Below are 56,274 nucleotides of genomic sequence, written 5' to 3'. Positions count from 1 at the left end.
GCGCCTCTCACTTGAGTGACTATCGATGACGGATTTGGCCGGGTCTATACCCCACAGGGGCCTCTAAAACAAGTCATTGCCGGACCAGCAGAACGGGCTCTCACCTAAGGGACATCCCGGATTTGCCACTCCTCCTGCACCGGCCTATGTGGAGAGTTGTCTATTGGGTCGGGATGTCATGAGCGCTGTGGAACGGCTTGACGATCGGTACCGTGATGAGGGCAAAGCCGTGGCTGCCGAGACCCCGTCGATCGAGGCCGAGCTGATCGAGCAACCGGCGAAGGGCCGTGCCCGGCTGCGCCCATTGCTCGCGCTCGCACCCTATGTTGCCCGCTATCGCGGGCGGGCGGCGCTCGCCTTCGTCGCGCTGACGGTTGCGGCGCTGACCACGCTGCTGGTGCCGGTCGCGGTGCGGCGGATGATCGATTTCGGCCTCACGCCGGAAGGCATCGCGCTGATCAACAACTACTTTGCGGTGATGATCGCGGTCGTCGCCGTGCTCGCGCTCGCCAGCGCCTCGCGCTACTACCTCGTCATGACGATTGGCGAGCGCATCGTCGCCGATCTCCGGCGCGACGTCTTTGCCCATCTGCTCTCGCTCTCGCCCGCCTTCTTCGACTCCGCGCGCAGCGGCGAGCTGGTGTCGCGGCTCACGGCCGACACCACCCAGATCAAATCCGCGGTCGGCGCGTCCGTCTCGATCGCGCTGCGCAATCTGATGATGTTCCTCGGCGCCGCGGCGATGATGGTGATCACCAGTCCACGCCTGTCCGGCTTCGTGCTGCTCGCCATTCCCCTGATCGTGCTGCCGCTGGTCGCCTTCGGCCGCTGGGTGCGAAGGCTGTCGCGCAACGCGCAGGATACGCTCGCCGACGCCTCGGCCTATGCCGGCGAACTGGTCGGCGCCATCCGCACCGTGCAGGCCTATACCAGCGAGGGGCTCGCCGAGAAGCGGTTCGGCGGCGAGGTCGAGCAGGCCTACGAGGCAGCGCGTACCTCGACCCAGGCGCGCGCGGTGCTCACCGCCATCATCATCTTCATCGTGTTCGCCAGCGTGGTCGCGATCCTCTGGATCGGCTCGCATGACGTGCTGACCGGCGCCATCTCGCCGGGCCGGCTCGGCCAGTTCGTGCTCTATGCCGCGTTCGCGGCCGCCGGCCTCGGCCAGCTCAGCGAGGTCTGGGGCGAGGTCTCGGCCGCCTCGGGCGCCGCCGAGCGCCTGTTCGAGATCCTGCATGTGCAGCCGGAGATCACCGCGCCCGCCTCGCCGCGCGCGCTGCCGACGCCGGCACGCGGCGAGGTCGGCTTCGATCAGGTCAGCTTTGCTTATCCGGTGCGGCCCGACGTCAACGTCCTCGACGCCGTGTCCTTCGCGGTCCGCCCCGGCGAGAAGGTCGCTATCGTCGGCCCGTCCGGCGCCGGCAAGAGCACGATCTTTCATCTCTTGCTGCGCTTCTACGATCCGCGCAGCGGCGCGATCTCGCTCGATGGCGTGCCGGTCAAGACGGCCGATCCGCGCGACTTCCGCGCCCACATCGCGCTGGTGCCGCAGGAGTCCAATGTGTTCGCCGCCAGCGCGCGCGAGAACATCCGCTTCGGCCGGCCGGATGCGACCGATGCCGAGGTTGAGCGCGCAGCCGAGCTCGCGCACGCGGCCGAATTCATCCGCCGCCTGCCCGAAGGCTTCGAGACTTCGCTCGGCGAACGCGGCGTGACTCTGTCCGGCGGCCAGCGCCAGCGCATCGCGATCGCGCGCGCGATCCTGCGCGATGCACCACTCTTGCTGCTCGATGAGGCGACCTCCGCGCTCGATGCCGAAAGCGAGACGCTGGTGCAGACTGCGCTCGAGGAGCTGATGAGCCACCGCACCACGCTGGTGATCGCGCATCGCCTCGCGACCGTCTTGTCCTGCGACCGCATCCTGGTCATGGACCAGGGCAGGATCGTCGAGCAGGGCACGCATGCGGAGCTGGTCGCGGCGAACGGGCTCTATGCGCGGCTGGCGAGGTTGCAGTTCGAAGGGGCGTGAGGCGTTCCGGCCGCAGCCCAACTCAAATCGCGAAAACAACCCCATGCAAAGTAGCCCGGCGGCCACCGGCCGTGGGGCGTAAGTGCTTCAAACTCCGGTCATTGCGAGCGCAGCCAAGCAATCCAGACTGTCTCCGCGGCGGAATTCTGGATTGCTTCGCTGCGCTCGCAATGACGGCTGAGTGGGAGGCCGGCGTTCGCGCCTACGGCTTCCATTCCATCTTCAACACCGGCCGTCCCGAGGTCGGGTTCACGCCGTCGCCCGCATGCGCAAAGCCGTTGCGCTCGTAGAAGCGGATGGCGCGGGCGTTGTCCTTGTTGACCAGCAGCGTGACGCCTGCCGGCGACAGGCGCTTGGCCTCGTCAACCAGCAGCCGCGCCGCATCCGAGCCCCAGTGCTGGGGATCGACCACGAGCTGGTCGAGATAGCCTTCGCCGTCGATCGTGACGAAGCCGATCAGCGCGTTGTCCTGCTCGGCGACGACGATCGAGGCCTTCGGCACCAGATCCTTGCGCCAGCGTTCGCGCCACCATGCAAGTCGCGCCGCGAAGTCGATCTGCGGATAGGCCTGCTGCCAGGTGCGATGCCAGAGATCGATCGCGGCCGCCTCGTCCTCGGGGCGATAGGGGCGGAGGTGGAGGGCGCTCACTACCGCTCCGTCAGCTTCAGCTCGATGCGGCGGTTGCGCTTGAAGGCGTCTTCGGTGTTGCCGGGGTCGAGCGGCTGGAATTCACCGAAGCCGGCGGCGACCAGGCGCTGGGCCGGCACGCCGAGCGAGATCAGATATTGCACCACCGAGATCGCGCGGGCCGCGGACAGGTCCCAGTTCGACTTGAAGTTCGGGCCGCTGACCGGCCGCACGTCGGTGTGGCCGTCGACGCGCAGCACCCAGGCGATCTCGCTCGGGATCTTCTTGTCGAGCTCGATCAGCGCGTTCGCCACCGTGTCGAGCTCGGCGCGGCCCTCGGGCAGCAGGGTCGCCTGTCCGGTGTCGAAGAACACTTCCGACTGGAACACGAAGCGGTCGCCGACGACGCGGATGTCGGGGCGGTTGCCGAGAATGGTGCGCAGGCGGCCGAAGAATTCGGAGCGGTAGCGCGACAATTCCTGCACGCGCTGCGCCAATGCCACGTTCAGGCGCGCGCCGAGATCGGCGATCCGGTTCTGCGATTCCTTGTCGCGCTTCTCCGAGGCGTCGAGCGCCTCTTCCAGCGCCGCCAGTTGCCGCCGCAGCGCGCTGATCTGCTGGTTCAGCACCTCGATCTGAGCGAGCGCCCGCGCCGAGACCGCCTTCTCCGAGTCCAGCGCCTTGTTGAGCTCGGTGGTCTTGCCTTGCGCGTCGTTGCCGGCATTGGTGAGCCCTTCATAGAGGCCCTTCATCCGGTCACGCTCGGTCTCGGCCGAGGCGAGGCCCGCCTTCAGTTGCGAGACCTGATCGTCGAGGCTGAGCTTGCCGAGCTTTTCCAGCGACAGCAGCTCGTTGAGCTGCGCGATCTTGGCGTTGAGCTGCTCCAGCGCCTTGTCCTTGCCGGTGACCTCCTGCGACAGGAAGAATTGCACGACCAGGAACACCGACAGCAGGAATACGATCGACAGCACCAGCGTCGACAGCGCGTCGACGAATCCAGGCCAGTAGTTGAAGGGGCCGTCGCTGCGGCGGGCGCGGGCTAGAGCCATTGAATTCTCCGCTTCTCTCGTGTCCCGGACGCGGTGCACCGCGCAACGCTGCTCCGCAGAGCCGGGACCCATGTTTCAAGTACGCTGGGCCCCGGCTCTGCGACGCGCCGCTTCGCGCTGCGTCGCGTCCGGGGCACGATCGTGTTGCTAACTCTTCTCCGGCTGGCGGGCGATGCGCTCCAAAAGGCGCCGGATCTCGCGGTTCTGCTCGCCCTGGCCGTCGGCCCATTCGCGGATCATCTGCTGTTCGGTGCGCATGTGCGAGACCAGCGCCTGGATGGCTTCGGCAAGGCTTGCCATCGCGGCCGTGGTGCCGCGGCTGGCGCTGCCTTCCTCGAGCACCGAGCGTAGCCGCTCGACCGCGGCCTGAAGCTCTCCGCTGGCGACGCCGCCGCCGGCGGCGACCGCAACCTCGCCGCGACCGTATTCGCGCACCGTGGTGGCGAGCCAGTCTTCGAGGTCGGTGTAGAACCGGTTCTGGGCCTGGCTCGATTGCAGGTCGAGAAAGCCGAGGATCAGCGAGCCCGCAAGGCCGAACAGCGAGCTCGAGAACGAGATGCCCATGCCGCCGAGCGGGGCGGCGAGGCCCTCCTTCAGCGTGTCGAACAGCGCGCCGGCATCGCCTCCGACCTTGAGCCCGTCGATCACCTTGCCGACCGAGCCGACCGTCTCGATCAGGCCCCAGAAGGTGCCGAGCAGGCCGAGGAAGACGAGCAGGCCGGTCATGTAGCGGGAGATGTCGCGGGCTTCATCCAGGCGGGTCGCGATCGAATCGAGCAGGTGCCGCATGGTCGTCTGGCTGATGCTCATCCGCCCGGAGCGCTCGCCGCCGAGGATCGCCGCCATCGGCGCCAGCAGTCTCGGGTGCCGGGACGGCGCCAGGCCGGGATCGGCGATGCGGAAATTGTTGACCCAGGAGACCTCGGGATAGAGCCGGATCACCTGACGGAAGGCCAGCACGATGCCGATGAACAGCACCGCCCCGATCAGGGCGTTGAGGCCGGGATTGGCGAAGAAGGCCAGGATGATTTGCTTGTAGAGCACCACGCCGACCAGTGTGCAGAGCACAAGGAAGACCAGCATCCGCACCAGGAAGACGCTGGGCGAGGACAGTTTTGTGTATTCGATGTCCATGGAGGAGCGAGGCGAAGTGCCTGACGGCATGTCCGGTATCATCCGTTACGTAAGCTTGCGTGCATCCGCACTATGGCACACCGCAGGCCCAAAAAAAGCGCCCGATGCGCCGAATTCCCGACGGAGCCGCGGAACCCAAAGCTGAAATCGCGCTTTGATAGCGGCGTATTCTGCAAAACTTCGGCATTCCATAGGCTTGGGTCGGATTTTTTTGCATGGCGACGTGTCCTGGGGGATTGGCCGTCATCGCGCTCTCGCTCGCGGTCCTGATGGCATTTGCCTCGGCTTTGCAGCAGTGCACCGGCAATTTCGGCTGGGTCGACACCATCTGGACCCTGGCCGTCGGCCTGATCGGCGCGGGCAGCGCCGAACCCCGCCATGCCGCCCTTGCCCCGGAATGGGTCCGCAACGCCCGAACCAGCATGTTCTTTCCCCTACGCCCCGGAGAGGGACCGGCCGCATGAGCGTCGCCTCCACGATCATCGGGACTGCCGAACGCGTGCCCTTGCCGGACCTCGTGATCCGCGCCGCGATCCAGCGCCTGTGCTCGCGCACGGCCACCCGCCTCGCCTGGCACGACGCGGCCGACGATGCCGCCTTCGCAGGGCGGATGATGCTGCGGCCGATCGCCGAGCATGCCGACGTCGAGCACTATCAGACGCCTTCGGCGTTCTTCGCAGAGGTGCTCGGCCCCAACCGCAAATATTCCTCCTGCTTCTACAAGACCGACGCGACCACCTTACAGGAGGCGGAGGAGGAGGCACTGCGCCAGACCGTCGAGCATGCCGGTCTTGCCGACGGGCAGGCGATCCTCGAACTCGGCTGCGGCTGGGGCTCGCTGTCACTCTGGATGGCGCGGCAGTTCCCGCATGCCAGGGTCACGGCGGTGTCGAACTCGCTGTCGCAGCGCGCCTATGTCGAGGAGGAGGCACGGCTGCGCGGCTTGCCCAACCTGCGCGTCGTCACCGCCGACATGAACGTGTTCGCGCCCGAAGGCCAGTTCGACCGCATCGTTTCGGTCGAGATGTTCGAGCACATGATGAACTGGCGCAAGCTGATGACGCGCCTGCGTTCGTGGCTGACGCCCGAGGGGCGCTTCTTCATGCACATCGTCACCCATCGCTCCGGCTCCCATCTGCTCGATCGGACCAATCGCGAGGACTGGATCGCGCAGCTCTTCACTGACGGGATCATGCCGAGCCATCATCTGATCCGGCAGTACGACGATATCTTCGCGATCGAGAAGGAGTGGTGCTGGAGCGGAACGCATTATCAGCGCACCGCCAATGACTGGCTCGCCAATTTCGATGCGCGTCGTGAGGCCGTCGAGGTGACCTTGCGCAAAGTCTATGGCGACGAGACTTACTTGTGGATGCGGCGCTGGCGCTGGTTCCTCCTCGCGATTGCAGGACTGTTCGGTTATGCCGACGGAACCGAATGGGGCGTCAGCCGCTATCGGATGAAGGGCGCCGAATGATTGCGATGTTCTGTCGCAGCACGCGGTGATGGAACCTGACTCACAATCCGGTGAATCCAGAAAAGCGGCCTGAACTCAGCACGATAAGGTCGTGTGACATTGAGCCGCCCGCGCAATGCGTTGCGTCGCAGCAGGTCCGTTCTATCTTGACGGCATCAACTGCACGGAGTTGCCCAGAACAGGCTCGTGCGGAGCGTGATTTTGGTTTCAACAATCGGGGCACTTCTCTCCATGTCAGGACTTCGAGCGCGATCGGCATGCGTTGCAATGATGCTCGCGGCCTTTGCGCCGCTGCTTGCGGGCTGCGATCAATCCAGTTCGGCCGTCTCCGCCGCCCCACCCGTCGATCCTGATGTGAGCATCGTCGTCGTCAAGCCGCAGCCGCGTGCCGTGGTGCGCGAACTCCCCGGCCGTATCGCGCCGACACGCGTCGCCGAGGTGCGTCCCCGGGTCTCCGGCATCGTGGTCGACCGCCTGTTCCGCCAGGGCAGCGAGGTGAAGGCGGGTGATCCGCTCTACCGTATCGATCCGCGCCCCTTCGAGGTCGAGGTGATGGCCAACGAGGCGGCGCTCGCCAAGGCCGAGGCCGCGCTGATGCAGGCGCAGCAGCAGGCGCGCCGCATCGCCACGCTCACCAGCCAGCGCGCGGCGCCCGAAGCCGAGAACGAGAAGTCGATCGCAGCCGAACGTCAGGCCCACGCCGAGGTCGAGGGACGCAAGGCCGAGCTCGCGCGCGCAAAGCTCAATCTCGACTACGCCACCGTGCGCGCGCCGATCGACGGCGTGGTCGGCGCGGCACTGGTCAGCGAGGGCGCGCTCGCGGTCCAGAACGAGACCAATCTCGCGACCATCCAGCAGCTGGATCCGATCTATGCCGACTTCACCCAGTCGGTGACCGAGCTCAGCCAGCTCCGCCGCGCCTTCGAGAGCGGCGACCTCGAACGCATCGCCGCCGATGCCGCCAAGGTGCGCCTCGTGCTCGACGACAACACCATCTATTCGCTCGACGGCAAGCTCTTGTTCTCCGACGCCAAGGTCGACGCCCATACCGGCCAGGTGACCTTGCGCGGCGAGTTCCACAATCCAAAGCACGAGCTGCTGCCGGGCATGTATGTCCGCGTGCGCATCGACCAGGGTCTCGATTCCGATGCGATCGCGGTGCCGCAGCAGGCGATCCAGCGCAATGGCGGCGGCGGCAGCGAGGTGTTCGTCGTCAGGGATGACAACCGCATCGCGGTGCAGCCGGTGCGCACCGGCTCGGTTCAGGACGGCGTCTGGTTCGTCACCGATGGCCTGAAGGCCGGCGACAGGGTCGTGGTCGAAGGCTTCCAGAAGTTCGCGGCCGGCGACAAGGTCAAGCCGCAATCCTGGTCCGAAGCGGATGCGACCGCGGACAACCGGCATGCTCAGCAGGTCACGCGATAACGCGAAAGCGTCGCCAGGGTCTTTGGTCCTCATCCCGAGGAGCCCGCTGGAAGCGGGCGTCTCGAGGGATGGCCCCCGGGAGAGAGCCGGGCCTTCATGGTTCGAGACGCGCGTTCCGCGCTTCTAACCATGAGGGACTAATGAAACAACGAGGGTAAAGCGGCAAATGCCGAGCTTCTTCATCGACCGGCCGATCTTCGCCTGGGTCGTCGCGCTTTTCATCTGCTTGATCGGGGCGATCGCGATCCCGCTATTGCCGATCGCGCAATATCCGATCATCGCGCCGCCCTCGATCTCGATCTCGACCAGCTATCCCGGCGCCTCGCCGGAAAACCTCTACAACAGCGTGACGCGGCTGATCGAGGAGGAGCTCAACGGCGCCTCCGGCATCCTCAATTTCGAATCGACCAGCGACTCGCTCGGCCAGGTCGAGATCATCGCCAATTTCGTGCCGGGGACCGATACGAGCGCGGCCTCGGTCGAGGTGCAGAACCGCATCAAGCGCGTCGAGGCGCGCCTGCCGCGCGCGGTGATCCAGCAGGGCATTCTGATCGAGGAAGCATCGAGCGCGGTGCTGCAGATCATCACGCTGAACTCGACCGACGGCAGCCTGGATGAGGTCGGCCTCGGCGACTTCATGATCCGCAACGTGCTCGGCGAGATCCGCCGCATCCCCGGCGTCGGCCGCGCCACGCTCTATTCGACCGAGCGCTCGCTTCGCGTCTGGGTCGATCCGGCCAAGCTCGTCGGCTATGGACTGACCGCCGACGACGTCAACAAGGCGATCGCGGCGCAGAATGCGCAGGTCGCCTCGGGCAGCATCGGCGCCGAGCCTTCGACCGCGAACCAGCGCACCTCCTCGCTGGTGCTGGTCAAGGGCCAGCTGTCCTCGCCGGACGAATTCGGATCCATCATCCTGCGCGCCAACCCTGATGGTTCGACCGTGCGGCTGCGCGATGTCGCACGCATCGAGGTCGGCGGCCTCAGCTATCAGTTCAACACGCGGCTCAACGGCAAGCCGACCGCGGGCCTTTCGGTGCTGTTGTCGCCGACCGGCAACGCGCTCGCGACCGCGAGCGCGGTCGAAGAGAAGATGAAGGAGCTGTCGCGCTTCTTCCCGGCCAACATCTCCTACGAGATCCCCTACAACATCACTCCTGTGGTCGAGGCTTCGATCAAGAAAGTGCTGTCGACGCTGGTCGAAGCGGTGGTGCTGGTGTTCGTGGTGATGTTCCTGTTTTTGCAGAACATCCGCTACACCATCATTCCGACCATCGTGGTGCCGGTGGCGCTCCTGGGCGCCTGTACCACGCTGCTGCTCGCCGGCTACTCCATCAACATGCTCTCGATGTTCGGCATGGTGCTCGCGGTCGGCATCCTCGTCGACGACGCCATCGTCGTGGTCGAGAACGTCGAGCGCATCATGGCCGAGGAAGGCCTGCCGCCGAAGGAGGCGACACGCAAGGCGATGTCGCAGATCACCGGCGCCATCATCGGCATCACGCTGGTGCTGATGGCGGTGTTCGTGCCGATGGCGTTCTTCCCCGGCTCGGTCGGCATCATCTACCGCCAGTTCTCCGTCACCATGGTCGCCGCGATCGGCTTCTCGGCCTTCCTGGCGCTGTCGCTGACCCCGGCGCTGTGCGCGACGTTGCTCAAGCCCGTCGCGGCCGGCCACGGCCACGCCAGGAGGGGCGTGTTCGGCTGGTTCAACCGCATGCTCGAAGGCGGCAAGGAGGGCTATTCCCGCACCGTCGCCTTCTCGCTCAAGCGCACTGGCCGCCTGATGCTGGTCTATGCGGCGCTCCTGGTTGGCCTGTCCTGGGCCTTCATCAACCTGCCCGGTGGCTTCCTGCCGGTCGACGACCAGGGCTTCGTCACCACAGACGTGCAGACGCCGTCGGATTCGTCCTATCCCCGCACCGAGGCCGTGATCGAGAAGGTCGAGAAATATCTCGCCGAACGACCGGGCGTGAAGGATGTCACCTTCCTCACCGGCTTCAGCTTCTCCGGCCAGGGCATGAACACCGCGCAGGCCTTCATTACGCTGAAAGACTGGTCGGAGCGCGGGCCGAAGGATTCCGCCGCGGCGATCGTCGCCGACATCAACCGCGACCTGTCCTCGATCCGCGATGCAAAAATCTCGGCGCTGCAGCCGCCGCCGATCGACAATCTCGGCAACTCCTCGGGCTTCTCGTTCCGCCTGCAGGACCGCGGCCAGAAAGGTTATACGGCCCTGATGCGCGCCGCGGACCAGCTGATCACGGAGGCCAATGCCAGCCCCGTGCTGCAGAAGGTCTATATCGAGGGCCTGCCCGAAGCGGGCGTGGTCAATCTCGTGATCGACCGCGAGAAGGCCGGCGCCTTCGGCGTCACGTTCGAGGACATCAACAACACGATCTCGACCAATCTCGGCTCGAACTACATCAACGACTTCCCGAACCGCGGCCGCATGCAGCGCGTCGTGGTGCAGGCGGATAGCCGCGATCGCATGAAGACCGAGGACATCCTCAACTACAACGTCAAGAACAGCCGCGGCCAGCTCGTGCCATTCTCGTCCTTCGCGACGATCGAATGGGCGCGCGGACCGACGCAGATCGCCGGCTTCAATTACTATCCGGCGGTGCGCATCTCGGGCGAAGCCAAGCCCGGCTTCACCTCGGGCGATGCGATCGCCGAGATGGAGAAGCTTGCGGGCCGGTTGCCGCGCGGCTTCGGCTATGAATGGACCGGACAGTCACTGCAGGAAAAGCTGTCGGGTTCGCAGGCGCCGTTCCTGCTCGGGCTGTCGGTGTTCGTGGTGTTCCTGTGTCTCGCCGCGCTCTACGAGAGCTGGACCATTCCGCTCGCGGTGCTGCTCACCGTGCCGCTCGGCGTCACCGGCGCGGTGATCGCGGCGATGCTGCGCGGCCTGCCCAACGACGTCTATTTCACGGTCGGCCTCATCACCATCATCGGTCTTGCCGCCAAGGACGCGATCCTGATCATCGAGTTCGCCAAGGACCTGCGGAAAGAGGGCAAGCCGCTGCTGGACGCCACCATCGAGGCCTGTCGCCTGCGCTTCCGCCCGATCCTGATGACGGGCCTTGCCTTCATCTGCGGCGTGCTGCCGATGGCGATCGCGCACGGCGCCGGCGGCGCCAGCCAGCAATCGCTCGGCACCGTGGTGATGGGCGGCATGATCGCGGTCGTCATCCTCGCGCTTCTGATGGTGCCGGTGTTCTTCGTCTCCGTGCAGCGCGTGCTGGCGGGGGATCGGGAGAAGGTGGCGAAGGCGGAAGCCGAGGCGTACGGGCCGCCGGCGCCGGTGAGGTTGACGTAACTCACTCCGTCATTCCGGGGCGCGCGAAGCGCGAACCCGGAATCCATGGTGCCACCGTCGATGCGGAAGAATGGATTCCGGGCCCGCGCCAAAGAGGCGCATCCCGGAATGACGATGCGGCGGGAGGCGTCGCCATCACTCGGCACATGTTTGCTGCGGCAAGGCCTCTACCGGCAGGCTCCGCGCCTCCTGGTCCGCTCCGATATAGAGCGGCAGGCCCTGGCCGCAGCTGCCGCCGGTCCTCAAGCGCTCGCCGGCCTCGAATCGCGCCGACAGCCCGTCTCGTCCGATCTTGCGCCAGAGGGTGATGGTGCCGCCGTCGCAGTCGAGGTCGCAGAACAGCGCCGGCATGATGCGGTCGCCGAAAGTGTCGTTCCGATTGCAGATTGCTTTGCTGGTCAGCAGCTCACCGTTGGCGAGCCTGGTCTCGAGCCTCAGCACATAGCGCCAATCGTAGTCGAGGCCCGGAGAGCCGCTGCGGAAGGGATGTTCGTCGGGCGGGAAATGAATCTGCAGCCGCGCCGCGCTCACCTCGCCGGTGCTGCGCTGGTCGCCGCGGGGCGAGGACAGATCGATGGGACGGGCAGGGCTGTAGTTCGCGGCAAAGCAGGAGGTTCCGCCGCGCGCGGGCAGCAGGGGTTCTATGCGCCAGAGGAAAAGCGCAAGCCCCATCGTGGACCAAACTGCTGCGGCGACAACAGCGGCCGTGCGTATCATTCGCTGCTATCTCGGCTTCAAGATCGTCAAAAGATCTACGTGCACGAATTCATTGCCGCGCGCGACGCTGTCCGTCAACGGAGGATCGACTGGCCTGTGACGACGTTGAAACGTGCCGCGCCCGTCATCTGAGCGCAGTCAGCACATCGTCTTTGCAGCGCGCCGTCTACTTCCGCAGGATCTTCACCAGCTCGCCGTGCACGAACTCGTTGCCGCAGACGACGTCGCCCGTGACCAGCGCATCGCCTGGCGTATCGATGTCGCTGACGGTGCCGCCTGCTTCCCTCACCATGATCTGGCCGGCGGCGATGTCCCAGGGTTGCAGGTTGCGCTCCCAGTAGCCGTCGAGGCGGCCGGCGGCGACGAAAGCGAGGTCGAGCGAGGCGGCGCCGAAACGACGGAGCCCTGCAACACGGTCCTGGATCGCGGTCATCTCGCGGCGGAATTCCTCATGATCGCCGCGGCCGATATGGGGCAGGCCGCAGGCCACCACGCATTCGTTGAGCTGGCGGCGGCCGGCCACCCGCAGGCGCTGGTCGTTGAGGAAGGCGCCCTTGCCGCGCTCGGCGATATAGAGCTCGTCGTTGGCGGGATTGTAGATCACGCCCGCGATCACCGTGCCCTCGCGCGCGAGCCCGATCGAGATCGCGAATTGCGGGATGCCGTGCAGGAAGTTGGTGGTGCCGTCCAGGGGATCGACGATCCAGGTGTGGCTCTTGTCGGTGCCCTCGCGCTGTCCGCCTTCCTCGCCGATGAAGCCATAGCCGGGCCGCGCCTTGGCGAGGTCCTGGTAGAGGATTTCTTCGGCGCGCTTGTCGGCGAGCGAGACGAAATTCGCCGGCCCCTTCAGCGAGACCTGGAGATGCTCGATCTCGCCGAGATCGCGCTTGAGGCTGCGGCCGGCGCGGCGCGCCGCCTTGACCATGACATTGATAGTGGCGGAATACAGCATGAGCTCTGGTCTTGATCGGGGGAGAGGTAGCGCGGAACCGCGCTCATTTGAGGGGATTGGGTGCCCTGCGAGGGGCTTTGCGTCAAGTCATTTGGTCCCCAGCCACTTCTTGGCGGCGGCCTCCGCCTTGGCCCGGTCGTCGGCGGGCAGGTCGGCGAGCTGCTTGTCGAGCTCCGGATCGCCCTTGCCGGCGGTCTTGGCGACGATGTGCCATTTGAATCCCTCGACCTTGTCCACGGCCACGCCCATGCCGTTGATCAGCACCCAGGCCAGCCGGTTCTGCGCGATGGCGCTGTTTTGGCGCGCCGCCTTGCGGAGCAACGCGACAGCGGCCGGCTGGTTCTTCGGCGTGCCGGTGCCGTTGAACATGGCGATGGCGTATTCGACCTCGGCATCGACATTGTCGGCGAGCGAGGCGGCCTGCAAGAGCCGCACCGCCTTGTCGGGATCCTTGGGCACGCCGGTGCCTTCCTTGTAGAAGGTCGCGAGCGCGTATTGCGCCTCGGGCAGGCCGGCGTCGGCCGCCTGGCGGAGCAACTCGGCGGAGCGCCTGACGTCCTGCGGCAGGGTCTGCCCGTCCAGATAGAGCAGGGCGAGATTATAGGCGGCCTTCGGCTCGCCGAGCTTGGCGGAGGACGCCATCAGCTTGACCGCCTCGCCCTTGTCGACGGGGCCGCCGCGGCCGGCGATGCGCAGCATCGCCAGCGCGAACATCGCCTCGCGGTCGCCGGCATCCGAAGCGCGCTTATACCAATCCGCGGCCTTGGCGTAGTCGCGCTTGATGCCCATCGCGTTGGAATAGAGCTCGCCCAGCATGGTCATCGCCTTGGGATCGCCGGCCTGTGCACGTGCGGTGGCGAGGTCGAAGGCAGTTTTGTACTGGCCGCGCTGATAGGCGCCGAACACCAGGTCGACATTGGGATTGTCGGCCGGCGGCGCGGGGATCACCGTGGCGGCGGGCGCCGGGCTCGGCGAGGCGGAAGGTCTCGGCGCCGGCGCAGGGTCCTTCTTCTTGGTGATCGTGTGCGGCTTCGTCTTTGGCGCTTCTTTGGGTTTTTCGCTTGATTTTGCGGACGGCGGACTCGGCGTCGCCGCCGGCGGGGTGATCTGGAGCTGCGCGGCCGCAGGCGCGGTCAGCACCAGCGTGACCAGGAAGGTGATGCGAGAGAGCTTCATGGTTTGCCGCTAGCCGTGCCCCTGGCGTACAGGGTACGCCGCATGAGCCTTCTTGATCGCAGCGTCGGCGTCGGCCAGCGCGGCTTTGGGCCCGCGCGGGTCGGCCCAGATGAGGTCGCCGACCAGCACGAAATCGGCGCCGCTGGCGGCAAACTCATGAGCTTCCGCAAGCGACGTGGCAAAGCCGACGCAAGGCGGCTCGAACAGCTCGGCCCACCAGTCCAGCCGCTCGGCGATCGCCTCGGCCGAGGGCCGCTGGCCCTGCGCGTCCGGCTCGCCGAACAGCACGTAGTCCGCGCCCATCTCGCCCGCGCTCATGGAATCGTGCCGCGTCGCCAGAGCGCCGACGCCGGCGATGCGATCGGGCTTGAGCGAGGGCATCGCTTCCTCCAGCGCGGCGATGCCGGAGAGGTGTGCGCCGTCGGCGCCGCCGCGCGCGACCAGCTCGGGATGGCCGTCGACCAGCAGCGCAGCGTCCGTGTTCTGCACGAGCGCCGCCAAGGCCTTGATGCGCGAGATCATGGTGCGCTGGTCGGTCTCCTTCAGCCGCAGCAGAACGGCTGCGACGTCGGCGGATGCGAGCAGGCCGGGCAACTCGGCGAGGAGCGAAGCGGGATCATCGACGAGCGGCGTCGCAAGATATAGGCGCGGCGCCGGGCGCGGCGGAGGCGATTTGTTCGACAAGGCTAGGCCGCCTTCTTTTCCAGGCTGTTGGTCCATTCGCCCTTGGCGGCGAGGCCGTTCATCCGCGCGCGATGGCTGAAGGCGCGCTGCCCGGCCGCGACATTCTCCGGCTTGCCGGACCAGGCCTTCTGCGGCGCGGCCTGCAGCGCGCGGCCGTAGGAGAAGGTCAGGCCCCATGGCAGCGGGCCGAGCTTGTGCATGGCGTTGAGATGCGCGGTTGCCTCTTCATCCGACTGGCCGCCGGAAAGGAAAGCGATGCCGGGCACCGCCGCCGGCACGCAGGCCTTCAGCATCCGCACCGTCTTCTCCGCGACTTCCTCGACGGAGGCCTGCTTTGCGGACTTCTTGCCGGCGATCGCCATGTTGGGCTTCAGCACCATGCCCTCGAGCGCGACGCGCTGCACGCGCAATTCCTGGAAGGTCTTGTTGAGCACGCGCTGGGTCACCTCAAGGCAGCGGTCGATGTCGTGATCGCCGTCCATCAGCACCTCCGGCTCGACGATCGGCACGATCTGCGCGGCCTGGCACAGCGCGGCATAGCGCGCCAGCGCATGGGCGTTGACGCTGATTGCCGTCATCGAGGGGATGCCGCTGCCGATGTCGATCACCGCGCGCCATTTGGCGAAGCGCGCGCCGCGCTCGTAGTATTTCTTCAGGCGCTCGGCGAGCTTGTCGAGCCCGACGGTGACGAGCTCGCCCGGGCACATCGGCAAGGCCTGCGTGCCCTCGTCGACCTTGATGCCGGGAATGGCGCCGCTCTCCTCGATCAGCCTGATCAGCGGCGTGCCGTCCTTGGCGTCCTGCCAGATCGTCTCGTCGAACAGGATGACGCCCGAGATGTACTGGCTCATGGCCTCCTTCGACCGGAACAGCATCTCGCGATAGTCGCGGCGGTTGGCTTCGGTCGATTCCACGCCGATCGCGTCAAACCGCTTCTTGATGGTGCCGGAGGATTCGTCGGCGGCGAGGATACCCTTGCCGGGGGCGACCATGGCGGTCGCGATCCTGTTGAGCTCAGTCAGATTCATCGAGAGGTCCTCCCAAAACGATGCTGCCCTTGCCTGCAAAAATAGACCGTTCTCGGGCAATTGCCGAGTTAACGTTCGTCGCAGGGTAAAGGGGGAGGGAGTGTCGCGCCTGCAAAAAGGTAGTCATTCCGGGATGCGCTGAAAGGCGCAGGCCCGGAATCCATAACCCCAGGCTGTGATTATGGATTCCGGGCTCGCCGCTGCGCGGCGCCCCGGAAGAGGATCGGTTCGCTGGCTTACGCCACCGCGCGATCGCTACGCGACGCGGGGGTCGAGCTCGCCCTTGGCGTAGCGCTTGGCCATTTCGGCGGTGGTCAGGACCTTCTTGATCTTGGAGGCCTGGCCGGCGGTGTTGAACTCCTGGAGCCGCTGCTTGCACAGCTTGGTCATCGCCTCCATGGCGGGCTTCAGGTACTTGCGCGGATCGAACTCTTCCGGATGGTCCTTGAGCACTTTCCGGATCTGGCCGGTCATCGCCATGCGGTTGTCGGTGTCGATGTTGATCTTGCGCACGCCGTTCTTGATGCCGCGCTGGATCTCGGCGACCGGCACGCCCCAGGTCGGCTTCATCTTGCCGCCATAGGCGTTGATGATGTCCTGGAGGTCCTGCGGCACCGACGAGGAGCCGTGCATGACGAGATGCGTGTTCGGCAGCTTGCGGTGGATCTCCTCGATCACGTTCATGGCGAGGATGTCGCCGTCCGGCTTGCGGGTGAACTTGTAGGCGCCGTGCGAGGTGCCCATCGCGATCGCGAGCGCGTCGACCTTGGTCTCCTTGACGAACTTCACGGCCTCGTCCGGATTGGTCAGGAGCTGGTCGTGGCTTAGCTTGCCTTCGGCGCCGTGGCCATCTTCCTTGTCGCCCATGCCGGTCTCGAGCGAGCCGAGCACGCCGAGCTCGCCCTCGACCGAGATGCCGCCGAGATGGGCCATGTCGGTCACGGTCTTGGTGACGTCGACATTGTAGCCCCAGTCACCGGGGGTCTTGCCGTCGGCCTTCAGCGAGCCGTCCATCATCACCGAGGTGAAGCCGGCCTGGATCGCGGTCATGCAGGTTGCGGGCTCGTTGCCATGGTCGAGATGCACGCAGACCGGGATGTGCGGATAGATTTCGGTCACGGCGTCCATCATGTGCTTGAGCATGACGTCGTTGGCGTAGGAGCGCGCTCCGCGCGAGGCCTGGATGATGACGGGGGCGTCGACCTGATTGGCCGCGTCCATGATCGCCAGCGCCTGCTCCATGTTGTTGATGTTGAAGGCCGGTACGCCGTAATCGTTCTCCGCTGCATGGTCGAGCAATTGACGTAACGTGATCCGAGCCATCTGTCTTTTTCTCCCGTTTGGGCCTGCGGGGCCGCTAGCTATTTGCCGACTGATTACTTGACGCGCAGAACCTCGACGCCGGGCAGGGGCTTGCCTTCCATCCATTCAAGAAATGCGCCACCGGCGGTCGAGACATAGGTGAAATCGCCGCCGACGCCGGCCTGGTTCAGCGCCGCGACGGTGTCGCCGCCGCCCGCGATCGAGATCAGCTTCTTGGCCTTGGTGCGCTCGGCTGCGTGCTTGGCGGCCGCGACCGTGCCGCGGTCGAACGGCTGCAGCTCGAAGGCGCCGAGCGGGCCGTTCCAGACCAGCGTCGCGGCATCGTCGATGGCGGCATGGATGCGGGCGATCGATTGCGGGCCGACGTCGAGGATCATGCCGTCGGCGGGGATCGCATCGAGACCATAGGCATGCGAGGGCGCGTTGGCGGCGAAATGATAGGCGACGGTGGCATCCACCGGCAGGATGATGGCGCAGTTCGCGGCCTCGGCCTTCTCCATGATGCGCACCGCGGTGGCGGCGAGATCCTTCTCTGCCAGCGACTTGCCGACCGCGACGCCCTGCGCGTGCAGGAAAGTGTTGGCCATGCCGCCGCCGATCACGAGCGCGTCGACCTTGTTGACGAGATTTTCGAGCAGATCGATCTTGGTCGAGACCTTGGCGCCGCCGATGATCGCGATGACCGGCTTGGTCGGCGCTTCCAGCGCCTTCTCCAGCGCATCGAGCTCGGCCTGCATGGTGCGGCCGGCATAGGCGGGCAGCTTGTGGCCGAGGCCCTCGGTCGAGGCGTGGGCGCGGTGCGCGGCCGAGAAGGCGTCGTTGACCCAGATGTCGCCGAGCTTGGCCAATTCCGCGACGAAAGCGGGATCGTTCTTTTCCTCTTCCTTGTGGAAGCGGGTATTCTCCAGACAGAGGATATCGCCGTCATTGAGGGCCGCCACAGCCGTGGCCGCGGGCTCGCCGATGCAGTCATCGGCAAAGGCGACGGGCTTCTTCACGACCTTCGACAGCGCTTCGGTGACTTGCTTGAGCGACTCCTTGGGATCGCGTCCCTTCGGCCGGCCGAAATGCGCGAGCAGGATGACCTTGCCGCCCTTGTCCGAGATTTCGGTGATGGTCGGCGCGACGCGCTCGAGCCGGGTTGCGTCAGTGACGCGCCCGTTCTCCATGGGCACGTTGAGATCGACGCGCAGCAGCACGCGCTTGCCCTTCACGTCGACGTCGTCGAGGGTGCGAAAACTGGCCATGTCCTGATACTCGTTAGCTGGCGACGTTATTAGCTGGCGACTTACGGCGCATCGCGCTCGGGTGGATTGCCTTCCTGCCTGGTCGTTACCTTGCCTCCCTGGCGCATCCCGTACGCGATCAATGCGAACAGCAGAATGACGCCAGGAATTCCGATCCAGGCAGGAAGCACTGCGCTCCCCTTAGATCACCTTCGCCATCGCGACGGCGGTGTCCGCCATGCGGTTCGAGAAGCCCCACTCGTTGTCGTACCAGGACATCACGCGCACCAGCGTGCCGTTCTGCACCTTGGTCTGGTCCTCGTGGAAGGTCGAGGAGTGCGGGTCGTGATTGAAGTCGATCGAGACGTTCGGCGCCGAGGTGTAGCCGAGAATGCCCTTGAGCTGCTGCTCGGAGGCGCGCTTCATCGCCGCGTTGACTTCCTTGGCGTCGGTGGCGCGCTTGGCCACGATCTTGAGGTCGACGACCGAGACGTTCGGGGTCGGCACGCGGATCGCGACGCCGTCGAGCTTGCCCTTCAGTTCGGGGAGCACGAGGCCGATCGCCTTCGCCGCACCGGTCGAGGTCGGGATCATCGACATCGCCGCGGCGCGGCCGCGGTAGAGATCCTTGTGCAGCGTGTCCAGCGTCGGCTGGTCGCCGGTGTAGGCGTGGATCGTGGTCATGAAGCCGGTCTCGATGCCGACGAGGTCGTTGAGCACCTTGGCGACCGGCGCGAGACAGTTGGTGGTGCAGGAGCCGTTGGAGACGACCAAATGATCCTTGGTCAGCGTGTCGTGGTTGACGCCGTAGACGATAGTGGCGTCGGCGCCGTCGGCGGGCGCGGAGACCAGCACGCGCTTGGCGCCGGCGACGAGATGCGCGGAGGCCTTGTCCTTCGCGGTGAAGATGCCGGTGCATTCCAGCGCGATGTCGACGCCGAGATCCTTCCAGGGCAGCTTCGAGGGATCGCGCTCGGCGGTCACCTTGATCTTGTTGCCACCGAGGCTGATCGAGTCACCATCGACGGTGACAGTGCCGGGGAAGCGGCCGTGAACGGAGTCGAAGCGGAGCAAATGAGCATTGGTCTCGACCGGGCCGAGATCGTTGATGCCGACGACCTCGATATCCTTGCGGCCGGACTCGGCGATAGCGCGCAGGACGTTGCGGCCGATGCGGCCAAAACCGTTGATTCCGACGCGGACTGCCATGTTTCGTCTCCTTATGACCGTTCAATGACGCGTGTTCAATGACGTCTGTCATCCCGCGCGACGCGCGTAACGCGCCGGCGAGGGTTTTTCAGGGCGGACGCCCGGTTCGGCCGGGCGGTGCGTGATCATATGAGGAGTTACGTAGTCCTTTTTCAGGGCAAGCTCAACTCTCAGGTTACGCGCTTCAGCACAGCGTTAACCGCAGCCTCGGCAGTAATGCCGAAGTGCTTGAAAAGGTCCTTCGCCGGCGCGCTCGCGCCGAACGAATGCATGCCGACGAATTCGCCGTCCTGGCCGATCACGGCGTCCCAGCCCCAGCGCACCGCGGCCTCGATCGCGATCTTGACCGGCGCGTTGCCGATGATGGCGGCGCGCTTGGCCTCTGGTTGCGCTAACAACAGCTCGAGCGAGGGCACCGAGACCACCCGCGACGGGATGCCGCGTTCGGCGAGCTGCTTCTGGGCCGCGACCGCGATCTCGACCTCCGAGCCGGAGGCGAACAGCGTCGCCTTGGCTTCGCCCTGGGCCGCGACCAGCTCGTAGGCGCCCTGCTGGCAGGGGTTCTCGTTCGGCGCGGTGGTGCGGAGCTGCGGCAGGTTCTGGCGCGTCAGCGCCAGCACCGTCGGGCCGTCGATGCGGTTGAGCGCCAGCTCCCAGCACTCGGCGACCTCGATCGAGTCGCAGGGGCGGAACACGCGCATGTTGGGAATGGCGCGCAGCGCCGCCAGATGCTCGACCGGCTGGTGGGTCGGGCCGTCCTCGCCGAGGCCGATGGAGTCGTGCGTCATCACGTAGACGACGCCGGTGCCCATCAAGGCGGCAAGGCGCATCGCGGGACGCGCATAATCGGTGAACACCAGGAAGGTCGCCCCGTTCGGCGCGAAGCCGCCGTGCAGGAAGATGCCGTTCAAGGCCGCGGCCATGCCGTGCTCGCGGATGCCGTAATGGATGAAGCGGCCTTTCGGCGTCTTGGCCGAGAACGCGGTTGCCGACTTCGCCTTGTTGTTGTTGGAGCCGGTGAGGTCAGCCGAGCCTGCGAGAAACTCCATCGGCATCGCGGCCGCGATCACCTCGATCGCCGCTTCCGAGGACTTGCGGGTCGCAGCCGTCAGCGGCTTCTCCAGGAGCTCCTTCTTGTGCGCGCGCAGCGCCTTCGCGAGCGAAGCGGGACGTTCGTGGCGCAGGCGGCGCTCGAACTCGGCGCGCTTGCGGCTGCCGAGCTCACCGAGCCGTCCTTCCCATTCCTGGCGCGCAGCCGCGCCGCGGCTGCCGGCTTCGCGCCACGCCTTCAGGACGTCGTCCGGCACCGAGAACGGCTCGAGCGAGATGCCGAGATTTTCCTTGGCGGCCTTGAGTTCGTCGGCGCCGAGCGCCTCGCCATGCGCCTTCGCGGTGCCGGCCTTGTGCGGCGCGCCGTAGCCGATGGTGGTGCGGCAGGCGATCAGCGTCGGCTTGTTCGACTTCTTCGCGCGCGTGATCGCGGCGGCGATCACAGCCTGGTCCTGGCCGTCGATCTTCTCGGCAGCCCAGCCTGCGGACTTGAAGCGCTTCACCTGGTCGACGGAATCGGAGATCGAGGTCGGGCCGTCGATCGAGATGCCGTTGTCATCGTAGAGCACGATCAGCTTGTTGAGCTTCCAGTGCCCGGCCATCGCGATCGCTTCCTGCGACACGCCTTCCATCAGGTCTCCGTCGGAGGCGAGCACGAACGTGTGGTGGTCGACGATCTTCTTGCCGAACTCGGCAGCCAGCATCTTCTCGGCCAGCGCCATGCCGACGGCAGTCGAGATGCCCTGGCCGAGCGGACCGGTCGTGGTCTCGATGCCCTTGGTGTGGAAGTTTTCGGGGTGCCCCGGGGTCAGCGAGCCGAGCTGGCGGAAGTACCTGAGCTGGTCCAGCGTCATGTCGGCATTGCCGGTGAGGAAGAGCAGCGAATAGAGCAGCATCGAGCCGTGGCCGGCCGAGAGCACGAAGCGGTCGCGGTCGGGCCAGTTCGGCGCGGCGGCGTCGAACTTCAGGAACTGTGTGAACAGCACTGTGGCGATGTCGGCGGCGCCCATCGGCAGGCCGGGATGGCCCGATTTCGCCTTCTCGACAGCATCCATCGAGAGGCCGCGGATCGCGTTGGCCATACGGGTGTGGTCGACCTGCGTCATGTTGAAAATCCGTCTGAAATGAAGCGCTTGGCAGTGGCGTGGGACCGCGGGGGAAGAGCCTGGCGGCCTATGGGGCGAGGGTGGGGATAGCATCTCGGTTCCGGGAGTCCAAGGCAATCAAACGCCGGTTTGGCCGCAAAAGTTGCTTATCGGTGCATAGTTTCCCGCCGGCGTTGCGCATCGCTTCCCTGCCACGTAAATTTCTGCTTGTAACCGCTTGCCGAACCGAGTCTTTTGCCGGACGGCAGGCCCCGGGGACAAAGGCCACAAGGTTCCGCCGCTGACTGCATGAACGATCGCGTTTCCAACAGTTCCGCCATGACGGAATCGTCTGCCGTCGAGATCGAGATCGCGACCCGCAGGCTCATGGCAGCGCTCGATGCGCTCGAAAGCGCAGTCGAACGGCGGCGCGATGCCGATCGCGACGAGAACGAACTCGCGACGCGAATCCAGGCGCTCGGCGCCGATCGCTCGCGATTGGCTGATGAACTCGACGGTGCGCTGGTGAAGGCACGCAAGCTCGAGCGCACCAATCGCGAGATATCGGAGAAGCTGGATTCCGCGATCGTCACGATACGCTCGGTGCTCGATACCGGAGAGGACGGATGAGCCACATCAACGTCACCATCAACGGCCGGCAATACCGCATGGCCTGCGAGGAGGGCCAGGAGGTGCGGCTGCTAAAGCTCGCAGAAAGCCTGGAGACGCGAATCCAGTCGCTGCGCGGAAAGTTCGGCGAGATCGGCGATGCGCGTCTCACCGTGATGGCGGCGCTGACCGCCTGCGACGAGTTGGTCGATGCAGGCAACCGCATCCGCACCATGGAGCAGGAATTGAACGAGCTGCGGGATTTCCGCAATGCCGCCGTCGAGCGCGCCCGGATGACCCAGACCGCAGTCGTCAACGCGCTGAACGCCGCGGCCGAGCGCATCGAGAAGTCGACCCAGGTCCTGAACCGGACCGTCGGCGGCGGGATCGCGATCGGTTAGTTGGGGGCTCGATGCCCCCGGGCTGGCGATTCGTCAGCTTCGTTGTTAGATTGCAAATGCGAGGCTGCGGCGCACGTCAGGAGCCATATATCCCCGGGGCCTTATCGATCCTTTAGGGAACTGTCCCTGGCCGGGCCCGTGGGCCCGGACATATGGTGCCCACCTACTTTCGTAGGGAACTCCGGGATCGAGTGCTTCAACGGCGTCCGCGGCTTCGCGCTTCTACCTTCTGGTCTGTGCCTGTCGAAATTTGCGTCCCCGACACGCTCGCGGTTCAATCCAAGTCTCGGTGTCATGTCCGCGAGAGCGGGTATCAAGGACGCCGCGGCGTCGAGGTTCTTGCACTGGCGTCTCTGGAAATTGGATCGCCTGCATGCACGGGCGATGATGGCGGAGCGGGGACTCTGCCTTCGGGGAAAACGCAGATGACCAACTCCAAAGCCGAACTGCGTGCCAAGGCCCTCGCCAAGCGCGACGCGCTCAGCGAGAAGAAGCGCAGCACAGCCGCGGCAAAACTCGCCAAGCGCGGCCTGCCGTTCGAGCTGCTGCCCGGCAGCATCATCTCCGGCTATTCGCCGATCCGCAGCGAGATCGATCCGGCGCCGCTGATGGTGAAGCTTGCAGGCGAAGGCGTGCGGCTCGCGCTGCCTTGCGTCACCGCGCGCGGCCAGTCGCTGATCTTCCGCATCTGGCGTCCGAACGACCGCCTGATGCTCGGCCCGCTCGGCATTCCCGAGCCATCGCCGGCGGCCGCCGAGGTCATCCCGGACATCATGCTGACGCCGCTTGCGGCCTTCGACCGTCTCGGCCATCGCATCGGCTATGGCGCGGGGCATTACGACTTCACCTTCGCGCATTTGCGCAAGACCAAGCACGTCGTCGGTATCGGCCTTGCTTTCGCGGCGCAGGAGATCGAGGCGGTTCCGGCACTATCGCACGACGTCGCGCTGGATTATGTGCTAACGGAATCGGACGTGTTCGATTTCCGGAGTTCTGAAGTTGCGCATTCTCTTCGTGGGTGATGTCGTCGGCCGAGCCGGGCGTGCGGCGATTGCCGAATATCTGCCCGGCATGGTCAAGGATTGGTCGCTCGATTTCGTCGTCGTCAACGGCGAGAACTCCGCCGGCGGCTTCGGCATCACCGAGGCGATCTACCAGGAGCTCCTCGATGCCGGCGCCGACGCGGTGACGCTCGGCAACCATTCCTGGGACCAGCGCGAAGCTCTGGTGTTCATCGAGCGCGCGGAGCGCCTGGTGCGGCCGGCGAACTATCCGCGCGGCACGCCCGGCCGTGGCGCGGCGCTGGTGGAGACCAAGAACGGCAAGCACGCGCTCGTCGTCAACGCGCTCGGCCGCGTCTTCATGACCCCGTTCGACGACCCCTTCGCCGCGCTAGAGCGCGAGCTAGGCGCCTGTCCGCTCGGCCAGGCCGCCGACGCCATCGTCGTCGATTTCCATTGCGAGGCGACCAGCGAGAAGCAAGGCATAGGCTTCTTCTGCGACGGCCGCGCCAGCCTCGTCGTCGGTACGCACACGCATGTGCCGACCGCCGATCACCAGATCCTCAGCGGCGGCACCGCCTACATGACCGACGCCGGCATGACCGGTGATTACGACTCCATCATCGGCATGCAGAAGGAAGAGCCGCTGCGGCGGTTTACGTCGGGCATACCGTCGGGCCGCTTCGAGCCGGCGGCCGGTGCAGCGACGCTGAGCGGCGTTGCAGTGGAGACGGATGATTCCACGGGGCTCGCGCTGCGGATTGCGCCGGTGCGCGCGGGCGGCCGGTTGGAGCCCGCGACGCCGCGGTTCTGGTTGAGCTAATTGGCGGCACCGCACCTTCAATGCACCCTCTCCCCTTACAAGGGGAGAAGGTGCAGCGGCATTCGCGGCGCGCTTACTCCGCCGTCTGCTCTCTCAACTCCGCAACATCCTTCGCCGTCAGCTTCGAGCCCTTCGCACCAAAACGCGCGGTCACGTAGTTCGCGACAGCCGCGATCTCGTCGTCGGTGTAGGCGTTGCCGAACGCCGGCATCGACAGCGCCCCGTCGGGCGTGTGGCGCTTGGTGCCCGAGAGGACGATCTGCGCGACATTGATGGCGGCGGGGTCGTTGACGGCCCAGGTGCCGGTCAGCGTTGCCATCGGCGACACCGGGCTTTCGCCGCTCCAGCCATGGCAGCTGACGCAGGCGCTGGCGAAGACCTTCTTGCCGCGCGCATCCGCCGTGACGCCGTCCCTGTGCGAGGCGGGCGCGATCGGCGCCGTGCCTGCGGGGAGGTCAGGCGAGGGCTGCGGCGGCACGCTGCGCAGGTAGGCGACGATGGCGCGGATGTCTTCGGGAGCGAACTGGCTGAAGCTGCGATCGACCGCTTCGCCCATCGGACCCGAGGCCGAGCCGTGGCCCGGCGCATGGCCGACCGACAGATAGGCGATGAGATCCTCATCACGCCAATTGCCGAGACCGGTGGCTTTGTCGGAGGAGATGTTGAAGGCGCGCCAGCCGGCGGTGATGGCACCGGCGAACTTCTTGCGGTTGTCCAGCGCAAAGCCAAGATTGCGCGGGGTGTGGCACTCGCCGCAATGCGCCAGCGCTTCCGCCAGATACGCGCCTCTGTTCCACTCCGGGCTCTTCGAGGTGTCCGGCGTGAAGCGCGTGTCCGGATTGAACACGGCCGACCAGAACATCATTGCCCAGCGCTGGTTGAACGGGAATGACAGCGTGTTGTCCGGCGCCTTCGCGCGCACCGGCGGCAGGCTGAAGAGATACGCCTTCACCGCCAGCACGTCGTCGTCCGTCATGTAGGTGTAGGACGTGTACGGCATCGCCGGGTAGAGCCGCGCGCCGTCATGGCGCGTGCCGCGCTGGACCGCGTTGAGGAAATCCTGGTCGCTGTAATTGCCGATGCCGGTTTCCTTGTCCGGCGTGATGTTGGTCGAATAGAGCGTGCCGAACGGAAGCTTGAAGCCGAGCCCGCCGGAATATTCCTTCTCGCCCGGCTTGGTGTGGCAGACCATGCAGTCGGCCGCTTTCGCAAGATATTCGCCGCGTTCGATCAGGCTCGCCTTCTCCAGCGAGGCCGGCACGCCGGTCGGCTTGCCGGCGCGGTAGTCCGCCAGCGCCACCTTGGCGCCGCCGGCGAAGTCGAGCGGGTGCGGCCCGCGGATGTACCAGACGCCAACCACCATCGCGACGATGGCGATCACGACCAGGCTTGCGAAGATGCGCATCGCCCCACTCATGCTTTCTTCCCCACAGCCAAAGCTTTCCGATCGATCGGCAGGCGCCGCAGCGCCACGCCGGTTGCGGCAAGAATCGCGTTGCGCAGCGCCGGCGGTCCGGCGTTGACGCCGGCCTCGCCGATGCCGCCTGGCGCCTCGCCGCTCTTCACCACGATCACCTCGATCTTCGGCGTCTCGTTGATGCGCATCATGCGGTAGTCGTGGAAGTTCGACTGCTGCACGCGGCCCTTGTCGATGGTGATCTCGCCATAGAGCGCGGCGGTGAGACCGAAGATCAGGCCGCCCTCGATCTGCGCTTTCACCGTATCCGGGTTGACCGCGATGCCGGTGTCGACAACGGAGGTGACGCGGCGGAGCGTGATCTCGCCGATATCGTCGATCTCCGCTTCGACCACGGTTGCGATGAAGCTCTCGAACGACGGCTGCACGCAGACGCCGCGGCCGACACGCGCCGGCAGCGGCTGGCCCCAGCCGGCTTTCTCGACTGCGAGGTTGAGCACCGCGAGCATGCGCGGGTTCTTCGTCAGCATGGAGCGGCGGAATTCAACGGGATCCTTGCCGGCCTTGCCCGCGAGCTCGTCCATCGCGCATTCGACCGCGAACACGTTGTTGTTCGGGCCGACGCCGCGCCAGAAGCCAGTCGGCACCGCCGGCGGCTCGGCACGGACATATTCGACGTGGAAGTTGGCGAAGTCGTAAGGCGCATCGACCGCGGCGTCGACGGCGTCGATGTCGATGCCCTTCTGGAACGCCGGCGGCAGCCAGCGCGCCAGCACCGCCGAGCCGGCGACCTTGTACTTCCAGGCCGCGACCTTGCCGTCGACCAGCGAGGCGCTGATCTGGTCGCGATAGACCGGACGATAGACGTCGTGCTGGATGTCCTCCTCGCGGGTCCATATCACCTTGACGGGATAATCGACCTGCTTGGCGATCTTCACCGCGGTGATCACCATGTCCGGCTCGAGCTTGCGGCCAAAGCCGCCGCCGAGCAGGTGGTTGTTGACGATTACCTTGTCGACGGGCAGGCCGGCGGCCTTCGCCGCCTCGGCCTGCACGCGCGTCATGATCTGCGTGCCGGTCCAGATCTCGCAGGAGTCCGGCTTCACGTGCACGGTGGCGTTGATCGGCTCCATCGACGCATGCGCCAGGAACGGCAGCTCGTAGGCAGCCTCGAACCTGTCGCCGCTCGAAAGGCCTTTTGCGATGTCGCCGGTGGATTTTGCGACCGCGCCGTCCTTCGCGCTGGCGGCGCGCAGATCCTGCCAGATGTCCTTCGTGGTGAGCTTCGCGTGCGGACCTTCATTCCACTCGATCTTGAGCGCTTCGAGGCCCTTCTTCGCCGCCCACATGTGATCGCCGATGACAGCGACGGTGTCGTCGAGCGCCACGACCTTGCGCACGCCGGGAATCTTCACAGCCGCGCTGTCGTCGACCTTGCCGACCTTGCCGCCGAACACGGGGCAGGTCGCCACCGTCGCGATCTTCATGCCGGGCAGGATCGCGTCGATGCCGTAGACGGCCTTGCCGTTGACCTTGTCCGGCGTATCCAGCCGCTTCAGCGGCTGGCCAATATAGACGAAGTTTCTGGGGTCCTTCAGCGCGACATCCTTCGGCGGTGTCTGGCCCTGCGCGGCCTGCGCCAGCGCGCCATAGGCAAGCGTGCGGCCGCTTCCCGCATGCATGACCTCGCCCTTCGATGCCGTGCAACTCGCGGGCTCGACCTGCCATTCGGCGGCCGCGGCCTGCACCAGCATGGCGCGCGCGATCGCGCCGGCCTTGCGCAGAGGCGTCCACCAGGCGCGGATCGAGTTGGAGTTGCCGGTGACCTGGAGGCCGAAGGTCGGGTTCGCGTAGACCTTGTCGTTGGGCGGCGCATGCTGGACCTCGACCTTGGCCCAGTCGGCGTCGAGCTCTTCGGCCAGCACCGCCGAGATCGAGGTGTAGGTGCCCTGGCCCATCTCGACCTGCGGCATGATCAGGACGGTGTGGCCGGTCTCGTCGATGCGGATGAAAGCGTTCGGCGCGAACTTGCCGTCGGTCGCGTCAGGCGGCTGCACCGGCTCGTTGACGGCGGCGCGCAGCGGTAGGTGGAAGGCCAGGAGAAGGCCGGTTGCAACGCCACCGGTCAGCAGCGCGCGGCGGGATACGCCCTGGAGAGTCTTGTCTGCAATCATGGCGGACCTCACGATTGACGGCCGGAGGCGGCCTGCTTGATCGCCTCGCGGATCCGCACATAGGTGCCGCAGCGGCAGATGTTGCCAGCCATCGCCGCGTCGATATCGGAGTCATCGGGGTTCGGCGTTGCCGTCAGCAGCGCCGCGGCCGACATGATCTGGCCGGACTGGCAATAGCCGCACTGGATCACTTCGAGATCGAGCCAGGCCTTCTGCACCTTCGCGCCGGCCGGCGTGTTGCCGACGGCCTCGACCGTGGTGACGGCGCGGTTCTCGACCGCGCTCACCGGCAGCACGCAGGAGCGCACGGCCTTGCCGTCGACATGCACGGTGCAGGCGCCGCATTGCGCGATGCCGCAGCCGAATTTCGTACCGGTCATTCCGAGGATGTCGCGCAGCACCCAGAGCAGGGGCATTTCGGGCGGAGCGTCGAAGGTCTTCTTCTCACCGTTGATGGTCAGCGTCGTTGCCATATGCATCCCCCTTGATCGATGATCGCTTACGGCGATCATGTCGGCGAATTCCGCGCGACCATAATCGTAGCGATGCGAACGATGAAGCGGCGAAATTTTTAGCGATGCATATTTGCGCGATCGGTGCGCCTGACCATGTCCTTCACGAACTTGTGCGGCGATTGCTGCACTGGTTTTGGGCTAATTGATATGATAATCATCATTTTTTGACGCATTTTCGCGTCCGCCGTCGGCCGTCGCAGATCGTCGTGCGAATCCGCAAAATCGTGCGAAGGTGAAATTCGTGCGATTGCGAAAAATTTCGCGACGGCAGCGCGCGGCGGGATGCGCGCCGCGACGGGCCGTCAGCCCTGCCGGAAGCCCATCCGGAAAGCGCCCCAGTGCCTGCCGCGGACCACGATCGGCGAGGACAGGTCCTTCATCAGCACGAATTGTCCGCCGCCCATGTCGCGGCGGTAGGTCTGGAGCAGGAACGGCTTGGTGTTGGCCGCGACCTTCTTCACCGCGCGATCGGTGAACAGGCGCCGGTTGCGGCAATTGGCGTTGTTCCAGACCGGGTCCTTGCCCTGCGGCAGGCGGTAATTCGGATTGTGGGTCGGCAGATAGCCGCCCTTGGCCCAGGCGACGCAGAACACGATGCGGGGATCGGATTTCTGGATCGGGTCCTGGATCGCGGGCAGCACGCGATCAGTGAAGTCGACGTATTTGGTGAGATATTGCTTGGGATCGGTGCCCGGGATCTCCCGATAGGTCTCGTCCATGAGCTGGTCGAGCGTGATCTCGCCGCGGTCGATCGCGGCCTCGAACTCGGCCGAGATCCGCTTCGCGGTGTCGACGACGGCGCGGATCAGCGGCGCGTCAGACGTCTCCACGCCGCTGTCGGCGATCAGCGCGATCAGGCCTTCGGAGACGTCGAGCAGCTTGGCCACCCGCTCGTCGGCGTATTTGAGGTCGCGGGAGGAGAGGTCGACGCCCTTGGCGAGTTCGTTGAGCTCGCTGATGACCGTATCGCAATGGCCGAGATTGGAGGTCGCGGCGCGCGTGACGCTGCCGATCTCCGCTTCGACCGACGCAAAGCCCTGCTGCACGCGAGTGATGATGCCGGAGATCTGCTGGGCGCCTTCGCCGGCGGTCTTCGCGCGCTGCGAGGCGTCGCTGCTCTCGCCGATCAGGCCTTCGATCTGGCCGTCGAGATCGCGGACGGTGTCGGAGATCTGATGCGTGGCCTGGCGGGTCGCCTCCGCAAGGTTCTTCACTTCGCTTGCGACGACCGCGAAGCCGCGGCCGGCGTTGCCCGCGCGTGCCGCTTCGATGGTGGCGTTGAGCGCCAGCAGGTTGGTCTGCTTTGCGATCGCCTCGATCGAGCCGGAGACTTTCGCGACCTGTGCCAGTGCCGAGCCGACTGCGCTGAGCCGTGCCTCGATCCGCCCCACCGCCGCAACGAGTTCCGAGATGTGGCTGACCGCGGTCTCGACCGCATGACGCGACTGGGAGATCTCGCCGACGGCTGCGGATGTGGTCGATTGCACCGCCTGTGACGCATTGGCGATGTCGTGATTGGCCGAGACCATCGTCTCGGCCGTCTTCTGCAGATGGTGAAACCGTTCCGACTGGCTCGAAACGCGGCTTGCAACCTCCTGGACGTTGCCGGCGATATCGGCAAGTTCCACGCCGAGACCGCCGATGCGGTCGGCGAGCTGGTCAATCAGACGTTCGGCCAGCGTCCGGTTGGAGCCGGTGTCCAGTACTGCAAGTTGTGCAACGGACATGTTCGCGAGTTCTCCAGTCAGAGCCGTTCGCCGGCCCGCGCGGCATTCCCATTCCAAGTTTAAAAGGTGATTCGCGCGTCGGCGTCTTGCCTGAGGGTGCACCAAGGGCGCGAATTGTCATCGCTCCCTGATTTTTTTGTTGGAGCATGATCTTTCGGAAGACCGCACTTCTACGGATCGTGCTCTAGAGTTTGTAGGCCGTCCTGAATCCGCCCCAGTGCCGGCCCTGCACGCGGATCGGGACATCGATCTCGCGCATCATCACCGTATTCCCGTTCCCCATGTCGCGCGCATAGCTCTGAATAAGATACGAGCGCAGGTTGCGCGCGGCGGCGAGCCCGGCCGGATCGTTGAAGATGCGCCGGTTGCGACTGTTGGCTGTGTTCCAGGCGACATCGCCCGGTCGCTGCGGGTGCGAATAGATCTTGTTGTGCACCGGCAGGAAGCCGTTGCGGTCGACCATGGCGCAGAACGCCATGCGCGGCTCCTTTGCCAGAAAGGCTTCCTGGAACGGCGGCAGTGCCCGGTCGGCCCAGTCCAGATATTTCGTGCGGTATTGTTGCGGATTGGTGCCGGCAATCTCCGCATAATCGGTGTCGAAGAGGTCATCGATCTTGACGTCACCGCGCGCGACCGCCTGCTCGAAGATCTTCGTCAGCGCGCTACCCGCTTCCATGGCACGGGTGACGAACTCGGTGTTCTCCTCGTGGATCGACCACATCCGGTCTTCGATCTTCTCGGCTAGCTCCGCATTAGGACCGACGAATTGCGCGCGGGCGCCGGCCTTGGATTGCTCAATCACGCGCAGGCGGCAGGCGCCGACGCCTTCGAGCGCGCCCTCGATCACCGCGTGCAGCGCAAGCCGTGCCGCGTCCGCGCCGCCGATCAGCACCGCATCCATCGCGATCTCGTAGACCGGCATCACGCCGCGCGCGCTTTCGAATTTGAGGTGGCAGGGAAGCCGCTCGGTCTTGCGGCGATCGTCATGCTCACTCTGGCTGAGCAGGACCGCGCAGCGCGACTTCAGCTTCTGTGCGAACGTGGTGACGGCCTTGCCGGCGCTGGCGACGCTCTCGCCATGGGTCTCGGCGGCCTTGGTCGCGGCGTCGATCTCGGCCGCGCTCTCGCCGACCGAGACGATGAATTGCGACGCGCTGGCGGCGTTGCCGGAGACCTCGCTGGTGGTCGCGTTCTGCTCCGCGACCGCGCCGTCGACGGTCTCGAACACCGGACGGATCGCCTCGATCGCCTGCGAGATGCGGTGCACCGCATCCGCTGAGCTGGCCGCGTCCTTCTGCAGCGCGTCGATCTTCTTCGTGATCTCTTCCGTCGCACTCTGGGTCTGCACCGCCAGCGCCTTGACCTCGGTGGCGACGACTGCAAAGCCTTTCCCCGCCGCGCCGGCGCGTGCAGCCTCGATCGTCGAGTTGAGCGCGAGCAGCGTCGTCTGCCTCGCGATCTGCGCGATCAGGTTGACGACATTGCCGATCGCGGCCGAGGACTCGCGCAGGCGGTCGACATTGGCGCGGGCCTCCTGCGCCGCCGCGCTGGCCTCGTCGGCGAGCTTTCCGGCGGCGCGGACCTGCGCGCCGATTCCCTGCGCGGATTGGGTGAACTTGTCGGCGGCCTCGGCGAAGGTGGATGCGGTCGACTGGGCGGCGTTGGTGCGTCCGGTCAGCGCATCGGTGCGCGCGCGGATGGTGGCAAGCGTCGCGGCGGTAGCCTCCGCACCGCCGGCGACCGAATTGGCGGCACGTTCGAGCTGGCGAATCATGGCGCCGAGCTCGAGTTCCAGCAGCTCCAGGATTTCGCGGGCCGAATCGCCCTCGGCGGCCTGGGACGTTTCTTGGGGCGGCTCGGAACGCGCAGCTAACGCCTCGGCCTGCGGGGCTGCCACAGGCGCGGACATATCCGGCTCACGCTTGCGAAATAATGCGAACGCCATCAGGTCACTCTTGTCGGTGGACGAGCGGACGCTATTTTCGCAAGCCGAAATGAAGTCAGGGTTAACAATGCCTCACCGTAAGGCACGTGCCCTTACGATGTTACCTTTAATCTGAGAGAACCCTTTCATTCCGGTGGGTTGGCGGCCTATAAGGCCGCGCTTTCCCCCTGATTGGCGGACGACGCAAGAGACCATTCGAAGAGACCAGCATGGCCGGACATTCCCAATTCAAGAACATCATGCACCGCAAGGGGCGGCAGGATGCCCAGAAGTCGAAGCTCTTCGGCAAGCTGGCGCGGGAAATCACCGTCGCGGCCAAGCTGGGCACGCCCGACCCCAACATGAACCCGCGCCTGCGCGCCGCCGTGATCGCCGCGCGCCAGGAGAACATGCCGAAGGACAATATCGAGCGCGCCATCAAGAAGGCACTCGGCAGCGACGGCGAGAACTATGACGAGATCCGCTACGAGGGGTATGGCCCCGGTGGCGTCGCCGTCATCGTCGAGGCGCTGACCGACAACCGCAACCGCGCGGCCTCCGACATCCGCTCCTTCTTCACCAAGTCGGGCGGCAATCTCGGCGAAACCGGCTCGGTCTCCTTCATGTTCGACCGCACCGGCATCATCGAATATGACCGCAGCGTTGCCTCCGACGACGCGGTGCTCGACGCCGCGATCGAGGCCGGCGCCGACGACGTGATCTCGAGCGAGAGCGGCCACGAGATCTACGCCTCGACCGAGAGCTACCGCGACGTCGCCAAGGCGCTGGAAGCCAAGTTCGGCGAGCCGCGCAAGGCCGCGCTGATCTGGAAGCCGCAGAACACGGTCTCGGTCGATGACGAGACCGGCGAGAAACTGCTCAAGCTGATGGACCTGCTCAACGAGCATGACGACGTCCAGAACGTCTACGCCAATTTCGAGGTGTCGGACGCGCTGATGGCGAAGATGGGCGGCTGAGCCTCATTCTCCCTGTCGTCGCCCGGTCTTGACCGGGCGACCCAGTATTCCAGAGACGCCAGCGAGATACGGAGAAGCCGCGGCGTACTGGATACGCCGCCTTCGCGGGGTATGACGCCGTGGCGGGCAGCGCAGGGCACTCAACCACGAGAGACCATACTTCCCCTGTTACTTCCGTTCTGTTTCTGTTTCCCCCGCAGCAGTCAGCCGCTATCACTGGCCGATGACCGCGCTCCCGATTCGCCAGCCCGTCCGTATCATCGGCATCGACCCTGGCCTCCGCCGCACCGGCTGGGGCGTGATCGAGGCAGAGGGCAATCGTCTCATCTACGTCGCCTGTGGCTCGGTGGAACCGCCGGACGATTTGCCGCTGTCGAGCCGGCTGCTCGCGATCCATGAGGGGCTCGCGGCGGTCCTGTCCGATCACAAGCCGATGGAAGCCGCCGTCGAGCAGACTTTTGTGAACAAGGACGGCGTTGCGACGCTGAAACTCGGCCAGGCCCGCGGCGTCGCCATGCTGGCGCCCGCGATGTTCGGTATCACCGTCGCCGAATACGCGCCGAACCAGGTCAAGAAGACGGTGGTCGGCGCCGGTCACGCCGACAAGCACCAGATCGCGATAATGTTGAAGATATTGCTGCCGAAAGCCGAGCCGCCGTCCGCGGATGCCGCCGACGCGCTCGCCATCGCCATCACCCACGCCCATCACCGCCAGAGCACGGCGCTAAGGCTGAAGGTGGCGGGGCTATGATCGGCAAGCTCAAGGGTCTGATCGATTCCTACGGCGAGGATTTCGTCATCCTCGACGTCGGCGGTGTCGGCTATCAGGTGCATTGCTCGACGCGCACGCTGCAGCATTTGCCGTCACCGGGCGAGGCCGCCGTGCTGTCGATCGAGACCTATGTCCGCGAGGACCAGATCAAATTGTTCGGCTTCCGCACCGACCAGGAGCGCGAATGGTTCCGCCTGCTCCAGACCGTGCAGGGCGTCGGCGCCAAGGTCGCGCTCGCGGTGCTCGGCACGCTGCCGCCTTCCGATCTCGCCAACGCCATTGCGCTGCGCGACAAGGCCGCGGTGTCGCGCACGCCGGGCGTCGGCCCCAAGGTCGCCGAGCGCATCGTCACCGAATTGAAGGACAAGGCGCCGGCCTTTGCCAATGTCGATCCGCACGTCGTGCATCTCGCCGGCGCCGTCGACGACCAGCGCGCGCCGCGCCCGGTGGCGGACGCGATCTCCGCGCTGGTCAATCTCGGCTACGGCCAGCCGCAGGCTGCCGCTGCCATCGCAACGGCCTCGCGCAGCGCCGGTGAGCATGCCGAGACGGCGCAGCTCATTCGCCTCGGCTTGAAGGAGCTCGCGAAGTGAGCGACCCCAAGGCGTCCCGCATGGTCTCGTCCGAACGCCGCAGTGACGATGTCGGCGACACCGCACTGCGCCCGCAGTCGCTGTCCGACTTCGTCGGCCAGCAGCAGGCGCGCAAGAACCTCTCGATCTTCATCGAGGCGGCGCGCAAGCGCGGCGAGGCACTGGACCATGTGCTGTTTGTCGGTCCCCCTGGTCTCGGCAAGACCACGCTGGCGCAGATCGTGGCGAAGGAGCTCGGCGTCGGCTTTCGCGCCACATCAGGCCCCGTGATCGCCAAGGCCGGCGATCTCGCGGCGCTGCTGACCAATCTCGAAGAGCGCGACGTGCTCTTCATCGATGAAATTCATCGGTTGAGTCCCGCAGTGGAAGAAGTGCTCTATCCCGCGATGGAGGATTTTCAGCTCGACCTGATCATCGGCGAGGGCCCCGCGGCGCGCTCGGTCAAGATCGAGCTCTCGAAGTTCACGCTCGTCGGCGCCACCACGCGCGCTGGCCTTCTGACAAATCCCTTGCGCGACCGCTTCGGCATTCCGGTGCGGCTCAATTTCTATACGATCGAGGAATTGGAAAGCATCGTCACCCGCGGCGCGCGCGTGCTCAATGTCGGCATGAGCGCGGACGGCGCCAACGAGATCGCGCGCCGCGCCCGCGGCACGCCGCGCATCGCCGGCCGCCTCTTGCGCCGCGTGCGCGATTTCGCCTCGGCGGCGAATGCCGACGAGATCGACCGCAAGATCGCCGACCATGCGCTCAGCGCGCTCGAGGTTGACGCTGCAGGCCTGGACGCCATGGATCGCCGCTACCTCACGACCATCGCGCTGAACTATGGCGGCGGTCCGGTCGGCGTCGAGACGATGGCGGCGGCGCTGTCCGAGCCGCGCGACGCGATCGAGGACATCATCGAGCCCTATCTGATCCAGTGCGGCTATCTGCAGCGCACCCCGCGCGGCCGGCTGCTGACCTCGCATGCGTTCCGCCACCTCGGCCTCACTGAGCCCAACCGCGATCCGGCACAGTTTGGCCTGTTCGGCAGCGACCAGGCCGAGGACGACTGACTGCCACAGTCGGTGAACCCACCGGTTCCCACCTGTCACTAATGCGGACGCGCGGCGATCGGGGTCGCCGCTCGCGCACATTGGCAAGGGAGTGGGAAGGAATGGGGCTGACGGACAACGCGACATTGCTGGAGGCCATCGCGGCCGTGCCGCAACTGCGCACGCCCGACGAGACCGAGGCGTTTCTCGATCCGATGCCGCTCGGCGAACTGGCGTCGATGTGGTGCGCGCTGCAGCGCGTCAGCCGGCGCGACCAGGTCGGCAGTATCTGGGCCATCAAACTCTACTTCGATCATCTGCCGCATCGCAGGCCCCAAGGCGCGCTCGATCTCGTGCTGGAGGTTCTCAAGACGGAAGCCGACAAGCAGACGGTGATGCAGCTCAACGACAAGTTCCTGCTGGCGCTGTTCTACGCGCATGGCGCTGAGGTGATCGCGCGCATCGAGCAGGAGGCGGAGCGCAATGCGCGCCTGCGCTGGCTGCTCGGCGGCGTGCATTTCGCGCAAGATGATCCCGTGATGTCGCGTGTCGCAAAAATCGCCGACGAGCAAGCGTGGCGGGCCGATCACATCGCGCAGCGCACGCCGCGCGAGCCGCTCGACTGCGCCGGCATGACGCTTGCGGAATTAGCCCGCGCCTGGGTCGAGCAATATTCCAAATCCGAGCGTGACCAGGACGACAATCTGTTCGCGATGATGGATTTCGAGCGCGACCTGCGCGAGGACGATCCCGACCGGATGATCGACCTCATTCTCGAGATCCTGAGGATCGAGTCCAATCCCGTGCTGCTGTCGCTGCTCGCCGCCGGTCCGCTCGAGGACGTGATCAGCCTCGCCACGATCGACCGCATCGAGCGCGAGGCCTGCGTCAACACACGCTTTCGCGATCTGCTCGGCGGCGTCTGGTACTACCGCGCATCCGACGAGTTGAAGTCGCGGCTGGATGCCTTGGTCGGGCAGGAGCGCTGGTAATCTGTGCAGACGGTCTGCACGAGGATGCAGACGGTCTGCACAAGCGCATCCCAATTCCGCTCCAATCGGACCGCATCAAGGAGGGGCATCACGATCGGGGTTTCATGATCTCTCGGCGACATCTCATCCGTTCCATTGGCGGTCTGTCCGCCCTCGGCGTCTCGACCGCTGCCTATGGCGTCGGCGTCGAGCCGGTGATGCGGCTTCGCGTCACCCGCTATCATCCGGCCCCGCGGCAATGGCCGGCGGATTTTCTGCTGAAGATCGCCGCGATCGCCGACATTCACGCCTGCGATCCCTGGATGTCGCTGGAGCGGATCGAGGCCATCGTCGACCGCGCCAACGCTCTGAACGCCGATCTCATCGTGCTGCTTGGCGATTATGTCGCCGGTCTTCACCACGTCACACGCATCATTCCGTCGAACGAATGGGCCGCGGTGCTGGCGCGCCTCAAGGCGCCGCTCGGCGTCCACGCCGTCATGGGCAATCATGACTATTGGGAGGACAACACCGTGCAGCGGGCAGGGCGCGGGCCGACGGTCGCGCATCGTGCGCTGGAAGCGGCCGGCATTCCCGTCTACGAGAACGATGTGGTGCGCCTCACCAAGGACGGCAGACCGTTCTGGCTCGCCGGCCTTGGCGATCAGCTCGCTTACCTTCCGGCGCGACGCTTTCGGAGCATGGTGCGCTTCGGCGCCGACGACCTCTCTGCGACGCTCGCAAAGGTCACCGACGACGCGCCGGTGATCCTGCTCGCGCATGAGCCCAACATCGCGCCGCGCGTGCCTGCGCGCGTCGCGCTGCAACTGTCCGGCCACACCCATGGCGGCCAGGTTCGCCTGCTCGGGTGGTCGCCGGCAGTTCCGCCGCAGCATGGCCTGCGGCTCGCCTACGGCCACTTTCGGCTGAAATGCGACGTCATCGTCTCCGGCGGCCTCGGTTGCAGTATCATGCCCGTCCGCGTCGGTGTGCCGCCGGAAATCGTCGAGGTGACGCTGGGGCGGACAGCGTCGCTTCTGTCCTAGTCGCGCTTGCGCGGCCGGCCGTTTTTGCGCAAAACGGGCCGGTAGCGACAAGCGAAGAGGCTCGCGACGTGACAGCTCATCTCGACGGCGAGATCCGCGACGGCCGCCATCACATGCAGGTCCGCGTCTATTACGAGGATACGGATTTTTCCGGCATCGTCTATCACGCCAATTATCTGCGCTTCATGGAGCGCGGGCGCACCAATCATCTGCGGCTGATGGGCGCCGAGCAGCAGGCGCTGTTCGAACAGCCCGCGACGGAAGACGCCGGCTTTGCCTTCGTGGTGCGCTCGATGCATCTGGATTTCCTGAAACCGGCGCGGATGGACGACGTGCTCGACGTCGTGACCTGGCCGATCGCGGTGAAGGGCGCTTCCATCATGCTGGCGCAGGAGGTGCGGCGCGGCGAGGACGTGCTGGTCAAGGCGGAGGTGCGCGTCGCCTTCATCAGCGGCGGCCGGGCCCAGCCGATCCCGAAATCGATCCGCGCGCTGATGAAGGCCGATGTGATTTCGTGATCGGGCGATAGGCGATGGCCTCTCGACTCCGGCTGTTGCGGCGATAGATTTGGGCTTCCGATCAAACCGATGAGGCCGTCATGTCGCGCCCGCCGCTCCCGCCCTTCACGAGAGAAACCGCCGCGCAAAAAGCCCGCATGGCCGAAGACGCCTGGAATTCGCGCGATCCCGCGCGGGTCGCGCTCGCCTATACCGAGGACAGCCGCTGGCGCAATCGCTCCGAGGTCTTTCAGGGCCGTGAAGCCATCGTCGCGTTCCTCACCCGCAAATGGGAAAAGGAGCTCGACTATCGCCTGATCAAGGACCTCTGGGCCTTCGACGGCAACCGCATCGCCGTGCGCTTCCAGTACGAATGGCACGACGCGAGCGGCCAATGGTACCGCTCCTACGGCAACGAGCAATGGGAGTTCGACGAGCACGGCCTGATGAAGCGCCGCGAAGCCTCGATCAACGACATCGCGATTGCGGAGAAGGATCGCCGCTTCCACTGGCCGGCGCCGGGACCGCGGCCTCAGGATGTGCCGGGGCTGGGAAGCGATCCGTTTTGAGCTAGGTGCAGCTACGCCCTCTCCCACAACGGGAGAAGGAAGGGGCACTTGTCGCATTCTGCGCTGCGATCAGAAGAATAATGAGCAGCCTGTTGGAACGGCTCAGTTTCCAATTCGTTCCTCAAAATGCTTATCTGAGGAGGACGAAAAATGAGGACAATGATTGTTGCAGTTTCTGCTCTCGCCCTCATAGGGACCGCGCCGGTCGTGTTTGCGCAAGGTGCCTCGAGCACCGCACCGGGCCAGGAGATGCAAACCAAGGCGCCTAAGAAAGTCCACGCGCAACATAAGATGCACCACGCCATGGGTTCCAAGAAGAGCCATTCCGGTGCGTCCAGTGCTGCTCCTGGTCAAACCACCGGCATGAGCACGAAGCGCAACTACTGACGAGCCTCTCACGGTTGCCCAATAACTAGAGGCGCCTCGTAGACCAAGGCGTTTTCACCGCCGCGTCAGAAACCTTGTGATCGCGCCGCCGAGCTTTGCGCTGTCCAGCGGCTCGGCGAGCGAAGCTCTGGCCGTAGCCACGACAGCATCCGGTGCGTTGCCTTCGCGCAGCGTGCAGCAGACTTGGGCGAACGCCACGTCGAATTCGGGGTGCGGCTGCACCGATAGGGTCGTGCCGTTGGCGTAGAGCAGGCCGGCATGCGGCGCGAAGTCGCGAAGTCGGATGACATGATCGTGCGAGCGTCGCTGGGGGCTTCGATCACCTGGTCCTGGTGCGAGCAGGCGATCGCGAGCGCTTCGCCGTCGACGACGCCGTTGTCCGGCGTCACCTGATAGACGTGTCGGCCGATGCCCCAGCCCTTGTCCGATTTGCGCACCGTGCCGCCGAACGCCTGTGCGATCAGCTGATGGCCGAAGCAGACCCCGACCATCGGCGTTCTGTTGGCGTGGGCGGTGCGTACGAATTCCTCGAGCGGCGCGATCCAGTCGAGCCCGTCATAAACGCCGGCTGCCGCGCCGGTGATCAGGATCGCGTCCAGCTGGCGCGGATCGGGGAGAGCCTCGCCATCGGGGATGCTGACAATGTCGAAGGCGGCCGAGGGATCCGCGGCGCGGACCATGCGCGCGAACATGTCCGGAAACGAGCCATGATGTTCGCGATACTTTTTTGGGACGTGGCCGGTCTCGATGATGGTGATGCGTGCCATGTGCTACCTGCCGAAAGAGGACATCATAACAGTCCGCGCAAGCGGGCCCGTCAACCCGGCGCGGCTTCATGCGTGGGTTGTTCGTCGAGCACGGCAAGTGACTTGCGCACGGTCTCGACGAAATCCAGCGCCACCGGCGAGGGACTGCGCTGCGCGGGAAAGACGGCGGAGAACTCGAAGTCGATGCGCGGCAGGAAGGGGCGCACGACGATGCCGCGGGTGGAGAATTCCTGCGCCGTGAAGGGATCGCAGATCGCCACCCCAAGTCCCGACGACACCATGCCGCACATGATCTCCGAAAGCGTGGTCTCGACCCGCAGCACGCGGTGAACATCATGGCGGTGGAATATCTGGTCGATCAGATGCCGGCTGGCCGATCCCGCCGACAGCGACACGAATGTCTCGCCCTCGAAATCGCGCGGCTCCAGCACCTCTTTTTCGGCGAGGTGATGTCCGGTCGGCAGCACGGCGACGCGCGCCAGCGCCGGCAGCCGCAGGCTCGGCAGGCCGGAATGGGCGATCGGCACCTCCGCAAAGCCGATGTCGCACTGGTTGTTCAGCACCCAGTCGACCACGATCGGCGAGATCACGCCGAAGAAGGCGAGGTTGAGGTTGGGCCGCTCTTTCAGGAAATGCCCAGCGAGCCGCGGCAGATAGCCGTTCGACAGCGCCGGCAGCGCGGCGATACGGAGCGAGCCGGTGCGGCGGCCGCGGATCTCCTCGGCAGCCGCGGTGATGCGTTCGAGGCCGACGAAGGAGCGCTCGACCTCCGTGTAGAGCGCTGTCGCTGCCGCAGTCGGCACGAGGCCGGTGCCGCGCCGCTCGAACAACTCCATCTTCAGCAGCGCCTGGAAGTCACGCAGCAATCGGCTGACCGCCGGCTGCGTCACCGTCATCAGCTTGGCCGCCTCGGTGACGCTGCCGGTCAGCATCATCGCGCGGAAGGCTTCCACCTGCCGCGAATTGATCCGCGCCATCCCATATTCCATTCATAACATTTCGGCATGCAGAGGTTGCCATTATTCATTGGACGGTGGAAGGATAGCTCTGCGATCTTTTTCATCAGCGCTGCAGACAGCCCGTTTTTCCGGCAGATCGGAGCCAAAAGCCCCCGATTGCCGCCAAAACCCGGTGAGCGGGGGCCGGAGCCCTGCTGGAATCGGGATTTGCGCCGAGGGGAACGCGGACTGTGCTTTGGCCGTCTGATCGTCGACACGTCCCTCATCCCGGAATTGGAGATTGGTCCTTATGAAGACTCTCAGCCTTCTCACAGCGGTCAGCATCGCGGCGCTCGCCGCGGCCCCGTCGGTCGCCTCGGCCCAGCAAAAGACGCTTTATGTCGCCGGCTATGGCGGCTCGTTCGAGAAGACGATCCGCGACGAGGTGATCCCCAATTTCGAGAAGGAGAACGGCGTCAAGGTCGAATACGTCGCCGGCAACTCCACCGACACGCTGGCCAAGCTCCAGGCGCAGAAGGGCAACCAGCAGATCGACGTCGCCATCGTCGACGATGGTCCGATGTATCAGGCGATCCAGCTCGGCTTCTGCGGCAAGCTCGACGGCCTGCCGGCCGATCTCTACGACACCGCGCGCTTCAAGGACGATCGCGCCGTGGCGATCGGCATCGTCGCCACCGGACTGATGTACAACACCAAGGCCTTCGCCGAGAAAGGCTGGGCGCCGCCGACCTCCTGGAACGATCTGAAGGACCCGAAATACGCCAGGCAGCTCGTCATCCCGCCGATCAACAACACCTATGGTCTCGAAGCGCTGGTGATGCTGTCGAAGATGAACGGCGGCGGCGAGTCCAATGTCGAGTCCGGCTTCAAGATCTTCAAGACCGACATCAATCCGAACGTGCTGGCCTATGAGCCGTCGCCTGGCAAGATGACCGAGTTGTTCCAGTCCGGCCAGGCCGTCATCGCGGTGTGGGGCACGGGCCGCGTGCAGAGCTTTGCCAACACCGGCTTCCCCGTCGATTTCGTCTACCCGAAGGAGGGCGCGGCAACTCTGCTGACGACAGCGTGTCCGATCACCAAGCCCAACGCCTCGCCGCTCGCGGTGAGCTTCGTCAAGATGCTGCTAGATCCGAAGGTCCAGCTCGTGATGCTGAAGGATTACGGCTACGGCCCGGTGCTGAAATCGCTCAAAGTGCCGCCGGAACTCGGCAAGATGGCGCCGATCGGCGAGCGCGCGGCAAAGCTCTACAATCCGGACTGGACCGTCATCAACGAGAAGCGCGAGGAATGGACCAAGCGCTGGAATCGCGAGGTCGAGCGCTGATCTGATCGCCTCCACCGGAGAAAGCCATGGCCTATCTCGAGCTCGATCGGGTCGCCAAGCAGTTCGGCGCGATGACTGTCGTCGACGACTTCAGTCTCGCGGTCGGCAAGGGAGAGTTCATCTCCTTCCTTGGCCCCTCCGGCTGCGGCAAGACCACGACCCTGCAGATGATCGCGGGCTTCCTCGATCCCACCCGCGGCGCGATCCGCCTGGAGGGCAAGGATCTGACCGCGATCCATCCGGCCAAGCGCGGGCTCGGCATCGTGTTCCAGAGCTACGCGCTGTTTCCGCACATGACCGCGGCGGAGAACGTCGCCTTTGGTCTGGAGATGCGGAACGTGCCGCGCAGCGAGCGGGCCGAGCGCGTCCGTACCGCGCTCGCGATGGTCGGCCTTGCCGGCTATGAAGACCGCCATCCGCGCCGCATGTCCGGTGGACAGCAGCAGCGCGTGGCGCTGGCCCGCGCGCTGGTGATCAAGCCGAGCGTGCTGCTGCTCGATGAGCCGCTCTCGAACCTCGATGCCAAGCTGCGCGAGGAGATGCAGATCGAACTGCGCCAGATCCAGCGCACGATCGGCACCACCACGATCCTGGTCACCCATGACCAGAACGAGGCGATGTCGCTGTCCGACCGCATCGTGGTGATGAGCCAGGGCCGCATCGAGCAGATCGGCACGCCGCAGGAGACCTATGAGCGGCCGGCCTCGGCCTTCGTCTCGCAGTTTCTCGGCAAGACCAACGACTTTGCTGCGACGATCGATCGGACCAGCGCGCCCGCGCGGCTGACCGCAGGCTCCTGGACCGTACCGGCACCGGCCGGGCTAAGCGGCCCGGTGACCGTCAGCGTTCGTCCTGAACGGGTCGGCTTCGGCGATGTCGGTCTCTCCGCGAAGATCGTTACCCGCATCTTCCAGGGTAATCACTGGCTGTTCCAGTGCGATAGCGAATGCGGCCCTGCGATCGTGATCCGCCAGAACGACGGTCAGGTGCAGCCGTCCGAAGGAGAGGCGGTTCGTCTTGCGTGGCGTCCGGAAGACATGAGCGTGCGCGCTGGAGCGGCCGCATGAGTGCGGTCGCCGACACGGCGCCGCAGACCGCCGCAAAGGAGCGCGGCGCTCGCGCGCCCTGGGCGCTGACGGCGCCCGCCTTGATGCTGTTCGTCGGCGTATTGCTGATCCCGCTGGCGATGACCGTGCTGCTGTCGTTCCACGATTGGGGCCAGTACAAGGGCATCGAGCCGGTCTTCATCCTGAAGAACTGGCATGAGATCGCGACCGACCCCTATTACGCCGAGATGTTCTGGCGCACGTTCCGCATCGCGATCCTGACCACGCTGCTCACCGCAGTGTTCGGTGCGCCCGAAGCCTACATCCTCAACCGCATGAGCGGGCGCTGGAAGAGCTTCTTCCTCCTCGTCATCCTCGGACCGCTGCTGATTTCGGTGGTGGCGCGCACGCTCGGCTGGGCGCTGCTGTTCGGCGGCAACAATGGGCTCGTCAACAAGCTCCTGATGTCGCTCGGGGTGATCCGCGCACCCATTCCCTTCATGTTCACCGAGACCGGCATGGTCGTCGCGCTCGCCCATGTGATGATGCCGTTCATGGTGCTGTCGGTGTGGGCGGCTCTCCAGCGGCTCGACCCGCAGATCGAGAACGCCGCGATGTCGCTCGGCGCCGGCCCCGTGACCATCATCCGCCGCATCATCATGCCGCAGATCATGCCGGGCGTGCTGTCGGGCGCGATCATCGTGTTCTCGCTGTCGGCCAGCGCCTTTGCCACGCCCGCGATCATCGGCGGCCGCCGGCTCAAGGTCGCGGCGACGCTTGCCTATGACGAGTTCCTCAACACGCTGAACTGGCCGCTCGGCGCGGCGGTGGCCACACTCCTGCTGGTCGCGCTGGTGCTGATTGTCGTCGGCAGCAATGCGCTGATCGAGCGGCGCTACGCCGAGGTGTTCCGATGAGACGGAATGGCCCGCTCGCGCTGATCTTCCACACCATCTTCGTCACCGTTATGGTGGCACCGATCCTGGTGGTCTGCCTCGTCGCCTTCACGCCCGAGGGCTATCTGTCGCTGCCGACCAACGGCTTCTCGCTGCGCTGGTTCAGGACGATTGCGAATTATCCCGAATTCGTCCACGCCTTCTGGATCAGCCTTGGCCTCGGTGCGCTGTCCTCGTTCGTGGCGCTGTTGTTCGCGGTGCCGGCGGCGCTCGCGATCGCGCGCTACAGGTTTCGCGGCCGTGATGCGCTTGCGGCGCTGTTCCTGTCGCCGCTGATGATTCCGCATGTCGTGCTCGGCATCGCATTCCTGCGGCTCTTCACCTCGGTCGGGCTCAGCGGCAGCTTTGCGGCGCTGATCATCGCGCATGTCATCATCGTGTTTCCGTTCGCGCTACGGCTGACGCTCGCGGCCGCGACCGGCATGGACCTCTCGGTCGAGATGGCGGCGGTCTCGCTCGGCGCCAATGGCTGGACGCTGTTCCGCCGCGTGACGCTGCCGCTGATTCTGCCCGGCGTCATCAGCGGCTGGGCGCTCGCCTTCATCCAGTCCTTCGACGATCTCACTATGACCGTCTTTCTCGCCGCGCCTGGCACCGAGACGTTGCCGGTGCGCATGTTCCTCTATATCCAGGACAACATCGATCCGCTGGTGACGTCAGTCTCGGCCTGCGTGATCGCAATCACCATGACCGCCCTCATTCTGCTCGACCGCTTCTACGGGCTCGACCGCGTGCTCGCCGGCAAGGGCGATACGGGACGATAGGAGAACCCATGTCTAAAGCGTTTTCAAGCGAAGTGGACGCCGGTTCGCGTGAAGAAAACGCGTCAAAACGAAAGTCTGACTACGACGTCGCCGTCGTCGGCGGCGGATTGCTCGGCTCCGCCATCGCCTGGGGCCTCGGCCGGCTCGGCAAGACCGTTGCCGTGCTGGACGAAGGCGACATCACCAAGCGCGCTTCGCGCGCCAACTTTGCGCTGGTCTGGGTGCAGAGCAAAGGGCTCGGCATGCCGGCTTATACGGTTTGGACCGTGCGGGCATCTGGAGCCTGGGGCCGCCTCGCTTCGGAGTTGAAGCAGCAGACCGGCCTCGACGTCTCTCTTCAGCAGAATGGCGGCTTCCATCTCACCCTCGGCGAGGATGAATTCGGCCAGCGTACCGAGCTGGTCAAGCGCATGCATAACCAGGTCGGCGCGGCCGACTACAAGATGGAGATGATGCCGGCGTCCGAGGTGAAGAAGGCCTTGCCGCTGATCGGTCCGGAGGTTTCCGGCGGCAGCTATTGTCCGCTCGATGGTCACGTCAATTCGCTGCGCACGTTCCGCGCTTTCCATACCGGCTTCAAGGCGTTCGGCATCGACTATTTTCCGGAGCGTCCGGTCTCGGCGATCACGAAGAGCGGCGGCGAATTTCGGCTGGCGACACCGAAGGGCGAGCTTCGCGCCGTCAAGGTCGTGCTTGCGGCCGGCAATGCCAACCAGACGCTCGCGCCGATGGTCGGTCTCTACGCGCCGATGGGCCCGACCCGCGGTCAGATCGTCGTGACCGAGCGCACCGTGCCGTTCCTGCCGCATCCGCTGACCACGATCCGCCAGACCGACGAGGGCACGGTGATGATCGGCGACAGCAAGGAGGACGAGCTCGACGATCGCGCGCTGAAGCATTCGATCAGCGCGGTGATGGCCGATCGCGCGCAGCGCACGTTCCCGCATCTGGCGCGGCTCAACGTGGTCAGGAGCTGGGCCGGCATTCGCGTCATGCCGCAGGACGGCTTTCCGATCTACGACCAGTCGGAGACCCATCCCGGCGCCTTCGTCGCCTGCTGCCATTCCGGCGTGACGCTCGCATCCAACCACGCCTTCGAGATCGCGCGCATGGTTGCACAGGGCGCGCTCGAGCCGGAGCTGGTCGGCGCGTTCTCGGCCAGCCGCTTCGGCGGAGCGGGCGCGGCCAACAACGGTGGCTACTAGAGATTCCAAGAGGCATCCCATGTTCAAACGATCCGAACAGGACAAGCGACCGCCCGTGCAGATCTTCGTCGACGGCGTTGCCGTCGCGGCGCGGCAGGGGGACACCGTTTCCGCTGCGCTGCTCGCGTCGGGGCGCGACGTGCGCCGCTCGACCGCGGTGAGCGGAGCGCCGCGGCTGCCCTACTGCATGATGGGCGTGTGCTTCGACTGCCTCGTCACCATCGACGGCGTCGGCAACCGGCAGGGCTGTCTGGTGCCGGTCGCCGAGGGCATGCAGATCGAGATCCAGAAGGGCAAGCGGGAGATCGGAAAATGACCACGACACCTTCCCGCGAAAACTATGATGTCGTGGTGATCGGAGCCGGGCCCGCCGGCCTCGCCGCCGCTGCGATATCTGCCGAGGCCGGCCTGTCGACACTGCTGCTCGACGAGAATATCGGCCCTGGCGGCCAGGTGTTTCGCGCCATCGCGTCAACACCGGTGACCGCGCGCGAGCAGCTCGGCGCCGACTATTGGGTGGGTGCCGATCTCGTGCAGGCGCTGCGCGCGGGCAATACGGAAGTTATTCAGCGCGCCACGGTCTGGAGCCTCGATCGCAATCTCGAGATCGGCGTCTCCATCGGCGGCGGGTCCTCTTTCGTCAAGGCGAGGCGCGTGATCCTCGCGACCGGCGCGCTGGAGCGGCCGTTCCCGATTCCCGGCTGGACGCTGCCGGGCGTGATGACCGCAGGCGCGGCCCAGACGATGCTGAAATCGTCGGCGCTGGTTCCGGACGGCCGCACGGTGATCGCGGGGCAGGGGCCGCTGCTCTGGCTGCTCGCCGCGCAGATTTTGCGCCTTGGCGGCCGCATCGACCGGATCCTCGACACCACGGAGCGCGGCAATTATTTCGCCGCGCTGCCGCACGCCTTCGCCTTCCTGACCTCGCCCTATTTCGCCAAGGGCCTCGCCATGATGCGCGAGGTGCGGGCCAAGGTGCAGGTCGTCTCCGGCGTCGCCGAGCTTGCGGCGGTCGGCGACGGCCAGCTTGCAAGCGTGAGCTATGTCGCCGGCGGCAAGCGCGAGACCATTCCTGCGGACCTCTTGCTGCTGCACCAGGGCGTCGTGCCCAACGTCAATCTCGCGATGGCGGCCGGCGTCGAGCATCGCTGGAACGAGCTGCAACTCTGCTGGTCGCCGGTGCTCGATGCGAGCGGCAATTCGTCGATCGAAGGCATCGCGATCGCCGGCGATGGCGCCGGCATCGGCGGTGCGACCGCGGCCGTGGTGCGCGGCCGCATCGCGGCGCGCGCTGCTGTGGAGGCGCTGGCCCCTGTGGCCGCCGCGAAGCTTCCGCCGATGGCGACGCTGCGTGCCGAGCTCGCCAAGGCCGAGCGCGGCCGCGCCTTCCTCGACACGCTGTTCCGCCCGTCGCCGCAGTTCCGCATTCCCTCGGGCGATACCATCGTCTGCCGCTGCGAAGAGGTGACGGCGAAGGACATTCTCGACGCGGTTGCAATCGGTGCGACCGGGCCCAATCAGCTCAAGGCCTACCGCCGCACCGGCATGGGGCCGTGCCAAGGCCGGCTCTGCGGCCTCACCGTCACCGAGCTGATGGCGCAGGCGCGGGCTAAGAGCCCGCAGGAGATCGGCTATTACCGGCTGCGCGCGCCGGTCAAGCCGATCACGCTCGCCGAGCTCGCCGCCGTTCCGAAGAGCGAGGACGACGTCAAGGCAGTTGTGCGCGGATGACGAAAACAGTGGATGCAATCGTCGTCGGCGGCGGCATCCACGGATGCTCGACCGCGCTGCATCTGTGCCTCGCCGGCCTGAAGCCGGTGCTGATCGAGAAGGACTATGCCGGCCGGCACGCCTCGGGCGTCAATGCCGGCGGCGTGCGCCAGCTCGCGCGGCACATTCACGAGATCCCGCTGTCGATCCGCTCGATGGTGATATGGGAGAAGATCACTGAGCTCGTCGACGATGATTGCAGCTTTGAGAGCCACGGCCAGGTTCTGGTCGCGGAGAACGAGGACGAGCTCGCGGTCTGCCGCGCGCGCGTCGCCGAACTGAATGCGCTCGGCTTCACCCATGAAGAGCTGATCGACGCGGCCGAGCTGCGTCGGCTGGTGCCTGCCGTGGCCGACACCTGTCCCGGCGGCGTCGTGTCGCGCCGCGACGGCGCCGCCAATCCGGCGCAGACGACGACGGCGTTCCGGCGCAAGGCGGAGCAGCTTGGCGCGACCGTGCGCGAAGGCGTCGCCGCCACCAACATCCGGCAGAGTGATGGCCTCTGGCACGTCGATGTCGCCAGCGAGAGCTTTGCCGCGCCGGTGCTGGTCAATGCCGCCGGCGCCTGGGCAGGGAAGATCGCGGCCGCGCTCGGCGAGCCCGTTCCGGTCGAGACCGTGGCACCAATGCTGATGATCACCTCGCGCGTGCCGCACTTCATCGATCCCGTCGTGATCCTGCGCGGCCGCAAACTCTCCTTCAAGCAGTTCAAGAACGGCACCGTGCTGATCGGAGGCGGACATCTGGCAACGCCCTACCAGGACCGTAATGAGACCGTGCTGGACTGGAAGAGGCTCGCCGTCAGCGCCCGCACCGTATTCGAGCTGTTTCCGGTGATGCGCAGCGCGACAATCGTGCGCGCCTGGGCCGGCATCGAGGCGAAGATGAAGGACGACCTTCCCGTGTTCGGGGCTAGCAGTCGCCACAAAGGTCTCTATCACCAGTTCGGCTTCTCGCTGCACGGCTTCCAGCTCGGCCCCGGCGCCGGCGCCGTGATGGCGGAGTTGATCGTCAATGGGGGCACCCAGACCCGCGTCGGCGATCTCGGCATCGACCGCTTCCATCCTTCCACGCTCTAAGAAGAGGACATCATGAGCATCACCCGCAGCATCCGCACGCCCATCATGCACCGCGCGGTCGAAGCCAACGGCTTCGTCTTCGTCGGCGGCACCATCGCCGACGACACCTCCGTCTCGATGGGCGAGCAGACCCGCAACATCCTCGGCAAGATCGCGGGCTATCTGAAAGAGGCCGGCACCGACACCTCGCGCGTCGTCTGCGCCTCGATCTTCGTCACCGATCTCTCCAGGAAGAGGGAGATGGACGTGGCCTGGACCGAGTTCTTCGGCGACGATCTGCCGACGCGCGCAACCGTCGGCGTCGCCGATCTCGGTGGCGGCGCTCTCATCGAGGTCGTGGTGACCGCGCTGAAGGGTTGACGAGACCGCAAGGGCGGCACTCACCAAGACTGCGTGCGCCACGCGGCGCGGCAGCGCTCTCCGCAACATTCCTCAAAAGCCCGACACCCTGCCCCCAGCGCGTCGGGCGGAAAAATCTAGTATGATTAGGTGATCACAACGCGTCAGTTGTGACGCGCATCTCACCAATTTTCTACTCCGGGAAACTACCGCGGTGGAAACCCCGGCGCGTGTGTTCGTGTTTGCGCAGCTTGCGCCTCACGCGCTGCCGCCCGGCTCCAGCGCCTCGCCCATCTCCAGCGGGTGGGCCATGGTCTCGTGCAGCGCCTCGCGGTCGAGCTCGCCTTCGGAGATGCTGATGACGACGCAGGCGACGCCGTTGCCGATCAGATTGGTCAGCGCGCGGCACTCGCTCATGAACTTGTCGATGCCGACCAGGATCGCGATCGACTGGATCGGGATATCAGGCACGATCGAGAGCGTGGCGGCGAGCGTGATGAATCCGGCGCCGGTCACGCCCGAGGCGCCTTTCGAGGTGATCATGGCGATGCCGAGGATGCCGAGCTCCTGCCAGATCGTCAGATGGGTGTTGGTCGCCTGCGCCAGGAACAGCGTCGCCAGTGTCATGTAGATGTTGGTGCCGTCGAGGTTGAAGCTGTAGCCGGTCGGGATGACGAGGCCGACCACCGAGCGCGATGCGCCGAGATGCTCCATCTTCTGGATCATCTGCGGCAGCACCGTCTCCGAGGAGGAAGTGCCGAGCACGATCAGAAGCTCGTCCTTGATGTAGGCGATGAAGCGCAGGATCGAGAAGCCGGCGAGCCTTGCGATCGCGCCGAGCACGATCAGCACGAACAGCATGCTGGTGAGATAGAACGTGCCGATCAGGGCGGCGAGGTTGAGCAGCGAGCCGAGGCCGTAGGCGCCGACGGTGAACGCCATCGCGCCGAAGGCGCCGATCGGCGCCACGCGCACGATGATGCGGATGATGCCGAAGAACATCTTTGCGGCCTTGTCGACCGCCTCCGCAATCGGCTCGCCGGCCTTGCCGAGGAAAGCGATGGCGAAGCCGGAGAGGATCGAGATCAGGAGCACCTGCAACAGGTCGCCGCGCGCGACCGCGCCAAAATAGCTGTCGGGGATGATCGCCATCAGATGGGCGACGATGCCCTCTTCCTTCGCCTTGGTGACGTAGGTCGCCACCGATTTCGGATCGATCGTGGCCGGATCGATGTTGAAGCCGTGCCCGGGTTGGAGCACCTCGCCGACGAGCAGGCCGACCGCGAGCGCAACGGTGGAGACGGTCTCGAAATAGATCAGCGCCTTCAGCCCGACCCGGCCGACGCGCTTGAGGTCACCCATCGAGGAGATGCCGTGCACGACGGTGCAGAAGATCACCGGCGCGATCATCATCTTGATCAGCGCGATGAAGCCGTCACCGAGCGGCTTCAGTGCCTTGCCGAGATCGGGGTAGAAGTAGCCGATCAGCACGCCGAGCACGATCGCGATCAGGACCTGGACATAGAGGACCTTGTACCAGGGCTGGTGACGGCGATGGACGGCTGGCTGGATCGCAACTTGTGTCATATTGTGTGCCCCGCAACGCGTCGATCGTGCATGATCGACATCTTGTGATGGTCACCCCAGAAGCGACAATCACATTTTTGTCGGTTCGCACGAAGATTGATCGCTGCACTGCACTTGAGACGCACCTTGGGGGGAACATGTCGACTGCAATGGGCTCCGAAGAGCAAGCGCGAAGCTATTTTCCGCGCTGGAAACTGAAGACCTCCGGCGTGATCATGCCGGAGGAGCGTCTGCCATGGGGCCAGACGATCGTCTCCGGCCTCCAGCACGGCGTCGCGATGTCGGGCGGAACGATCATCGCGCCGCTGCTGATGGGGTTCGATCCCAATGTTGCGCTCCTGTTCTCCGGGATCGGCACGCTGATCTTCTTCGCTGTGGTCGCCGGACGCGTGCCGAGCTATCTCGGCTCCAGCTTCGCCTTCATCGCCGTCGTCATCGCCGCCACCGGCTATTCCGGGCACGGGCCGAACCCGAACCTGTCCGTCGCGCTCGGCGGCATTATCGGGGCCGGCGTGCTCTATGGCGTAATCGCACTGATTGTCATGTGGTCCGGGGTCGGCTGGATCGAGCGGCTGATGCCGCCGGTCGTGACCGGCGCCGTGGTCGCCGCCATCGGCCTCAACCTCGCGCCCGTTGCCACCAAGGCGGTGAGCGCCAGCGCGTTCGATACCTGGATCGGGATTGTGACCGTGCTGATCATCGGCGTGATCGCGGTGTCGGCGCCGGGGCTTTGGCGGCGTCTGCCGATCATCCTCGGCGCGATCGGCGGATATCTGTTGTACTGGCTCTGCGCAAATGGCCTTGGCCTCGGCAAGCCGATCGACTTCACCCAGCTCTCGGCCGCGCCGTGGATTGGATTACCGAATTTCACGGCGCCGAGCTTTCATGCCGATGCGATCTTCCTGATCGCGCCGGTCGCGATCATCCTCGTCGCCGAGAACCTCGGTCACATCAAGGCCATCGGTGCGATGACGGGTCGCAGCCTCGACGACTACCTCGGCCGCGCGCTCCTTGGCGACAGCCTCGCCACGATCGTGTCAGCCTGCGGCGGCGGCACCGGCGTCACCACCTATGCCGAGAACATCGGAGTCATGGCGGCGACGAAGGTCTATTCGACGCTCTTGTTTGCCTTTGCCGCCACGGTGTCGATCCTGCTCGGCTTCTCGCCGAAGTTCGGCGCGCTCATCCTCTCGATCCCCGGACCCGTGATCGGCGGGCTCTCGATCGTGCTGTTCGGATTGATCGCCGCGATGGCAGGCCGGATCTGGGTCGAGAACAAGGTCGACTTCGCAAATCCCGCCAATTTGATTACCGTCGCCGTGGCGCTGACGGCAGGCGCCGGCGATCTCACGCTCAAATTCGGCGCGTTCACGATGGGCGGGATCGGCACTGCGACCTTCGGCGCCATCATCCTCTATCAGATCCTGACCGGGCCGCTCGCGCGCACGGAATGAATCCCAGGGATGCGCCGCGGCGATGGAACAAAATTCCTGTTCCGTCGATGACGAGACGTACCGGAGAAAACTCATGCCACATACCGATCGCTCATCCCAACTTCCCTCCCGCCTCGTCGGTCAATATGCGCTGGTGACCGGCGCCTCTCAGGGCATCGGGCGCGCGGTCGCCATCCGGCTCGCCCAGGAAGGCGCGACCGTCGCCATCAACTATTACGATCATGCCGGGAGGGCGGAGGAGACGCTGGCGCTCGCGCGGACGGCCTCGAGCGAGCGCGGCCATGCCAAGCTCGATCATGTCGTCGTCAAGGCCAATGTCGGCAATGATCAGGACATCGCCGCGATGTTCGAGACGATCTTGGCACGCTGGAAGCGCCTCGACTGCCTCGTCAACAATGCCGGCTTCCAGATGGAGTCGCCAAGCGAGGCGCTCGACGTCGAAACCTATCGCCGCATCATCGATGTCAATCTGAACGGCGCCGTGCTCTGCGCGCAGAAGGCACTCGCCCATTTCGTCGCGCGCGGCGGAGGCGGCACCATCATCAACTGCTCGAGCGTCCACCAGATCATCCCGAAGCCCGGCTATCTCGCCTATTCGATCAGCAAGGGCGGCATGGCCAACCTCACGCGCACGCTGGCGCTCGAATTCGCGGGCCGCGGCATTCGCGTCAACGCGGTCGGGCCCGGCGCAATCGACACGCCGATCAACGCGGCCTGGACCGGCGATCCCGAAAAGCGCGGCGTCGTCACCAGCCACATCCCGCTCGGGCGGGTGGGGACGCCGGAAGAGATCGCCGCCGTCTTCGCCTTCCTCGCCTCGGACGAGTCCAGCTACATCACCGGGCAGACCATCTATGCCTGCGGAGGCCTGACGCTGTTTCCCGAATTCCGCGAGAACTGGGCGAGCTAATGCGTGTCGTGGTAAACCCGCGCGCCGCAGTCAGGGCGCGTATGAGGTCCGCTACGCCTCCGATAGCGGCGCAATAGCGGACCTCACCGGAGGTCAGCGTCGGGCCTGGAGCTGAAGTCTCCCGTGGGGCCGCAACCTTGTGGCGGTCAATCCGGTAACCCGGCTCGCCGCAAGGATCCGTCCTCGAGAAATCTAAGTCGTAAGTTGCAATCAAACATCGTGGGGGCCGAACCTCTTGCGCCCCAGTGTCACTGGCATATGTTGCGACTGCCAACCCCGAGAATATTCAAAAAGATCGGGAGGACTGCATGAAATTCCGTCCGCTTCACGACCGCGTCGTGGTTAAGCGCATCGAAGCTGAGGAGAAAACCACTGGCGGCATCATCATTCCCGACACGGCAAAGGAGAAGCCCTCCCAGGGGGAAGTCATCGCGGTTGGCCCTGGCGGCCGCGATGAGAGCGGCAAGCTGATCCCGATCGACGTCCAGGTCGGCGACCGCGTGCTGTTCGGTAAGTGGTCGGGCACCGAGGTCAAAATCGACGGCCAAGAGCTGTTGATCATGAAGGAGAGCGACATCATGGGCGTTCTCACCGATACCTCAACCAAGAAAAAAGGCGCTTAACCCGCACGCACGCTTCTCATCCTGAAGAGCCGGCGCAGCCGGCATCTAAGGGTGAGGTTAAGACCCAACTCATCTCGTTCTTCGAGGCGCCCCGCTTCAAGAGCACGCACCTCAGGACGAGGAACAGATATCAACTAAGGGGAAACAGACATGTCAGCCAAAGAACTCAAATTCGGCGTCGACGCCCGCGACCGGATGCTGCGCGGCGTCGACATTCTCGCCAATGCGGTCAGGGTGACGCTCGGGCCCAAGGGCCGCAACGTCGTGCTCGACAAATCGTTCGGCGCTCCCCGCATCACCAAGGACGGCGTCGCCGTCGCCAAGGAGATCGAGCTCGAGGACAAGTTCGAGAACATGGGCGCCCAGATGGTGCGCGAGGTCGCCTCCAAGTCCGCTGACGCGGCCGGCGACGGCACCACCACCGCGACTGTGCTCGCGGCTGCGATCGTCCGTGAAGGCGCCAAGTCGGTTTCAGCCGGCATGAACCCAATGGACCTCAAGCGCGGTATAGACCTCGCGGTCGAAGCTGTGGTGGCCGACATCGAGAAGAACTCGAAGAAGGTCACCTCGAACGAGGAGATCGCCCAGGTCGGCACGATTTCGGCCAATGGCGATGCCGAGATCGGCAAGTTCCTTGCGGACGCCATGAAGAAGGTCGGCAACGAGGGCGTGATTACGGTCGAAGAAGCGAAATCGCTACAGACCGAGCTCGACGTCGTCGAGGGAATGCAGTTCGACCGCGGCTATATCTCGCCTTACTTCGTCACCAACGCGGATAAGATGCGAGCTGAGATGGAAGACGCCTACATCCTCATCAACGAGAAGAAGCTCTCCTCGCTGAACGAGCTGCTCCCGCTGCTCGAGGCCGTGGTGCAGAGCGGCAAGCCGCTCGTCATCGTCGCGGAAGACGTCGAAGGTGAAGCGCTCGCGACGCTGGTGGTGAACCGCCTGCGTGGCGGGTTGAAAGTCGCTGCCGTCAAGGCGCCGGGCTTCGGTGACCGCCGCAAGGCCATGCTACAGGACATCGCGATCCTGACCGGCGGCCAGGCGATCTCGGAAGACCTGGGCATCAAGCTCGAGAACGTCACGCTCAACATGCTCGGCCGCGCCAAGAAGGTGATAGTCGACAAGGAGAACACCACGATCGTCAACGGCGCCGGCAAGAAGGCCGACATCGAGGCGCGCGTGGCCCAGATCAAGGCGCAGATCGAGGAGACCACCTCGGACTACGACCGCGAGAAGCTGCAGGAGCGTCAGGCCAAGCTCGCGGGCGGCGTCGCGGTAATCCGCGTCGGCGGCGCGACCGAGGTCGAGGTGAAGGAGCGCAAGGATCGCGTTGATGACGCGATGCATGCGACCCGCGCGGCGGTCGAGGAAGGCATCCTGCCGGGCGGCGGCGTCGCCCTACTCCGTGCCTCCGAGCATCTCAAGGGCATCCGAACCAAAAACGACGACCAGAAGACCGGCGTCGAGATCGTGCGCAAGGCGCTGTCCTGGCCGGCCCGCCAGATCGCGATAAATGCGGGCGAGGATGGCTCGGTCGTGGTCGGTAAGGTCCTGGAGAAGGAACAGTACGGCTACGGCTTCGACGCGCAGACCGGCGAATATGGCAACCTCGTCTCCAAGGGCATCATCGACCCGGCCAAGGTCGTGCGTGTGGCTATCCAGAATGCAGCTTCGATTGCGGCGCTCCTGATCACCACCGAGGCCATGGTCGCCGAGCTGCCGAAGAAGGCCGCTGCCGGCCCGGCCATGCCTCCGGGCGGCGGCATGGGTGGCATGGACTTCTAAGCCACCCATTGCGCGCCCAAAAGTACAAGGAAGGCTCGGTGTTGCTGCCGGGCCTTTCTGCGTTAGTTAAGTGTGCTCGATGACTACAGCTGCATGGAAATGGACCACTCTCAAGAGATCAAGGGGAGACACACTGAGCGATTCGCCGATCGCCTTTTTGCCGAGCGCGGCCGCCGCTATGGCCGCGCGGCAATGATCCATTGAGCTTCGTCGGCTTCCGCGCCGCCATGCGCAGCTAAAGGCTGGTAGAGCCCGCCCGGGCCGATGTGTCGCCGGGCAGCGGAGCCTTTCCTACTAGCGGGCATCGAGCCGTCGTGCTCTACCGCGACAGCGGTTTAGTGCAATATATGCTTCGCGACCCCAATACTTTTGCGACACGGCAGCGGAAAGTTCACTGAAGGAGCGACTTCTGGTGTGGGTCTTGGTTGTGTGGAAATGGATAGCTCGGAAGCGGCCGTAGTCGACAATCGTTGCAGGCCGCCGATGTTTTCGCGTCGGATCGTCCAATAGCCGGCTGAGGTGGTTATAGCGACGCGCGGTGGCGCTTTTGGACGCACTTCCGCGCGTTCAGGTGGCGCGGATTGCTGCAATCAGGCTCGGTTTGCCGACGATGTTCATCACCCGAGTGAGGTTATAGGCCAGGACGTGCAAAGCCATCTCGGCGGCGACGTTCCGTAGGCGCTTCATCAAGAAGTGGGTTGCACCCATACGGGCCTTGATCGTGCCAAAGGGATGCTCGACCGTCTCGC

General features: G+C 65.4%; 51 protein-coding genes, 1 other RNA gene and 1 pseudogene. 32 read left to right on the top strand and 21 right to left on the bottom strand.

Annotated features, from left to right (window positions below; translation table 11 throughout):
• Positions 1 to 178 precede the first annotated feature (178 nt).
• Complete coding sequence (locus K289_RS0124080; protein WP_027553889.1) at positions 179 to 2,029, top strand: ABC transporter ATP-binding protein/permease; 1,851 nt, start codon at positions 179 to 181, stop codon at positions 2,027 to 2,029.
• 202 nt (positions 2,030 to 2,231) lie between these two features.
• Here K289_RS0124080 and K289_RS0124075 read toward each other — a convergent pair whose 3' ends face one another.
• The 3 genes from K289_RS0124075 to K289_RS0124065 form a co-directional block, all read right to left on the bottom strand.
• Positions 2,232 to 2,678, bottom strand: coding sequence for a GNAT family N-acetyltransferase (locus K289_RS0124075; protein ID WP_027553888.1), 447 nt, complete (start codon positions 2,676 to 2,678; stop codon positions 2,232 to 2,234).
• Positions 2,678 to 3,706 (bottom strand): peptidoglycan -binding protein, encoded by a 1,029-nt coding sequence (locus tag K289_RS0124070; RefSeq protein WP_027553887.1) that lies wholly within the window; start codon positions 3,704 to 3,706, stop codon positions 2,678 to 2,680. The genes K289_RS0124075 and K289_RS0124070 overlap by 1 nt, the downstream gene beginning before the upstream one ends.
• 147 nt (positions 3,707 to 3,853) lie before the next feature.
• Positions 3,854 to 4,870, bottom strand: coding sequence for a flagellar motor protein MotA (locus tag K289_RS0124065; RefSeq protein WP_027553886.1), 1,017 nt, complete (start codon positions 4,868 to 4,870; stop codon positions 3,854 to 3,856).
• Between the two features lie 185 nt (positions 4,871 to 5,055).
• On the opposite strand from K289_RS0124065, the gene K289_RS0124060 reads away from it, so the two are divergent.
• The 4 genes from K289_RS0124060 to K289_RS0124045 all read left to right on the top strand — a co-directional run bounded on the left by K289_RS0124060 (position 5,056) and on the right by K289_RS0124045 (position 11,064).
• Positions 5,056 to 5,304, top strand: coding sequence for a hypothetical protein (locus tag K289_RS0124060; protein WP_156918154.1), 249 nt, complete (start codon positions 5,056 to 5,058; stop codon positions 5,302 to 5,304).
• A complete protein-coding gene (locus tag K289_RS0124055) occupies positions 5,301 to 6,317 on the top strand; it encodes a cyclopropane-fatty-acyl-phospholipid synthase family protein (RefSeq protein ID WP_027553884.1) in 1,017 nt (338 codons plus the stop codon). The genes K289_RS0124060 and K289_RS0124055 overlap by 4 nt, the downstream gene beginning before the upstream one ends.
• Positions 6,318 to 6,548: 231 nt before the next feature.
• Positions 6,549 to 7,742: an efflux RND transporter periplasmic adaptor subunit gene (locus K289_RS0124050; RefSeq protein WP_156918153.1), complete on the top strand. Its 1,194-nt coding sequence runs from the start codon at positions 6,549 to 6,551 to the stop codon at positions 7,740 to 7,742.
• Positions 7,743 to 7,908: 166 nt separating this feature from the next.
• Positions 7,909 to 11,064: a multidrug efflux RND transporter permease subunit gene (locus K289_RS0124045; RefSeq protein WP_027553882.1), complete on the top strand. Its 3,156-nt coding sequence runs from the start codon at positions 7,909 to 7,911 to the stop codon at positions 11,062 to 11,064.
• 135 nt (positions 11,065 to 11,199) lie between these two features.
• Here the strand turns inward: K289_RS0124045 and K289_RS0124040 are convergent, their stop codons facing one another.
• The 9 genes from K289_RS0124040 to tkt all read right to left on the bottom strand — a co-directional run bounded on the left by K289_RS0124040 (position 11,200) and on the right by tkt (position 21,535).
• Positions 11,200 to 11,736, bottom strand: coding sequence for a hypothetical protein (locus tag K289_RS0124040; protein WP_027553881.1), 537 nt, complete (start codon positions 11,734 to 11,736; stop codon positions 11,200 to 11,202).
• Between the two features lie 211 nt (positions 11,737 to 11,947).
• Entirely contained in the window at positions 11,948 to 12,733 is a 786-nt protein-coding gene (locus K289_RS0124035) for an inositol monophosphatase family protein (protein ID WP_027553880.1), read from the bottom strand.
• A gap of 87 nt (positions 12,734 to 12,820) precedes the next feature.
• On the bottom strand, positions 12,821 to 13,909 hold the full coding sequence (locus tag K289_RS0124030) for a tetratricopeptide repeat protein (protein WP_027553879.1): 1,089 nt from the start codon (positions 13,907 to 13,909) through the stop codon (positions 12,821 to 12,823).
• Between the two features lie 9 nt (positions 13,910 to 13,918).
• Entirely contained in the window at positions 13,919 to 14,593 is a 675-nt protein-coding gene (locus tag K289_RS0124025) for a thiamine phosphate synthase (RefSeq protein WP_027553878.1), read from the bottom strand.
• Between the two features lie 2 nt (positions 14,594 to 14,595).
• The gene (locus K289_RS0124020) at positions 14,596 to 15,621 is read right to left on the bottom strand and encodes a class I fructose-bisphosphate aldolase (protein WP_027553877.1); all 1,026 of its coding nucleotides are present in this window, start codon (positions 15,619 to 15,621) and stop codon (positions 14,596 to 14,598) included.
• A 255-nt stretch (positions 15,622 to 15,876) separates the two neighbouring features.
• Positions 15,877 to 16,944 (bottom strand): class II fructose-bisphosphate aldolase, encoded by a 1,068-nt coding sequence (fba, locus tag K289_RS0124015; RefSeq protein ID WP_027553876.1) that lies wholly within the window; start codon positions 16,942 to 16,944, stop codon positions 15,877 to 15,879.
• A 53-nt stretch (positions 16,945 to 16,997) separates the two neighbouring features.
• Positions 16,998 to 18,191, bottom strand: a complete 1,194-nt coding sequence (pgk, locus tag K289_RS0124010) for a phosphoglycerate kinase (protein WP_027553875.1) — start codon at positions 18,189 to 18,191, stop codon at positions 16,998 to 17,000.
• 180 nt (positions 18,192 to 18,371) lie between these two features.
• On the bottom strand, positions 18,372 to 19,379 hold the full coding sequence (gene gap / locus K289_RS0124000) for a type I glyceraldehyde-3-phosphate dehydrogenase (protein WP_027553874.1): 1,008 nt from the start codon (positions 19,377 to 19,379) through the stop codon (positions 18,372 to 18,374).
• A 170-nt stretch (positions 19,380 to 19,549) separates the two neighbouring features.
• Positions 19,550 to 21,535: a transketolase gene (gene tkt / locus K289_RS0123995; RefSeq protein ID WP_027553873.1), complete on the bottom strand. Its 1,986-nt coding sequence runs from the start codon at positions 21,533 to 21,535 to the stop codon at positions 19,550 to 19,552.
• 288 nt (positions 21,536 to 21,823) lie between these two features.
• Between tkt and K289_RS0123990 the strand changes: the two genes are divergently transcribed.
• The 5 genes from K289_RS0123990 (at position 21,824) to K289_RS0123975 (ending at position 24,348) form a co-directional block, all read left to right on the top strand.
• A complete protein-coding gene (locus K289_RS0123990; RefSeq protein ID WP_027553872.1) occupies positions 21,824 to 22,144 on the top strand; it encodes a DUF4164 domain-containing protein in 321 nt (106 codons plus the stop codon).
• Positions 22,141 to 22,524, top strand: a complete 384-nt coding sequence (locus tag K289_RS0123985) for a cell division protein ZapA (protein WP_027553871.1) — start codon at positions 22,141 to 22,143, stop codon at positions 22,522 to 22,524. The genes K289_RS0123990 and K289_RS0123985 overlap by 4 nt, the downstream gene beginning before the upstream one ends.
• Positions 22,525 to 22,582: 58 nt before the next feature.
• Positions 22,583 to 22,743, top strand: a non-coding RNA gene (ssrS, locus tag K289_RS48260) — 6S RNA.
• 206 nt (positions 22,744 to 22,949) lie between these two features.
• Positions 22,950 to 23,546, top strand: coding sequence for a 5-formyltetrahydrofolate cyclo-ligase (locus K289_RS0123980; RefSeq protein ID WP_027553870.1), 597 nt, complete (start codon positions 22,950 to 22,952; stop codon positions 23,544 to 23,546).
• Positions 23,524 to 24,348 (top strand): TIGR00282 family metallophosphoesterase, encoded by an 825-nt coding sequence (locus tag K289_RS0123975; protein WP_027553869.1) that lies wholly within the window; start codon positions 23,524 to 23,526, stop codon positions 24,346 to 24,348. The genes K289_RS0123980 and K289_RS0123975 overlap by 23 nt, the downstream gene beginning before the upstream one ends.
• A gap of 73 nt (positions 24,349 to 24,421) precedes the next feature.
• On the opposite strand, the gene K289_RS0123970 is transcribed toward K289_RS0123975, so the two are convergent.
• From K289_RS0123970 to K289_RS0123950, 5 genes are all read right to left on the bottom strand, one after another.
• A complete protein-coding gene (locus tag K289_RS0123970) occupies positions 24,422 to 25,765 on the bottom strand; it encodes a cytochrome c (protein ID WP_027553868.1) in 1,344 nt (447 codons plus the stop codon).
• Positions 25,762 to 27,939: a xanthine dehydrogenase family protein molybdopterin-binding subunit gene (locus K289_RS0123965; protein WP_027553867.1), complete on the bottom strand. Its 2,178-nt coding sequence runs from the start codon at positions 27,937 to 27,939 to the stop codon at positions 25,762 to 25,764. The genes K289_RS0123970 and K289_RS0123965 overlap by 4 nt, the downstream gene beginning before the upstream one ends.
• Before the next feature lie 8 nt (positions 27,940 to 27,947).
• The gene (locus K289_RS0123960) at positions 27,948 to 28,412 is read right to left on the bottom strand and encodes a (2Fe-2S)-binding protein (RefSeq protein ID WP_027553866.1); all 465 of its coding nucleotides are present in this window, start codon (positions 28,410 to 28,412) and stop codon (positions 27,948 to 27,950) included.
• 344 nt (positions 28,413 to 28,756) lie between these two features.
• Complete coding sequence (locus K289_RS0123955; RefSeq protein ID WP_027553865.1) at positions 28,757 to 30,181, bottom strand: methyl-accepting chemotaxis protein; 1,425 nt, start codon at positions 30,179 to 30,181, stop codon at positions 28,757 to 28,759.
• A gap of 184 nt (positions 30,182 to 30,365) precedes the next feature.
• Positions 30,366 to 32,126, bottom strand: coding sequence for a methyl-accepting chemotaxis protein (locus K289_RS0123950; RefSeq protein ID WP_027553864.1), 1,761 nt, complete (start codon positions 32,124 to 32,126; stop codon positions 30,366 to 30,368).
• Between the two features lie 209 nt (positions 32,127 to 32,335).
• Between K289_RS0123950 and K289_RS0123945 the strand changes: the two genes are divergently transcribed.
• The 9 genes from K289_RS0123945 (at position 32,336) to K289_RS0123905 (ending at position 38,951) form a co-directional block, all read left to right on the top strand.
• Positions 32,336 to 33,082 (top strand): YebC/PmpR family DNA-binding transcriptional regulator, encoded by a 747-nt coding sequence (locus tag K289_RS0123945; protein ID WP_027553863.1) that lies wholly within the window; start codon positions 32,336 to 32,338, stop codon positions 33,080 to 33,082.
• 223 nt (positions 33,083 to 33,305) lie between these two features.
• Entirely contained in the window at positions 33,306 to 33,833 is a 528-nt protein-coding gene (ruvC, locus tag K289_RS0123940; RefSeq protein WP_027553862.1) for a crossover junction endodeoxyribonuclease RuvC, read from the top strand.
• Positions 33,830 to 34,447: a Holliday junction branch migration protein RuvA gene (gene ruvA, locus K289_RS0123935; protein ID WP_027553861.1), complete on the top strand. Its 618-nt coding sequence runs from the start codon at positions 33,830 to 33,832 to the stop codon at positions 34,445 to 34,447. Before ruvC ends, ruvA begins: the two co-directional genes overlap by 4 nt.
• A 20-nt stretch (positions 34,448 to 34,467) precedes the next feature.
• Positions 34,468 to 35,502, top strand: a complete 1,035-nt coding sequence (gene ruvB / locus K289_RS0123930) for a Holliday junction branch migration DNA helicase RuvB (protein ID WP_198024756.1) — start codon at positions 34,468 to 34,470, stop codon at positions 35,500 to 35,502.
• A 101-nt stretch (positions 35,503 to 35,603) separates the two neighbouring features.
• Positions 35,604 to 36,473: a DUF6869 domain-containing protein gene (locus K289_RS0123925; RefSeq protein ID WP_027553859.1), complete on the top strand. Its 870-nt coding sequence runs from the start codon at positions 35,604 to 35,606 to the stop codon at positions 36,471 to 36,473.
• Positions 36,474 to 36,577: 104 nt separating this feature from the next.
• Positions 36,578 to 37,498, top strand: a complete 921-nt coding sequence (locus K289_RS0123920) for a metallophosphoesterase (RefSeq protein WP_027553858.1) — start codon at positions 36,578 to 36,580, stop codon at positions 37,496 to 37,498.
• Positions 37,499 to 37,611: 113 nt separating this feature from the next.
• Entirely contained in the window at positions 37,612 to 38,016 is a 405-nt protein-coding gene (gene ybgC / locus K289_RS0123915; protein ID WP_051310752.1) for a tol-pal system-associated acyl-CoA thioesterase, read from the top strand.
• 80 nt (positions 38,017 to 38,096) lie between these two features.
• Positions 38,097 to 38,564 carry a nuclear transport factor 2 family protein gene (locus tag K289_RS0123910; RefSeq protein WP_027553856.1) on the top strand — a complete coding sequence of 156 codons (468 nt, stop codon included), beginning with the start codon at positions 38,097 to 38,099 and terminating at the stop codon, positions 38,562 to 38,564.
• A gap of 150 nt (positions 38,565 to 38,714) precedes the next feature.
• Positions 38,715 to 38,951: a hypothetical protein gene (locus tag K289_RS0123905; protein WP_027553855.1), complete on the top strand. Its 237-nt coding sequence runs from the start codon at positions 38,715 to 38,717 to the stop codon at positions 38,949 to 38,951.
• Positions 38,952 to 39,005: 54 nt separating this feature from the next.
• On the opposite strand, the pseudogene K289_RS44940 reads toward K289_RS0123905, so the two are convergent.
• A pseudogene (locus tag K289_RS44940) lies at positions 39,006 to 39,718 on the bottom strand (type 1 glutamine amidotransferase).
• Between the two features lie 50 nt (positions 39,719 to 39,768).
• Complete coding sequence (locus tag K289_RS0123895; protein ID WP_027553854.1) at positions 39,769 to 40,695, bottom strand: LysR substrate-binding domain-containing protein; 927 nt, start codon at positions 40,693 to 40,695, stop codon at positions 39,769 to 39,771.
• Between the two features lie 271 nt (positions 40,696 to 40,966).
• Between K289_RS0123895 and K289_RS0123890 the strand changes: the two genes are divergently transcribed.
• From K289_RS0123890 to K289_RS0123850, 9 genes are read left to right on the top strand one after another with little or no spacing between them, the layout of a single operon-like run.
• Positions 40,967 to 42,001: an ABC transporter substrate-binding protein gene (locus K289_RS0123890; protein ID WP_027553853.1), complete on the top strand. Its 1,035-nt coding sequence runs from the start codon at positions 40,967 to 40,969 to the stop codon at positions 41,999 to 42,001.
• 26 nt (positions 42,002 to 42,027) lie between these two features.
• The gene (locus K289_RS0123885; protein WP_027553852.1) at positions 42,028 to 43,068 is read left to right on the top strand and encodes an ABC transporter ATP-binding protein; all 1,041 of its coding nucleotides are present in this window, start codon (positions 42,028 to 42,030) and stop codon (positions 43,066 to 43,068) included.
• Entirely contained in the window at positions 43,065 to 43,964 is a 900-nt protein-coding gene (locus K289_RS0123880) for an ABC transporter permease (protein ID WP_027553851.1), read from the top strand. The genes K289_RS0123885 and K289_RS0123880 overlap by 4 nt, the downstream gene beginning before the upstream one ends.
• Positions 43,961 to 44,767, top strand: coding sequence for an ABC transporter permease (locus K289_RS0123875; protein ID WP_027553850.1), 807 nt, complete (start codon positions 43,961 to 43,963; stop codon positions 44,765 to 44,767). Before K289_RS0123880 ends, K289_RS0123875 begins: the two co-directional genes overlap by 4 nt.
• Before the next feature lie 8 nt (positions 44,768 to 44,775).
• Positions 44,776 to 45,972, top strand: a complete 1,197-nt coding sequence (locus K289_RS0123870) for an FAD-binding oxidoreductase (protein ID WP_027553849.1) — start codon at positions 44,776 to 44,778, stop codon at positions 45,970 to 45,972.
• A gap of 19 nt (positions 45,973 to 45,991) precedes the next feature.
• Positions 45,992 to 46,288 carry a (2Fe-2S)-binding protein gene (locus tag K289_RS0123865; protein ID WP_027553848.1) on the top strand — a complete coding sequence of 99 codons (297 nt, stop codon included), beginning with the start codon at positions 45,992 to 45,994 and terminating at the stop codon, positions 46,286 to 46,288.
• The gene (locus K289_RS0123860) at positions 46,285 to 47,703 is read left to right on the top strand and encodes an NAD(P)/FAD-dependent oxidoreductase (protein WP_027553847.1); all 1,419 of its coding nucleotides are present in this window, start codon (positions 46,285 to 46,287) and stop codon (positions 47,701 to 47,703) included. Before K289_RS0123865 ends, K289_RS0123860 begins: the two co-directional genes overlap by 4 nt.
• Positions 47,700 to 48,821, top strand: coding sequence for an FAD-binding oxidoreductase (locus K289_RS0123855; protein WP_027553846.1), 1,122 nt, complete (start codon positions 47,700 to 47,702; stop codon positions 48,819 to 48,821). Before K289_RS0123860 ends, K289_RS0123855 begins: the two co-directional genes overlap by 4 nt.
• 12 nt (positions 48,822 to 48,833) lie before the next feature.
• On the top strand, positions 48,834 to 49,181 hold the full coding sequence (locus tag K289_RS0123850) for a RidA family protein (RefSeq protein ID WP_027553845.1): 348 nt from the start codon (positions 48,834 to 48,836) through the stop codon (positions 49,179 to 49,181).
• Between the two features lie 237 nt (positions 49,182 to 49,418).
• Here K289_RS0123850 and K289_RS0123845 read toward each other — a convergent pair whose 3' ends face one another.
• Positions 49,419 to 50,747, bottom strand: coding sequence for a dicarboxylate/amino acid:cation symporter (locus tag K289_RS0123845; protein WP_027553844.1), 1,329 nt, complete (start codon positions 50,745 to 50,747; stop codon positions 49,419 to 49,421).
• Between the two features lie 137 nt (positions 50,748 to 50,884).
• On the opposite strand from K289_RS0123845, the gene K289_RS0123840 reads away from it, so the two are divergent.
• The 4 genes from K289_RS0123840 to groL all read left to right on the top strand — a co-directional run bounded on the left by K289_RS0123840 (position 50,885) and on the right by groL (position 55,525).
• Positions 50,885 to 52,201: a solute carrier family 23 protein gene (locus tag K289_RS0123840; RefSeq protein ID WP_027553843.1), complete on the top strand. Its 1,317-nt coding sequence runs from the start codon at positions 50,885 to 50,887 to the stop codon at positions 52,199 to 52,201.
• A 73-nt stretch (positions 52,202 to 52,274) separates the two neighbouring features.
• On the top strand, positions 52,275 to 53,111 hold the full coding sequence (locus K289_RS0123835; protein WP_027553842.1) for an SDR family oxidoreductase: 837 nt from the start codon (positions 52,275 to 52,277) through the stop codon (positions 53,109 to 53,111).
• Between the two features lie 308 nt (positions 53,112 to 53,419).
• Entirely contained in the window at positions 53,420 to 53,734 is a 315-nt protein-coding gene (gene groES / locus K289_RS0123830; protein ID WP_027553841.1) for a co-chaperone GroES, read from the top strand.
• Between the two features lie 150 nt (positions 53,735 to 53,884).
• The gene (gene groL / locus K289_RS0123825) at positions 53,885 to 55,525 is read left to right on the top strand and encodes a chaperonin GroEL (RefSeq protein ID WP_027553840.1); all 1,641 of its coding nucleotides are present in this window, start codon (positions 53,885 to 53,887) and stop codon (positions 55,523 to 55,525) included.
• 567 nt (positions 55,526 to 56,092) lie between these two features.
• Here groL and K289_RS44935 read toward each other — a convergent pair.
• Positions 56,093 to 56,274, bottom strand: a 182-nt coding sequence (locus tag K289_RS44935) for a transposase (RefSeq protein WP_027553839.1), incomplete at its 5' end; no start/stop codon positions are given.

Source organism: Bradyrhizobium sp. Cp5.3 (genome assembly GCF_000426265.1).
GTDB classification, from domain to species: Bacteria; Pseudomonadota; Alphaproteobacteria; order Rhizobiales; family Xanthobacteraceae; genus Bradyrhizobium; species Bradyrhizobium neotropicale.
Note: the sequence above shows the minus strand (reverse complement) of the source record. Positions and strands in the feature narration are given on the sequence as shown.

What these genes read in the sequence shown, in the direction of transcription:
- K289_RS0124080 (WP_027553889.1), top strand. Translation starts at nt 179, where the DNA reads ATGAGCGCTGTGGAACGGCTTGACGATCGGTACCGTGATGAGGGCAAA.
- K289_RS0124070 (WP_027553887.1), bottom strand. Translation starts at nt 3,706, where the DNA reads ATGGCTCTAGCCCGCGCCCGCCGCAGCGACGGCCCCTTCAACTACTGG.
- K289_RS0124065 (WP_027553886.1), bottom strand. Translation starts at nt 4,870, where the DNA reads ATGCCGTCAGGCACTTCGCCTCGCTCCTCCATGGACATCGAATACACA.
- K289_RS0124060 (WP_156918154.1), top strand. Translation starts at nt 5,056, where the DNA reads ATGGCGACGTGTCCTGGGGGATTGGCCGTCATCGCGCTCTCGCTCGCG.
- K289_RS0124055 (WP_027553884.1), top strand. Translation starts at nt 5,301, where the DNA reads ATGAGCGTCGCCTCCACGATCATCGGGACTGCCGAACGCGTGCCCTTG.
- K289_RS0124050 (WP_156918153.1), top strand. Translation starts at nt 6,549, where the DNA reads ATGTCAGGACTTCGAGCGCGATCGGCATGCGTTGCAATGATGCTCGCG.
- K289_RS0124045 (WP_027553882.1), top strand. Translation starts at nt 7,909, where the DNA reads ATGCCGAGCTTCTTCATCGACCGGCCGATCTTCGCCTGGGTCGTCGCG.
- K289_RS0124040 (WP_027553881.1), bottom strand. Translation starts at nt 11,736, where the DNA reads ATGGGGCTTGCGCTTTTCCTCTGGCGCATAGAACCCCTGCTGCCCGCG.
- K289_RS0124035 (WP_027553880.1), bottom strand. Translation starts at nt 12,733, where the DNA reads ATGCTGTATTCCGCCACTATCAATGTCATGGTCAAGGCGGCGCGCCGC.
- K289_RS0124030 (WP_027553879.1), bottom strand. Translation starts at nt 13,909, where the DNA reads ATGAAGCTCTCTCGCATCACCTTCCTGGTCACGCTGGTGCTGACCGCG.
- K289_RS0124020 (WP_027553877.1), bottom strand. Translation starts at nt 15,621, where the DNA reads ATGAATCTGACTGAGCTCAACAGGATCGCGACCGCCATGGTCGCCCCC.
- fba (WP_027553876.1), bottom strand. Translation starts at nt 16,944, where the DNA reads ATGGCTCGGATCACGTTACGTCAATTGCTCGACCATGCAGCGGAGAAC.
- pgk (WP_027553875.1), bottom strand. Translation starts at nt 18,191, where the DNA reads ATGGCCAGTTTTCGCACCCTCGACGACGTCGACGTGAAGGGCAAGCGC.
- gap (WP_027553874.1), bottom strand. Translation starts at nt 19,379, where the DNA reads ATGGCAGTCCGCGTCGGAATCAACGGTTTTGGCCGCATCGGCCGCAAC.
- tkt (WP_027553873.1), bottom strand. Translation starts at nt 21,535, where the DNA reads ATGACGCAGGTCGACCACACCCGTATGGCCAACGCGATCCGCGGCCTC.
- K289_RS0123990 (WP_027553872.1), top strand. Translation starts at nt 21,824, where the DNA reads ATGAACGATCGCGTTTCCAACAGTTCCGCCATGACGGAATCGTCTGCC.
- K289_RS0123985 (WP_027553871.1), top strand. Translation starts at nt 22,141, where the DNA reads ATGAGCCACATCAACGTCACCATCAACGGCCGGCAATACCGCATGGCC.
- K289_RS0123980 (WP_027553870.1), top strand. Translation starts at nt 22,950, where the DNA reads ATGACCAACTCCAAAGCCGAACTGCGTGCCAAGGCCCTCGCCAAGCGC.
- K289_RS0123970 (WP_027553868.1), bottom strand. Translation starts at nt 25,765, where the DNA reads ATGAGTGGGGCGATGCGCATCTTCGCAAGCCTGGTCGTGATCGCCATC.
- K289_RS0123965 (WP_027553867.1), bottom strand. Translation starts at nt 27,939, where the DNA reads ATGATTGCAGACAAGACTCTCCAGGGCGTATCCCGCCGCGCGCTGCTG.
- K289_RS0123960 (WP_027553866.1), bottom strand. Translation starts at nt 28,412, where the DNA reads ATGGCAACGACGCTGACCATCAACGGTGAGAAGAAGACCTTCGACGCT.
- K289_RS0123955 (WP_027553865.1), bottom strand. Translation starts at nt 30,181, where the DNA reads ATGTCCGTTGCACAACTTGCAGTACTGGACACCGGCTCCAACCGGACG.
- K289_RS0123950 (WP_027553864.1), bottom strand. Translation starts at nt 32,126, where the DNA reads ATGGCGTTCGCATTATTTCGCAAGCGTGAGCCGGATATGTCCGCGCCT.
- K289_RS0123945 (WP_027553863.1), top strand. Translation starts at nt 32,336, where the DNA reads ATGGCCGGACATTCCCAATTCAAGAACATCATGCACCGCAAGGGGCGG.
- ruvC (WP_027553862.1), top strand. Translation starts at nt 33,306, where the DNA reads ATGACCGCGCTCCCGATTCGCCAGCCCGTCCGTATCATCGGCATCGAC.
- ruvA (WP_027553861.1), top strand. Translation starts at nt 33,830, where the DNA reads ATGATCGGCAAGCTCAAGGGTCTGATCGATTCCTACGGCGAGGATTTC.
- ruvB (WP_198024756.1), top strand. Translation starts at nt 34,468, where the DNA reads ATGGTCTCGTCCGAACGCCGCAGTGACGATGTCGGCGACACCGCACTG.
- K289_RS0123925 (WP_027553859.1), top strand. Translation starts at nt 35,604, where the DNA reads ATGGGGCTGACGGACAACGCGACATTGCTGGAGGCCATCGCGGCCGTG.
- K289_RS0123920 (WP_027553858.1), top strand. Translation starts at nt 36,578, where the DNA reads ATGATCTCTCGGCGACATCTCATCCGTTCCATTGGCGGTCTGTCCGCC.
- ybgC (WP_051310752.1), top strand. Translation starts at nt 37,612, where the DNA reads ATGCAGGTCCGCGTCTATTACGAGGATACGGATTTTTCCGGCATCGTC.
- K289_RS0123910 (WP_027553856.1), top strand. Translation starts at nt 38,097, where the DNA reads ATGTCGCGCCCGCCGCTCCCGCCCTTCACGAGAGAAACCGCCGCGCAA.
- K289_RS0123905 (WP_027553855.1), top strand. Translation starts at nt 38,715, where the DNA reads ATGAGGACAATGATTGTTGCAGTTTCTGCTCTCGCCCTCATAGGGACC.
- K289_RS0123895 (WP_027553854.1), bottom strand. Translation starts at nt 40,695, where the DNA reads ATGGCGCGGATCAATTCGCGGCAGGTGGAAGCCTTCCGCGCGATGATG.
- K289_RS0123890 (WP_027553853.1), top strand. Translation starts at nt 40,967, where the DNA reads ATGAAGACTCTCAGCCTTCTCACAGCGGTCAGCATCGCGGCGCTCGCC.
- K289_RS0123885 (WP_027553852.1), top strand. Translation starts at nt 42,028, where the DNA reads ATGGCCTATCTCGAGCTCGATCGGGTCGCCAAGCAGTTCGGCGCGATG.
- K289_RS0123880 (WP_027553851.1), top strand. Translation starts at nt 43,065, where the DNA reads ATGAGTGCGGTCGCCGACACGGCGCCGCAGACCGCCGCAAAGGAGCGC.
- K289_RS0123875 (WP_027553850.1), top strand. Translation starts at nt 43,961, where the DNA reads ATGAGACGGAATGGCCCGCTCGCGCTGATCTTCCACACCATCTTCGTC.
- K289_RS0123870 (WP_027553849.1), top strand. Translation starts at nt 44,776, where the DNA reads ATGTCTAAAGCGTTTTCAAGCGAAGTGGACGCCGGTTCGCGTGAAGAA.
- K289_RS0123865 (WP_027553848.1), top strand. Translation starts at nt 45,992, where the DNA reads ATGTTCAAACGATCCGAACAGGACAAGCGACCGCCCGTGCAGATCTTC.
- K289_RS0123860 (WP_027553847.1), top strand. Translation starts at nt 46,285, where the DNA reads ATGACCACGACACCTTCCCGCGAAAACTATGATGTCGTGGTGATCGGA.
- K289_RS0123855 (WP_027553846.1), top strand. Translation starts at nt 47,700, where the DNA reads ATGACGAAAACAGTGGATGCAATCGTCGTCGGCGGCGGCATCCACGGA.
- K289_RS0123850 (WP_027553845.1), top strand. Translation starts at nt 48,834, where the DNA reads ATGAGCATCACCCGCAGCATCCGCACGCCCATCATGCACCGCGCGGTC.
- K289_RS0123845 (WP_027553844.1), bottom strand. Translation starts at nt 50,747, where the DNA reads ATGACACAAGTTGCGATCCAGCCAGCCGTCCATCGCCGTCACCAGCCC.
- K289_RS0123840 (WP_027553843.1), top strand. Translation starts at nt 50,885, where the DNA reads ATGTCGACTGCAATGGGCTCCGAAGAGCAAGCGCGAAGCTATTTTCCG.
- K289_RS0123835 (WP_027553842.1), top strand. Translation starts at nt 52,275, where the DNA reads ATGCCACATACCGATCGCTCATCCCAACTTCCCTCCCGCCTCGTCGGT.
- groES (WP_027553841.1), top strand. Translation starts at nt 53,420, where the DNA reads ATGAAATTCCGTCCGCTTCACGACCGCGTCGTGGTTAAGCGCATCGAA.
- groL (WP_027553840.1), top strand. Translation starts at nt 53,885, where the DNA reads ATGTCAGCCAAAGAACTCAAATTCGGCGTCGACGCCCGCGACCGGATG.